This window comes from Pseudomonas sp. UBA6323 (genome assembly GCF_002439135.1).
Taxonomy (GTDB): domain Bacteria; phylum Pseudomonadota; class Gammaproteobacteria; order Pseudomonadales; family Pseudomonadaceae; genus Aquipseudomonas.
In genome coordinates, this window is the sequence record NZ_DJSX01000047.1 from 1 (window position 1) to 57,020 (window position 57,020).

Sequence of the window (57,020 nt, forward strand, 5' to 3'; positions counted from 1 at the left end):
GGGAGCGATTACCCCGGCCACGCCGAGGTCAAGCGCCTGAATGCCGCGATCGAAACCTCGCTCGATGGCCGTCCGCTGACGCTCGCCGACGGTCCCGCGTTCGATGTCCGCGTGGAGCGCATGAGCACTAACCGAGATGCCGACGGGCTGACCTACCATGGCAGCGTAACCGTTCGAGTGATGACCCAGCAATAAGCCCCAGAGCAACGAGAGAGCCCGCCTTGTGCGGGCTTTTTCATGCCCGCAAGAAACCCAACGCCGCGCTGCGGCATACGAAACGAGGATTTACCGAATGGCAATTAACACCGCAGCCGGTACCCGAGTATCCATCGGACCGCGCCTTTCCGCTGATCTGCCCGATACCGAAGAGGCCGCGATTACGCTGCTCTCGGGCATCATCTACATCGAAATCGGCGAGCTCGAGAACATCGGCGACTACGGCGACGAAGTGGGCGACGTGACCTTCGCGGCCCTGTCCGACTCTCGCACGCGCCACCTGAAAGGTCTGGCAGACGCCGGCACCGTTGAACTGACCATCGGCTTCGACGCATCGGACGCCGGTCAGCTGGCCTTGGTAGCCGCTCAGAAGGACCGTTCGCAGTACGACTACCCGATCAAGGTTGAGTACGTCGACGGCTTGGTCGACTACTTCGCGGCGAAGGTCATGAGCTCCCGCAAGGCTCCAGGCGGCGCAGAAGACGTGGTTCGCCGCAACGTCACCGTTGGCATCAACTCCGAAATCTACGAAGTCCTGCCGTAAGCCACCCCCCCCCAAGCGCCGTCACCAGGCGGCGCTGCCCCCTTCGAGGAAACAATCCATGACCAGCAAAACCCTTTACGGCTCCATCAGCGTGACTGTTGGCGAGACTGAATACGAACTTGAGCCGACCCTGCATGCAGTGCGCATGATCGAGCAGCGCTTCGGCGGCCTCCTGCCCACCCTGGAGGCCTTGCGCGGCATGAACGTCGACGCAGTCAGTCACGTCATCGTTGCCGGTGCCAGCCTGTCCACCAAGGAAGCGCGCGACGTTCCGGAGGCAGTATTCGCCGCTGGTGTGGCCGATGTCACAGCCCAGGTCGTCCCGTTCGTGGTGGCACTGCTGAACCCCGCTGATGCGAAGGGCGAGGAAGAGTCGGGAAACACAAAAAAGACCAAGGCAAAGACAGTGCCGTAAAAGATGGTAGCTATGTCGACTACATGTTCGGACTGGCCACCGGCTGGCTGGGCTGGGAGCCGCGTGTAGCGTGGAGCACGCCGATTCCTGAGCTGCTGCTGGCCTACGAGGCGAAGATCAAATTTATCCAGGCGACGAACCCGTTTGGATCTGGCGAGAAGAAATCGAAAGAGGCGATCGCCAAAGATGCGCGCATTGGCTTCAGAGCAGCGGCCATGAGCAGGAAGGCCGCGATGGAAGCTTGCGCGGCGGCTTGATGACGCACATGTGCGGGTGGCGCGGGTGTGAGGCTTTCAGGCAAGCCTCAGCCTTTAACTGAAATCAACTGAGGACTTACTATGGGCATTCTGATATCAAGACGCGGAGTGCTAAAAGTGACCGAATTTTCAGATCTTCGAGCAGCGTACGGCAAATTCCGAGCTGCTCGAGACTCGTACTGGGACGATCTAGGAACAAAAGTGAAGATCATCTCCAGCGGCTTCAGCCAATACCTGACGCCGGACCAGCCTTATTACATTGATCGGGACGGCTCGAAGAAGCCATATGTGCAGATAGGTAAGACGGAACTTGGAAGCTTCGAGGCGGTTAGGAATGCTGACCAGCTGGAGGATCAGGACTACGGCTTAGAATTTGCCTTAGCGGTTGTAGTGGATGAAGATCCTGATTCCCTTCCCAAGGAAAGGTTTGCCGTAGAGATCAATGTACGGAAAACAGAAGGGCGCTATGAGTTCAAGCTTAGAACGTCGGTGGGCAAGCGAATAGTCAAGATTCCAGAATCCTTTGGTGAGGCCGAGCAGGCAGACCTGTATGAAGCGATTTTGGGTGAGCTTATCAAGGTTTTGAACCCTGCCAGGTTTGCCTAACCTTTTCGCCGAGGCCCCTCCCAGCGAGGGGCTTTCTGTATCTGCTCCGCCTATCACGGTATTAAGCATCCCCTCTGGCCTTTTGCTACAGTTCGGCCTTTCTAAGGGAGGGGGTAGTGATGAAAAGAAGCGGCAAAACCGGTTGGTTCACGTGGCTGGTGACGATAGCTTTCATTGCCTTCGGAATAGCATTTTGCGTGTCTGACAAGAGCCCGCCAGTCGCTGGCAACACCGCCAAAGATGAAAAGTCTGCTCAGCGCGACGCCGAGCTTGCCGAAGCCAGGAAGCAGCGCCAGGGGCAAGAGCGGATCAGAGCGCAGTTGCGTGATGAAGGATCAGCAGAATTCCGCAATGCCAAAGGCTACTGTGGCGAGGTGAATGCGAAGAATGCCTATGGCGCGTCTGCGGGATTTGTCAGGTACGTAGCGCCAAATGACCACATGTCCCTCATTGAGGGGCAGGCACCGCAGGACATCTTCGACGAGACCTGGAACGCCGCATGTAAATAATCAAGCGAACGATCATAGCGAACCCGCCTAGCGCGGGTTTTTTTACGCCTCTAACCCGGCCATGCGCCGGGTTTTTGCTGTCCGGAGAAAAGCAATGGCGCAAGAAGTTAACGGGCTTCTCATCCAGATTGAAGCCACGACAGCCCAGATGAGACGCCAACTGGCGCAGGGCGAGAGCGCCATTAGCGGCTTCACCAAGAAGATGGACGGACGGATGAAGTCCGTCGATGCGGCCTTTGACCGCGCCGGGAAAAGCGCACAGTCGGCCATGAACATCATGCGCAGCGCGATAGCAATTGCTGCAGGTGCAGGCGCGCTGGGCTCGGTCATCAAGCAGGCCGACGCCTATGGCCAGATGGCCAGCCGGATCAAGATGGTGACAGCTGACACGGCTGAGTACTACGCCGTGCAGAAGCGCCTGATGGAAATCAGTGACCGCACGTACAAGCCGATCCAGGAGCAGCAAGAGCTATTCATTCGCAGCTCTAAGGCGATGAAAGAGCTTGGGTACTCCACAGCCGAAACGATCGACTTCATCGACAGCGCATCAAGCTCGCTGACTATCAATGCTGCTAACGCAGACAGCGGTCGCCGAGCTATCGACGCGCTGTCGAAAAGCATGGTTACCGGCGTCGTCCGAGGCGATGAGTGGAAAGCCGTTTTAGACACCATGCCGACAGCGGTCTCCGATATCGCCAAGCACCTAGGCATAACCGAGACAGCCGTCAAGCAGATGGCGAGCTCGGGCAAGCTGTCCATGGACACTTTCGTCAAGGCCATGATCGGTGCGCGTGAAGCAAACGCGCAACTGGCAGAGCAAATGCCAACCACCGTTGGCGATGCGATGACCCGGTTGGGTAATCACTTTGCTTCCGTAGTGGGAGAGATCAACGAGGCCCAGGGTGCGACTGCGGGCTTCGCAGAGATGATCAATGGCCTGAGCGACACGCTCGCAGATGGTGAGTTTGTAGCCGGCGCCATTGAGGGATTCACCAACTGGACTTCTGCGGTCAGCGTGATCTCTGGCGAGATATCAGCGCTTAGTGATCAGGTAAACCAGTTTACCGGCGACATGACCGGCAGCTCGTTCTCCATTGGCGAGGCTTTCTCGCAAATGCCGGTAAACCTGCGCGCTGCGGTTCAGATCGCAGTTGTCGAGATTGCCCACTTCATCGACGGCGTGGTCAACAAAGCTGAAGCTGCTGGGGCGTATCTCAGAGCACTGCCGAGCGGTCTGGATGCAGCATCGCAAGCCTACGACAGCGTCCGCGCTCAGATGCAGGCGAACGACAGCGCCCGCGACGATAGCATTCAGGTCATATTGGCAGAGCGTGACGCCCTGCTCGCTACCGGCAAGGCTGCTGGCGAGGCTTATCTAGCGCAGCACAACGCCAACACCAAGATCAGCACCGAGCGCACTGCGGCTGTTAAGCAGCTCACTGAGGAAGAGCGGAAAGCAGCTGATCAAGCTGCAAAGGCAGCGAAGAAGCGCGCTGACGCCCAGATCAAAGCCATCGACGACCTGATCGCCCGTTACGATCCGGCCGCTCGCGCCCAGGCTCAGTACGAAAAATCCGTCGCGCTCGCTGACAAAGCCCTGCGCGACGGCACATACACCACCGAGCAATACCAGAAGGTCATCCAGGGCCTGTACGCCGACCTGAATAAGTCGATCTGGGACAAGCACAACAAGGACGCGGACGAAGCGGCTGCGGCGATCAAGCGTATCGATGACGCGATGGAATCGGTGCGCGACCGCCTGGACCCGGTGCGCGCTGCGACCAAGCGCCTGACTGCCGAGAAACAGGCGCTCAAGGACGCGTTGGATAATAACCTGCTGTCTTTCGAGGAGTACGGCCTGCGTCTCCGCCAACTCGATTCTGAGTACGAGCAAAACACCCGCGCCACGACCCAGTGGACGCAATGGACCGAGTCCTCCCTTGAGCGCGTCGATTCGGCCTTTGCCGACGCCTGGCGAAACATCGGTGACGGGTTCAGCTCGTTCCGGGACAGCCTCACCAACGCATTCAAGCAGATGCTCGCCGAGCTGGCACACATGGCCATCACTAAGCCGATCATCATGCAGATCGGCGCGGCGATGGGCATCGGGGGCGGCACCCAGGGCAACAACGGCATTTGGGGCTCGCTGCTCGGCGGTCGCTCGGCATCGGGCGCCTCTGGCGGCATTGGTGGCGCGTTGCAGGCTGCAAATCAGGCGCACAGCCTTTACAGCATGTATGGATCTGCGCAGAGCCTGTTGCCGATCCTGCAAGGTGGCTATGCAAGCGGCGGCATGGGCGGGGCGCTTGGTGGCGTAGGCAGCTACCTGGGCGGCTTTATTGGGGGCTCTGGAGCTGCTGCGTCGTCGGCCGCTGGCAGCGTTGCATCGGGCTACACCGGCTCAGCATACGCAAGCTGGGCAGCAGGCCAAGGCACTGGGGCTGTGGGTGGTGGAATGTTCTCGGGCCTGGGCGGCATGGCTTCTGCCTGGCCTCTGGCCGTGCTCGCCGGCATTTGGCAATCGGGCAAGCTCTATGACCAGGGCGTTCGCCCATCTGCTAGCGACATGTGGGCCAGCACTCAGGGCAATGCGCTAGGCAAGATCGGCAACGTCGCGCCAACGCTCATGAGCGGGTTTTACAAGGGACTGGATTCGATTCTTGAACCGGTTGTGGGCGGCAAGCTTGCTGCAATGATCACCGGTTCTACGTTTCATCAGGCGCTGTGGGGGGGCATCAATAAGAAGCTTTTCGGCGGAGCTTGGCAAACTAAGGACTACGGAATCGGCCTCGGTATTGATGACGGCATGCTTGACGCTGGAGGGTTCGAATACCGCAAGAAAAAGGGCGGACTGTTCAGCAGCAGCAAGAAGAAAACGATCTGGCGCGACCTTGACCCAGAGGTTCAGGCTGCGCTTGATGAAACCTATGCGGCGACTGCCGACGGCGTTTTCTCCCTTTTCGAGAGCCTGAGCTACACGATTGAAGATAATGCGCTTGCCGGACTGAACATGGCGCGCAAGCAAATCAGTACGCAAGGCAAAACCGAGGAAGAAATTCAGGAAGCAATCGGCAAATGGTTCGGCAAGGTCGCCGACTCGATGACCGCTGAGCTGCAATCGGTGTTCGGCACGGGCCTAGACTACGATTTCGCCGGCATGCAGGCGTTCGTCGCCAACCTGCAGGGCGTCAATGAAGTGCTGCGTTACCTCGACGTTGGCATGTACGACGCGAGCGTGGCTGGCGGGAAGCTTGCTGAGGCACTGTCCGCGGCGGCTGGTGGGTTGGATGCGCTGGCAGCGAACTCCGCTACCTACTACGACGCTTTTTTCAGCGCCGAGGAAAAGACCGCCGACACCATCGACTCCATCAAGCGGGCTTTCGAGTCTGCAAACGTGGAGTTGGCGGCGTCTCGCGAAGCCTACCGCGCGATGGTCGAAGATATCGACCTGACCACCGAGGCCGGGCAGCAGATGTTCGCCACGCTGATGGCGCTGAGCGGCCAGGCGGCGCAGTATTTCAGCATCGTTGAGCAGCAGGCTGCGCAAGCTGCGGCTGCTCAGGCGCAATTGCTGGTGGGCAACGTCAACTCAGCCTATGGACAGCTGCAGCGATCAATCGCGGTGGAGCGGGACCGCCTGACGCGCAATTATCATGAAGCAGTCAAACAGCAGCAGGCAGCGAGCCAAGCGCAGGCCGCTGCGGCGACTGCGAGAGCCGGCTCGCTTGCTGACATGGTCGCCACATCTCAGTCGGTTGTGCAGAGCCTGCACTCTCTCGATAAAGCACTGGGTTCGGCGCTGGATAGGCTGCTTGGCAACAACGCTGAGTACGTTGAGTCACAGCGCTCTGCAGCGGTGCAACTGCTCAACGTTGCGTTGACGGCTGGCCGGTCTGGCAAATCTATCGCTGGTTTCGAGGGGCTGGAAGATGCGCTGGCTAAGGCGTCCGAACTGGACCCGGCGCTTTACGGTTCTTTCAATGATTTCCAGCGTGAGCAGGGGCGCACCGCCAATCTGATCTCTGAGCTGCAGGGCATCAACGGCAAACAACTGACAGCCGGAGAGAAGTTGCTCGAGCAACTACAGGCCAACGCCCGCTCTGCACAGGCTTCTGCATCGGCGCTCAGTTCGGGTATCAGCGGCGTGTCGTCTCAGCTACAGCAAGAGTATGACGCAGCCATTGCCGCGCTGGACGAAGAGCTTGCCGCCGCTCAGTCGCAGATCGATGCGCTCAACGGGATCGACAACTCGGTACTGACCGTCGCTGCCGCTGTTGCTCAGATGTCCGCCGCCGTAACGGCCGCGATCAACGCACAGGCCGGAACTACCGGCAACTCGGCGATGATTGATCAGCTGTACAAGTCGATCCTGGGTAGCGGGGCCGATTCTGAGGGCCAGAGGCATTGGCAAGAGGCGCTCGCTAACGGTCAGACATACACCGATCTTGTGCGGGCGCTGAAGCTAGCTGCCGGCGCGGCCGCCTATGACCCTGCATCGGACGCTAAATCCATTGAGCGGCAGATTGAGCGCCTCAAATGGCAGGCCGCGACCGGCGTGCCGGCGTTTGCAACTGGCGGCATGCACAGTGGCGGACTGCGTCTGGTCGGCGAGAACGGGCCGGAGCTGGAGGTAACCGGGCCTTCTCGCATCTACAGCGCTGCTGATACGGCGGCAATGTTGAAGGGTGGCGGCGAGAACGCGGCAGAGATGCGTGCAATGCGCAAGGAACTCGCTGACCTCAAGGGCTACCTCTACCAGATCACCAAAAACACCGGGCGCACGTCCGAATCGCTGCGCAACATCGAAGAGGGAGCGGTGCTGGCATGAGAGCAGTAAAACCCGTTCAGATTGACCCTCTGAAACTGATCAGCACGAACGTGCCGCTGGACGATGCGCCCGAATGGGTTGCGTCCCAGGTCGGCACGGCAGGCCAGCAGGTGATTTACCAGCGGATGGTCTATGAACTGCTACTCGCCGGGGATTGGGGGGCAACACCGCCCGGTCAGGGCAACACTGCAGTGCCACGCTGGCTGCTGATCGGCTGGGCTAATCGCTGGAAGATGTTCAACAAGAAGTCGGGGAACAAGTGGCTGATCGGCCAGGCCACTGAAAACCCCGAGTCAGTGGACGTGACAGTGCGGCCGGGGACAGTCGTGAACTCGATTGGCTTGGTCGGAGTGAGCGCCACTAGCGTTCAGGTCATCATGACTGTGCCGGGTCAGGGCGAGGTCTACAACCGCACGTTCAACATGATCATGCGCGAGCCGGTGCGCAACTGGTATCAGCACTGGTTCAACCCGTTCACGGTGCAGACCAACATCGCCACCTTTGACCTGCCGGCCTATGGCAATGCCGATGTCCGGGTGATTGCCAACTATCCGAATGGCACTGCTCGAATCGGGACGCTCGTGATCGGCGCGATGCGCGACCTGGGCGTCGCAGTCTACGGATCGGGCCTGAGCTACGTCAGCTACTCGCGCACAGTGGAAGACGACTTCGGCAACGTGACCATCATTTCGCGAGGATCGCGCCGAACGAATGAGTTCGATGTGCAGGTTGAGACCGACGCCATGAGTGGCGTGGTGCGCTTTCTCGACAGTGTTCGTGATGAGCCGACGCTATTCGTTGGCGCTGCGCACATCGAAGCAACCATTGCGCTCGGCTGGCTGAAAAGCTACCCGGTGGTCATCTCGAATCCAGCATTTTCAACCATGAACCTAGAAGTCAGGAGCCTGGAGTAATGGCGATCCCAACTCTTAATCCCTTGCCGGTGCCGCCGACCCAGGCGACTCCGGAGCAGGATTGGCCGGACATGGCTGACGCCACGGTCACGGCAGAATACAACCTCGTTCTGCAGCTGAATGCCGAGACCATCCCCGGCATCAACAGCGCTGTCGAGAGCATAAACAGTGCTGCTCTTGAGTCGGGGCAGAACGCCCAGGCTGCGCAGACTTCAGCAGGCGAAGCGAGCAACCACAAGCAAGCGGCCCAAGAATCAGCTGAGGCAGCCGCGACCAGCGAAGGAAATGCTTCGGCCAGTGCCGGAGTGGCTTCGGGTGCGGCGACGGCGGCCGGACAGGCTCGCGATCAAGCAGAGCAGTTTCGAGGAGAGAGCGAGGGGTTCCGGGATGAGGCCAGGCAGTTCAGGGACGAGGCTCAGGCCATCGTTATCGGAGATGCGATCGACGACACCGCGATCAACGGAACGCAGGTGCGCAGCTCCCTCAACGACTCAATTGGTAACTTTCGCAATGTGGCAGTGAATGCCGACGCCGCTATCGGCCCGCTCGACTTCGCGCAGATCACCGCAACGGCTGCGGCCGTTACGGTCACGCTGCCGGCCGATCCGCTGGAAGGGCAACTGTTCATGATCGGCAACCTGACGGCACGGCGTGACCATCGAATTGCTGTCGGCGCGATCCCGGTAAAGGGCCAGGCTTCGGGCGGATTTATCTTGATCGACAAGCCAAATATCACCATCACCCTCAAATACACGGGCCCCACCTACGGCTTGGAGGTAATGCAATGATCAATTTGAGCTCGTTGCTCGGCGGCGGTCTGGTTCTGAAGCGCCAACTGATCACCGCGAACATGACTTGGCAGCGCCCGGCCCGCATGGCCGGCAACACGGTCTTCTTGACCGGTATCGGTGGTGGTGCGTCTGGACGTAGCACCTCAGGCACTCCGTCTGCAATTTTCGGCGGTGATGGCGGGCAGTACGCGATCAAACTGCCCATCGATATCGGCGAAACAACGTCGGTGCCCGTGACAATCGGCGTGGGAGGGGCTCCGTCAGTAGTAGGTGGTCAGCCGAATCACGGTACTCCTACGTCTTTCGGCGCGCTCCTAACTCTGCTGGGGGGCGTCAATCGTGGCACTACTGGCGGGCCGATGCCACTGGGTGCTCCTGGCGGTCGGGGCGACAATCTTTCGACGATGAACGGTGCCGATACCCCTCTAGGTTACGGCGGTCGCGTAATTGCAAACATAACCTCATCGCTGGGCTGTGGGGGCGGTGGCTTAATATTGGACGCAACTATGGTGGGTGGCGGCCTCAGCAATAACAACGTGACCCCGGCGCAAGGTTACGGTGCGGGCGGCTCCGGTAGTGCTATTGCGACTTCCGGCGCGGGCGCACCTGGCGCACTTCTGGTTGAATGGATGGAGTTCGCATGATGAAGTTCGCACTGATCGTCGCCGGCATCGTCCACAGCACGCCCGAGTATGCGGAGCGCCCAGAATTCGCACCAAACATCGTTCTGATTGAGTTGCCGGAAGGCAGTCCTGTTCAAGCCGGCTGGCTGCACCTAGGCGACGAGGATTTCTCTGAGCCTGAGCCCATGGCAGTCGATTGGCCTGCGCTGATCGCTGCTCGCCGATATCAGGCTGAGATAGCTGGTATCGATATCGAGGGCATGCACGTCGACACCGACGACCGCAGCAAGCTGCTGATTAACGGCGCGGCGCTGGAGGCCATGCTGGATCCTGATTACGTGATGCAGTGGAAAACGCCGGCAGGGTTCGTTGAGCTGGGCGCCGACCAGGTGCTAGCTGTTGCTCGGGCGGTGCGCGCGCACGTGCAGTCTTGTTTCGACCGCGAGGCCGAACTGCTGGCCGCATTGAGCGAGGGAATAATTGAGGTCGAGATGCTGGAAGAGGGATGGCCGAGCTAGCCGGAAAGCCCGGCTAGCCCGACAGGCGGTCGACAGTCTTGTGAACTATCTCACACCATTGGGTACGAACCTGTGTGGTTAGGACGACCCTTTAGTTACGTGTTGATTTGGGTCGGCCTCTCTCCATGATTGGCCGCCTTTTTTTTGCATCGCGTTTCGCACGATAGCGCAATGACAACAGACTGCCATCACCGCGCAAATTCTCTGACCGGGTCGTGCCCAAGTAGTTCTAGCTTATTTTTATGACGTTCGTATGCCCGCCGATGAGCGGGCATTTTGCTTTATGGAGAGGGGGAATGAACAGATACGTGCAATCGCTGCAGGTAGAACTGCAGCCCGACCGAGAAACATGGCGCCTACTGGCGCCATTTTCGTATTTGGCGCCTGGGCATGGGCTGATCACGGTTCCGGCCGGGTTCGAAACTGACTTCGCTTCGGTGCCACGCTGGCCGCTAACGTTCGCGCTGCTGGGAAGCTATGGCCATGCAGCGGCCGTCATCCATGACTGGCTTTATACGTCCGGCGCGCTGAGCCGCGCCGATGCCGACCAGGTGTTTCATGAGGCGCTGCGCTCGAGCGGGATCGCGCGCTGGCGAGCCTGGCTGATGTGGGGCGGCGTGCGGATTGGCGGGGCAGGCCGCTACATGCGCTAGGGTTGCTCCAGTTGGGCGGATAGTGGCAGACTGTAATCACTGCCGCAGGATGCGGCCTAGACCGGAACGGACTCTGTGAAAACTGCCCTCATGCTCTGCGCCGCCGCTCTCGCTCTCGCGTACCTCATGGTCGGCACGATCGACTCCATCGCCCCTGGCTGGCATCCGCTGCTGATGTAGGGGCGGAAAGCGCCTATCAACATTACTGAGTTCCCCTTCATGCCCGCCGCGCGCGGGCTTTTTTGTGCCTGGAGAAAATCATGAACCCAGCAATCACAAGGATCATCGCCGAGGTGATCCGGGCCGAGGGCGGCTACAGCAATAACCCGCACGACCGTGGCGGCGAGACGATGTATGGCATCACCGTCGCAGTTGCTCGAGCAAACGACTACCAGGGCGACATGCGCGAAATGCCGCGCAGCGTAGCAGAGTCCATCTACCTCAAGCGCTACGTGACTGAACCGAGGTTCGACCAGGTGGTGGCTGTAAACGCCAGTATCGGGCTGGAGGTGATCGACACTGGCGTAAACATGGGGCCTTCGCGGGCAGCCGAGTATCTGCAGCGCTGGCTCAATGGTTTCAATTTGCCGGATAGCGGCTATCAGGATCTGTTCGTCGATGGGCGCCTGGGCTTGCTGAGCATCGATGCCCTCAAACGCTTCCTGGCCAAGCGCGGCCGCGAGGGTGAGAGCGTGCTGCTGCGCGGCCTGAACTCGACCCAGGGCAACCGCTATCTGGAGTTGACCGAAGCTAACCGCACCCAGCGAACATTCCTGTATGGCTGGGTGAAAGAGCGCGTGCAGGTGCCGGCGTGAACTGGCTTTCAGTGGTGCCGACCTGGGCCTGGTGCGCGCTCGCTCTGGCTGTTGAAGCCGGTGGGCAGCAGATTCGCATCAACAGCCTGCAGGGCGATCTGAGCGCCGAGCGTGACGCGCGCATCGATGACGCCGGCAAGCTTGGAGCTTGTCGCAACACACGCACGAACTTGCTCGGCCAGGTGATCGAGCAGAACGGCGCGCTGGCCGCCCTGCGCGCGGCTGAGCTGGAGCGCGGCACTCATGCGCGCGAGGTGCAGCAGCAGGCCGAGGGCGAGGCGCAACTGGCAGACCGTCAGGCTCTGGCAGTGATGCAAGAGCGCACGCCGGCCGGAGCCGACGCCTGCGCAGCTGCCTCGGCAGCTTTCGACGATGAACTGAAACGGGAGCGTGGGCTATGAGGGGAGTGCTGATTGTCCTGGCTCTGCTGCTGGCTGGTTGCGCTGGCCATGTGGCAGAACCACCCGAGCCTCAGTTGGTGCGCGTCGAGGTGCCGGTGCAGGTGCCGTGCAAGACCGAGCGCGTTCAGCGCCCTGCGTTCGCGGTCGACTCGCTGCCCATCGGCGCCTCGATTGCCGAGCAGATGCGCGCGCTGCGCGCCGAACGGCTGCAGCGGAAAGGGTACGAGAAGCGGCTAGAAGCAGCGGTCGAAGCTTGCCAATAGCCAACGCTCCGGCGTGTGGAAATGCTGTCATTAAGCTGGCATAACCCAGCCAATCAAGCCCAATCAGGCACAAAAAAGGCACTATAGCTATTCGCTAAGTGCCTGATTTGTAAAGGATGTATGGTGGAGCCGGGGGGATTTGAACCCCCGTCCGCCAGCTCTCCGCTATTGGTTCTACATGCTTAGCCATCTCTATTGAGTTAACTCCGCGCCGCCCGAGTGGCAGGGTGCTTGGAGCGAGCTGCATGAGTTTTAGCCGTTACGTCTGCAGCGAACTTGGCGGCGATCCTGTTCTATATGACTGACCAGATCTTCGGGTTTACAGGCATCCCCTAGGGTCAGCTGGCGCCCTTAGGCGGCCAGAGCGTAGTTGTCGTCGTTGGCAACTATGAAATTGTGGCAGCGGATTTACGAGAACTGTCACCTACTCGGCATGCCCCTCAAGTTTCGCTACCGGCGTCGAATCCTAATCGGCCCCAAAACTTTCGTGGTTACAGCTAGGACGCGGAGTCTACGCCAAAGGTTCCTCAGCGTCGACTGCGGATTCCGTCTCGGGAAGCTATGATGGCCCTTCGCGTCTGCCCGCGACCTCTGAAAAGGAGCCGTAATGCCGAGTTCTAGCCGCTACCCCCTGCGTCAGTGGATCTGGCGAGCGTTCGTGCAAAGCGCGCTGATCCCGCTGATTCTCGTGGAGTCGGTGTTGATCGCGGTGTATCTGTTGAGTAACCAGGCGATCCGTGACGCGCAGGTCGAGCATCTGCAGGAAACGGCGGTGAAGGATCTGGCCAGCGCCGCGCTGCGTGAAGGGCAGATCATCGATGGCCGTTTGCGCTCCATCGAGTCGTTGGTGCAGGTCTTCCGCGATGAGACACATGAGGCCTTGCTCGACTCTCGCTTCCAGGCGGACGAGCTCGAGCGCCAGCGTCATGCAATGACTGAAAGCGGCGTTTTCTACACGCGCAGCGATGACGGGCGGGCCGCGTCTTTCTATGCCAACAGCACGCCTCTGGCGCAGCAGGATCACGCAAAAGTCATGCGCCTGTCGCAGATCGACCCGCTGATGCGTTCGATCCAGCAGGCCAATCCGCTGGTGGCTGCGCTGTATTTCAATACCTGGGACAGCTACAACCGCATCTACCCCTGGTTCGATACGCCCGCGCAGTATCCCCATGACATGGTGATACCCGATTACAACTTCTATTACCTCGCCGATGCCCAGCACAACCCGCAGCGACAGGTGATGTGGACCGAAGTTTACCTCGACCCGGCCGGCCTCGGTTGGATGCTATCGGCCATCGCCCCGGTGTATCGCGATGATTTTCTCGAAGGTGTGGTCGGCCTGGACGTGACCGTAGGCCAGGTATTGGGCGAGATCGCCGAGCTCAACGTGCCTTGGCACGGGTACGCGATGCTGGTCAGCCATGACCACAACATCATGGCGCTGCCCAAGGCCGGAGAACTGGATTTTGGTCTGCGCGAGCTGACCCAGTATTCCTACGATGAGGCCGTGCGCCGTGAGGTGCTCAAATCCGAGGACTTCAATCTGGCCAAGCGCGAGGGCATGGCGCCGTTGCTGCAGGCGATGAATGAGGGCAGCGGTAATGTGCAGGAAGTGCTGCTGGGCGGCCGCAAGCAACTGGTGGCCTGGAGCGAGATTCCGCAGACCGGCTGGCGCTTGCTGCTGGTGGTGGACGAGGAGCAGATCTTCCACGACACCAACCAACTGGCCGAGCGCTACCTGCACATCGGCTACCTGCTGATTGCCGGTCTGGCAGCGTTCTATCTGTTGTTCTTCGCCCTGATGTGGCTGCGTTCGCGCCACCTGAGCAACCAGTTGGCCGAGCCCATCGACGGCATCGTCGACATGGCCACCAGCCTGGGGCAGGGCGAGTACTCGCCAACCGTGCCGGACAGCCACATTGCCGAGGTCAGCCGCCTGGCCGAGGCGGTGCAGCAGGCTGGCAAACAACTCCAGGCCAGCGAACATGAGCGGCAGGAGACGCAAAGCATCCTGCAACTGGTGCTGGATAGCACCACCGAAAGCCTCTGGCAGATCGACACGCGTGATCTCACCATCGATCTCAGCGAGCGCTTCGTACGGCGTTTCGGCCTGGGTGCGAGACACCTGACGCTGAGCGAATTCAACCAGCGCGTGCACCCCGATGACCTGGAGCGCCTGCGCCACCTGCGCAAGCTGTTCGCCGACAATGGCGAGGAGTATTTCGACGCCGAGTATCGCTATCTCGATTGCCGCGGCGAGTACCTCTGGCTGCTTAGCCGAGGCAAGGTCCTGTTGCGTGACGAGAGTGGCTGGCCGCTGCGCATCGCCGGCACCCACGTCGATATCACCCGCCTCAAGCAGGTGGAGGACGAGCTGCGCCACGCCAGCCTCGAAGCGCTTGCCGCCAGCCAGGCCAAGAGCCGCTTCCTGTCGAGCATGAGTCACGAGTTGCGCACGCCGCTCAACGCGATCCATGGCTTCGCCCAGCTGATCGAGATGGAGGTGCAGGACAAGCACGACGCGAAACTGGAGACCGACTACTCGCGCGAAATCGTCAATGCCAGTCGTCATCTCACCTCGCTGGTAGATGACATTCTCGACCTGTCGAGCATCGAGAGCCGGCGCCAGCAGCTGCAGTTCCAGCCGATCGAGATCGGTGCGTTGCTCAGCGGTTGTGCCGAGCTGGTGCAGCCCGAGGTGCAACACAAACAGTTGCAACTGCAGGTGATGGAGGCAGCCGACCCGCCCTTGTTCGTGCAAGGCGATCCACGGCGGGTGCGGCAGATCCTGCTCAACCTGCTGTCCAACGCGATCAAATACAACAGCCCGCGCGGCACGATCCGCATGGGCTACGAGGTGCGTGCCGATTGTGTTCGGTTGTGGGTCGACGATACCGGGCCGGGCCTGTCGAGCGAGCAATTGGCGCAGTTGTTTCAGCCATTCCAGCGACTGGGGCGTGAGAGCTCGAACATTCCCGGAACCGGTATCGGGCTGGTGCTGTGTCGTGAACTGGCCACGCTGATGGATGGCGAGATCGGCGTGCGTAGCGAGCCCGGCGTGGGCAGTCGCTTCTGGCTCGACATACCCAGTGCCGCCAGCCCTGAAGGCGCTCACGACGAAGCCGTCGATGTGCCGGCGCAAGCGGCGCGCAGCCTGGTGCAGGTGTTGTGCGTGGAGGATCACCCGGCCTGTATGAAGATGCTCCAGGCCTCGCTGCGCGATTTCGCCGAGGTTCGCGGCGTGAGTTCCTGCCAGCGGGCGCTGGTCGAATTGCAGAACAGCGAGCCAGCGCTGGTGGTGCTGGATATCGACCTGCCCGATGGCGATGGCCTGGCAGTGCTCGACGCCATGCGTGCCGAGCCGCGTTTACGCGATGTGCCGGTGCTGGTGATCAGCGCGGTGGCCGACGCTCGCCTGTTCGAAGACGCCAGGGCGCGTGGCGCCAGTGCCTGCCTGAGCAAGCCGGTGGATCTGCAGGAGGTCAGGCAGGTGGCGCTGGGCCTGCTCTACAGCGGTTTCTGAGCAGGCTCGCAGCGCTCTGCCTTTACTCGCTGGCTGACAGCAGGTCCAGCGCTTCGCCGAGGACCTTGACCGACTCGCCGTGATCGCCAGCCTTGTGCAGCGCTTCGCCCTCGGCGCGCAGCTCCTTGACCTTGGCCAGCACCTCGGGATCGGAGGGCGGATCGCTTTGCAGCAACGCATCGATCTTGGCCATGTCCTGTGGGCAGTGCATGGCCCACAGCGGCAGGCTGATCAGGGCAGCGGCGAGAAACATGAGTGTGCGACGCATGATGACTCTCCTGAAACGGGCAGCGGGAATTTCAGTATAGGAGCATCCTGTGTTTGCGTTTCCTGCCCGCGGGTCAGCGCTTATCGCGGCGGCTAGTGGAAGGCTTCAGACAGCAACCGATGGCGGCGGGGTGCACCGGTATGCAGCGGCCGGCGGCACGCTCCAGTATGCTGTGCGGCATGATTCAACCCATGCAAGGAATGCGTATGAACCTGCCCATGACCGTCGAGCAACTGCAGCAGGCCTGCGCCGCTGGCGATCGCTTCGACTATCTGTATTTCTGGGGGCACAGCCGTGCGGCCGGCGCGCCGGTTGGCAAGAGTTGTCTGAGCCAATGGTATCCCTCGGCCTTCACTCTCGACGGAATCAACTACGCCACCGCCGAGCACTACATGATGGCCGGCAAGGCCCGGTTATTCGAGGATGCTGAGGCGCTGGAGCGTGTTCTGGCTGCGCACACGCCGAATGAAGTCAAGGCGATTGGCCGGCAAATCCGCGGCTTCGATGAGGTGCTCTGGCGTGAAAACCGTGAAGCCGTCGTCTTCGAAGGCAATCTCGGCAAGTTCTCGCAAGACCCCGAGCTGGCGCGATACCTGTTGGGGACCGCGCCGCGTGTACTGGTCGAGGCCAGCCCTGTCGATCCCGTCTGGGGTATCGGTCTGGCGGAGGGCGACCCGAACGCTCACACCCCGGCCTCCTGGCGTGGCCTCAACCTGCTGGGCTTCGCCCTGATGCAGGTGCGCGAGTGCTTGTTGAACGAACCCGGGCGCCTGCCGCGCGAGGCTTGAGCGAGCCGCCAGCGACTCGTGACCAGCAGCCGCTGAGCACTAATACGATCAGTAGTGATACCAGCGCAGCTCCAGCTTCACCTCATTGACCGGGCTGGCCAGTTGGCTGAATTCACGCTGGGCGCTCAGGCGCAGGCCGAGGTTACGTGACACTTCCCACTGCTGGTTGAGCGACAGGCGCCGGCGCACCTCGCCGTTGTGGAAGTAGTCGCCGGCTGCCTCCAGAGTCAGGTTACCCAACGGGTTGCGCCACAGCAGCCCGCTGTTGAAGCCGAGTGCCGGAGAGACGACGGCGGCAAAGTCCTCGTTGTATTCCAGGCGCGCGGTGCCGAGGGCGAAGCCGAGCAGGTCGTCGTGCAACTGCCAGGTGGCGCCGGCGCCACCGCTGATATGACCGACCAGCTGGCTGTCGCCGTCTTCGCCGAGTACTCGCTCCAGGCCGCCGCCAACCTGCCAGGACAGCGGCTGGAGCAGGGCGTTGCGCGGTGTCAGCGAGCGAATATTGGCCAGATCCAGGCGCTGCAGCTGCCAGTGGTTGTTCTCGTACTGGCGCAGCTTGAGCTGGAGGATCTCGATCTGCGCGCCCAATGGGAAGCCATCGAGATTGTCGTTCAGGTCGTGATAGGCCATGCGCAGGCCGTACTCGGCAAAGGCACGATCATCACGGCTGCCGCCGGCCAGTTGCCAGGTGCGCGATTCGTGGCCTTCCTCGGGCAGCAGTGGGCGCTCCACCTCCAGCGGTGGCGGCGGGTTGCGGTTGATCGCGCCGAGTAGCTGGAAGCTGCGCTGGGCGTTGCTGCTGCGTTCTTCGTCATTGGCGTGATAGCGCACCAGGCGGAATGCCGCATCCTGAATCAGTGCGCGACGCTCGACCGGGAGGGCGAGAAAATCGGCGTTGTCGAGCTGAGTCGGGTCTTCGCTCAGGCGCAGTACCCAGGTCTGTTCGTCGCTCTCCAGCGGTTCGGCGCGCGCCAGCAGCTCGCGCTCGCGTGATGGGCGATAGTCGATGCGTTCCACCAGCCCGGCGTCCTTGACCGCGCGCACGGTGTCGGTGGGGATGGCGGTGAGCGGGAAGTGCTCGGTCAGTTCGATACCCGGGCGGGCGATTTCCAACAGCTCCAGCAGGCGGTAGGAGCAGTTCTCGTCGAAGAAGAAGTAATCGAAGCGGATCTGCTTGAGCTCCCAGACGTGCTCGACCATGCGCGCGGTTTCTTCCTGCGTCAGGTTCAACCGGTATTCCCACAGGTCGCGGTTCTCCAGGCGGTTATATTCGCTGAGCTTCTCGCGGTAAGGCACCAGGGCGAACAGGCCGGGATAGCCGCCCATCAGCCCGCGCCAGGCGTAAAGGATGCTGTTGTCGTTGCCTTCAATAAAGGCGCCGAAGTTCAGCGCATAGCTCAGCAGCGCAGTGTTGTGGCTGTCGATGTCGGGCTGGTCGATGCGCAGCAGGGTGTGGCCGAACATCGATGAGGGGCTGTTCAGATAGGCGGCCGGGAACACCAGCACCGTGCTGTGCGGATTGACGTCGGCGATCCAGTTTCGATACTCGGCGCAGTCCGGGTTGGGCAGGTCATCGAGTTGCAACTGGGCCTTGAGCCAGCGGGTGCGCGCCGGGTAGATGCATTGCGGGTGGCGGTCGCCCAGTTCGGCGGGCTGATACAGGGCCTCGAGGGTTGCCCGCAGTTCGGCGGCCGGGTCGCTGTCGCCGTCGGTGGCGAGAAAGAAATCCTCGTCATCGACATAGCTGCGCCAGCCGCCGAGCTTGCCGGTTTCGTAGTGGCCGAGTGCGATCCAGTAAGGATCGGCGGCGAGTTGTTCGACCGTGGCGGCGTGCAGGGGAAGGGCGAGGCTCAGTGCGAGGACGGCGAATATCCGTTTCAAGGTCGCTGTTCTTCTGGTCATGGCGATGGCCGAGCTTTGGCCAAGCCAGGCGCGGATGTCAAGGTATGAGGGGCCGTGCAGGTGGACGTATCGCACCGTGGCGGGATTGCTGCGAAGGGGGCGAAAGGAATAACATGAGAATTCCTATCAATTGCGTCTTTGCCTTCCCGTATGTCCAGCAATACATCAGGCCTTTCCCCCACCGTCGATCAGCTTTATCGCGAACATCAGTCCTGGTTGCACAGTTGGCTCAGCCGCCGGGTGGGCTGTCGGGACAATGCCTCGGATCTGGCGCAGGACGTGTTCGTGCGTCTGCTGCGCAGCGAGATGCCGGTAACGCTGCTCAATCCGCGCGCCTATCTGGGCCGTATCGCCCGCGGGCTGATGATCGATCAGTACCGACGTCGCGCATTGGAGCAGGCCTATTTGGAGAGCATTGCCCATCTGGGCGAGGGCGAGGCGCCTTCGGAGGAAGAACGCCTGCAACTGCTCGACACGCTGGAGGCACTGGATTGTCTGCTCGACAGGCTCAAGCCGCGGGTGCGTCAGGCTTTTCTGCTGGCCCAACTGGATGGTCTGACCTGCTTGCAGATCGCCGAGCAGCTTGGCGTATCGCGCGCCACTGTCGAGCGCGACCTGGCCAAGGCCCTGCACGCCTGCTATCGCTTCAGCCATGAACAGGACTGACCCGCCGCTTGATGCCGCGGTGCTCGAGGCTGGCATCCAGTGGCTGGTACGGATGCGCTTCGACGTGCCCGATGCCGCCACCGTGGAACGGTTCGAGCGCTGGCTGGGCGAATCTCCCGAGCATGAGCGCGCCTGGCAGAGCGTGACCCAGGCCGGCGAGCGCTTCGCCAATCTGCCGCCGGCCCTGAGCCGTCGAACACTGGGCGGCGTGCGCGAGCGCATGAGTCGTCGGCAGAGCCTCAAGATGCTCGGGTTGTTCGCGGCTTCCGGCGCGCTGCTCTGGCAGGCGCGCGAGCATACGCCGCTCCCCGGGTTGATGGCGCAGTACCGCAGCGATGTGGGCGAGCGGCGTCTGGTCGAGCTTGGCGAGGGTAGCCGTATCCACATGAACAGCGACAGCGCCTTCGATACCGCCTTCGATGGGCAGTCCTGGCGTATTCGGCTGTATCGCGGTGAATTGCTGGTGGAGGTCGCAGGCGAGGATCGGCGGCCGCTTTGGCTCATGGGGCGCGACGGTCAGGTGCGGGGCCAGGCGTCGCGTTTCCTGCTGAACCAGCACCACAGCGGGTTCAGCACCCTGGCCGTGAGGGACGGAGAGGTGAGCCTGTTCGGCGATCCGCAAACGACTGCAGTTGCGCGCGTCGCGGCGGGCGAGCAGGTGCGCTTCGACGCCGATGGTGTGCGCCCGGCATTGAGCGATGGCCTGGACCCGTGGGCCTGGACCGACGGCGTGATCCGCGCTGCTGACATGCGCCTGGACGCCTTTCTGAGCGAGCTGTCGCGGCATCGGCGCGGCCTGCTGGTATGTCGCGACGAGGTCGCGCACCTGCGCGTATCCGGTACCTACCAACTGGACGATACCCGGCAGATCCTGGGGCTGCTGGCACTGGCGCTGCCGGTGCGGGTGGACTACCGAACCGATTATTGGGTGACCGTCAGCGCAAGGGCCTGAGCCTTACCTGCAATGCTGTTCACTTGATTTACGGTCGAGTGCAATTCACCTCCTCGCCCTTTGCCCCTCTCCACAGGCGTGCCACCAATAAATGGGGGAGGGAAGCCTGGCGCGTACAGCCTTGAGCGAACAGCATTATGAGCCGTACCCGAGCTTGCGCAGCGCTTAGCGCAGCCCGAATGGCGGACGCTGATAAATAAAAACCGCAAATACGAAAATAATTGAGGTGGTTTCTCATTCATGTTCGGCATGTCAGGAAAGGCCGGCTACAGGCTTCCAAATTCCAGACTGCTACGGAGCAATGAATGACCCTCTCCCTCCACCCCCTGACCCGCGCTTTGCGCGCCTCCCTGTTCGGTCTGTCGTTGGCCGTTGCCGCCGTGCCGGTCATGGCCGAACAGGGCGCCGCTTCGCAACAGCAGTCCTGGGACATCCCGGCCGGGCCACTGGCCGACGCGCTCGATCGTTTCGCCCGTCAGGCTGGCGTCAGCCTCTCTTACGCTGCCGAGGAAGTGGCGGGCAAGCAAAGCCCTGGCGTGCAGGCTGTGAGCGATACGGCCCAGGCATTGCGGATACTGCTGGGCGGTACCGGCATGCAGGTGGAGCAACTCTCGCCCAAGGCGTTTCTGCTGAGTGTGCCAGGTGATGCGCAGGGGGCGTTGAACCTGGGAGCCATCAGTGTGGTGGGCACCGGCCTGGGTGGTGTGACCGAGGGCAGCGGTTCCTACACCACTGGCGCGGTGTCAATCGGCAAGACGCCGCAGTCCCTGCGTCGCACACCGCAGTCGGTCACGGTGCTGACCGAGCAACGGATGAAGGATCAGAACCTCACCAACCTCAAGCAGATGTTGCAGCAGACGCCTGGCGTAGTGGTCGATCAAACCGACAGCGAGCGGGTGACTTACTACTCGCGTGGCTACCAGATCGATGCTCTGCAGTTCGATGGTTCGACGATCAATGTCGATTGGCGCAGCGGCAATTTCATTCAGCCTGACGTCGCCACTCTCGACCACGTCGAGGTGTTGCGTGGTGCCAGCGGCATGCTGCGTGGTTCCGGTAACCCATCCGGCGTCGTGAATATGGTGCGCAAGCGTCCGACGCGCGAGTTCCAGGGCTCGGCCAGTTACACGCTCGGCTCGTGGGATGCCAATCGCTACGTGGCGGATGTGTCCGGGCCGTTGACCGAGAGCGGCAACATTCGTGGTCGGGTGATTGCGGTGCACGATGACAAGGATTTCTTCCAGGACACCCGCATGGAGCGCAAGAACGTGCTCTACACGGTGCTGGCAGCCGACCTGAGCGACAGCACCACCGTCACCGGCGGCTTGGAATACAGCGAGATCGATGCGACCGGGGCATGGGGCGGGCTGGTACCGGACTTCGACGGTTCGCCGCTGCGCTTTTCCCGCTCGACCTTCCTCGGCGCCAACTGGGCGCGCTGGGACCGCACCAATACCCATGCCTTCGCTGAGCTGGATCACGCGTTCGCTAACGGCTGGAGCCTCAAGTTGAACGCCAACCGCAGTCGCTTGGCATACAAGGACCACGGCTTCCAGCAGACTTCGCTGGCCAGAACCGCGGGTACCAGCAATCCCTACCTGTGGGACGTGAACTACAACTTCAACGACGGTGGTGGACGTACCAACTACAGCAACGTGGGTGCGGTGCTGGACGGGCCTTTCGCGCTGCTCGGGCGCGAGCACCGGCTGACCGTGGGGGCTGAGTGGAACGAGGCCGATGCCATCGGCGTGGAGTCGGTATGGGGCTATAACGCGCGGGGTGTCGACGTGCGCAACTGGAACCCATCGAACGTGAACAAGGATCGCATCGGCGCCCAGGCCAACCCGCAGGCGCATACCATCACTACCCAGAAGGCCACCTACGCCAGCCTCAACCTGTCATTGGCCGATCCGCTCAACGCGATTATCGGTGCGCGCCTGAACTGGTACGACTTCGAGAACCGTAACAGCGCGACCGGCGATTACAAGGTCACCCGCGAGATCGTCCCTTACGCCGCGCTGATCTACGATCTGACCGACAACATCAGCGCCTATACCAGCTACACCGAAATCTTCGCGCCGCAGACCAGTTACGACGTCTCAGGCTCGCTGCTCGAACCCATGACCGGTGAGGTATACGAACTTGGGCTAAAGGGTGAGTTCTATCAGGGGCGTCTGAACAGTTCCATCGCGGTCTTTCGCACCAACCTGGTCGGTAAGGGATTGCAGGATGCCAACGCCATCGCGCTGCCTTGCCAGCCGAACAATGCCATCGGTTCCTGCATGGTTGCCGCCGGCAAGAGCCGCAGTGAAGGTGTGGAACTGGAAATATCCGGCGAGGTGATGTCCGGTTGGCAGGTAGGGGGCGGCTATACCTACACCACCACCGAATACTTGAAGGATACGGCCAATAATGAAGGCAACGTGCTGCGCACTACCGATCCCAAGCACTTGCTGCGGCTATTCACTACTTACAAACTGCCGGGACAGTTTGCCAACTGGACTGTGGGAGGCGGCGTCCAGGCGCAAAGTGACATTTACGCCGTCAACAATACGCGTACCGCACGGGCCGAGCAGGCCGGTTACGCGGTTTATAACGCCATGGTTGCCTACCGCTTCAACGAGCATTATTCGGCACAGTTCAATGCCAACAACCTGTTCGACAAGTACTACTACGAGAAGATCGGGGTGACCGGCGCCAACTACTACTACGGCGAACCCCGCAACTTCTCCCTGACCCTGCGCGGCGAGTTCTGATCCTTTCTCTGCGAACCCTGAACACCGCCTGAGGGCGGTGTTCCTGTATCTGCAGCCTCCGAGCCATGAAGCGTGCGCGTCATGGCTTTTTTGTCATATGGAGGAATCAAACCTTGATCGCGGCCAGATAGCAGGCCCAGAATCAGCCCATGTTTTTGCGGAACTCCCGCTTGCTATAAAGGATTGCCAATGTCCAAGCGTAGCCTCGATGCTTTGCGCCTTGCCCCCGAATCGCTGACCCGCCCCTTCGCCCCCGAGCAGTTCAACTTCAGCAGCACCGATGATCTCGAACCTTTCCGCGGCGTACTCGGCCAGGCCCGCGCAGTCGAGGCCCTGCAATTTGGCGTGGCCATGCCGTGTCCCGGCTATAACGTGTTCGTCATGGGCGAGCCCGGCACCGGGCGCTTCTCCTTCGTCCAGCGCTACCTCAAGGCCGAAGCCAAGCGTATGGAAACACCGGCCGACCGGGTCTACGTCAACCATTTCGACGAGCCGCGCGAGCCGCGTGCGCTGGAGCTGCCAGCCGGTACGGCGAGCGACTTCATCGCCGATATCAATCAGCTGATCGACAACCTGCTGGCCACCTTTCCGGCGGTGTTCGAAACGCCGACCTACCAGCAGAAGAAGAGCGCCATCGACCGCGGCTTCAACAAGCGCTACGACCAGGCGCTGGACGTGATCGAGCGTCTGTCGCTGGAGAAGGGCGTGGCCCTGTACCGCGACAGCACCAATATCGCCTTCACCCCGATGGCAGACGGCAAGGCGCTGGACGAGGCCGAGTTCGCCCAGTTGCCGGAAGCCGACCGTGAGCGCTTCCACGCCGATATCGCCGCGCTGGAAGAGCGCCTCAACGAGGAGCTGGCCAGCCTGCCGCAGTGGAAGCGCGAGTCGAGCAACCTGCTGCGTCAGCTCAATGAAGAGACCATCACCGTCGCCTTGCAGCCACTGTTGGCGCCGCTTTCGGAGAAGTATGCCGAGAACGCCGGCGTCTGCGCCTACCTGCAGGCGATGCAGATCAACCTGCTGAAAACTGCCGTCGAGCAGCTGGTGGATGTCGACAAGGCCGATCCGCAACTGCGCAAGCTGCTGGAAGAAATGTACTGCCCGAGCCTGGTGGTCGGTCACCATGCCAATGGCGGTGCGCCGGTGGTGTTCGAGTCGCACCCGACCTACGACAACCTGTTCGGCCGCATCGAGTACAGCTCCGATCAGGGTGCGCTGTACACCAGCTATCGCCAGTTGCGCCCGGGTGCGCTGCACCGCGCCAATGGCGGTTATCTGGTGGTCGAGGCGGAAAAACTGCTTGGCGAGCCCTTCGTCTGGGAGGCGCTCAAGCGCGCCCTGCATTCGCGCCAGTTGAAGATGGAGTCGCCGCTGGGCGATCTCGGCCGCATCGCCACCGTCACGCTCAACCCGCAGGTCATCCCGCTGCAGCTGAAGGTCATCATCATCGGCTCGCGGCAGCTGTATTACGCGCTGCAGGATCACGATCCGGACTTTCAGGAGATGTTCCGCGTTCTGGTCGACTTCGACGAGGACATCCCGCTCGCCGAGGACAGCCTGGAGCAGTTCGCCCAGTTGATGAAGACGCGTACCTCGGAAGAGGGCATGGCGCCCATGACCGGTGCTGCGGTGGCGCGTCTGGCCACCTACAGCGCACGTCTGGCTGAACACCAAGGGCGCCTGTCAGCGCGTATCGGCGACCTGTTCCAGCTGGTCAGTGAGGCCGATTTCATTCGCCAGCTCGCCGGTGAGAAGATCACCGACGTCGGCCATATCGAGCGCGCGCTCAAGGCCAAGGCTACGCGCACCGGGCGCGTGTCAGCGCGGATCATCGACGACATGCTGGCCGGCATCATCCTTATCGACACCAGCGGCGCCGCCGTCGGTAAGTGCAACGGCCTGACCGTGCTGGAAGTCGGCGACTCGGCCTTCGGTGTACCGGCACGGATTTCCGCCACCGTGTATCCGGGCGGCAGCGGTATCGTCGACATCGAGCGTGAGGTCAGCCTCGGTCAGTCGATCCACTCCAAGGGTGTGATGATCCTCACTGGCTTTCTCGGTAGCCGCTATGCGCAGGAATTCCCGCTGGAGATTTCCGCGAGCATCGCCCTGGAGCAGTCCTACGGTTACGTCGACGGCGACAGCGCCTCGCTCGGCGAGGTGTGCACGCTGATCTCGGCGCTGTCGCGCACGCCGCTCAAGCAGTGCTTCGCCATTACCGGTTCGATCAACCAGTTCGGCGAGGTGCAGGCCGTCGGCGGGGTCAACGAGAAGATCGAAGGCTTCTTCCGCCTGTGCGAGGCGCGTGGTCTCACTGGCGAGCAGGGGGCGATCATCCCGCATTCCAATGTCGCCAACCTGATGCTCGACGAGCGCGTGCTGCAGGCCGTGCGAGACGGCCAGTTCAACGTCTATGCGGTGCGCCATGTCGATGAGGCGCTGAGCCTGCTGGTCGGTGAGGCGGCCGGTCACCCGGACGAGAAAGGACGTTTCCCCAAGGGCAGCGTCAATGCCCGTGTGGTCGAGCGCCTGCGCGATATCGCCGAGATCGGCTTGGAGGAGGAGGGCAAGCCCGCCGAAGCGGAGAAGGCCAAAACCGAAGCCGAGCCGGCAGCCGCCAAGCCGGCCAAGGCGCCGCGACGCAAGAAGGGCGAGGGCGACGCGGCGAGCTGAGCAAATCTTTCACGATTGTCCCGGATCGCCCGGTACAGGCGCGTCGGACTCGTTGCTAACGCTTCATGCACAGAGTTATCCACAGATCGCGTGGATAACTTTGGCTTCACAGTGCGGGCGCTCGGGGTGTAGGCTGGAGCCTGGATTCCGCGAGGGTCGCAGCCATGTCGCGCAGCCTCTGCCTCACCCGCCAATGCCTGGGCCTGGTCACGCGCATCGAATGCGTGATCCGGCCGATGGTAGATAACCAAGGACGCTGGATACTGCTCTGCGCCGCCGGCATGTCAGGCGCGCAACCTTCTGCGATCAAGGCGCAAGGCCCATTCTATGGGCCTTTTGTCGCAGAAGGGGTCCTTGATTCGATTGCCGAAAGCCTGGCCTTGCAGGGATATGCCGAGTGCAGCGAACCGCCCATCTGGCGCTTGCACATGCAGGCCGAGTTGCGCCGCGTCAATGGCGAACGCAACAGACCGCTCAGTGCCTTGCAGCGCCGCCCCGAAACTGACGGGCACAGCTGAAACGTCTGCAACAAAGCGCGCCGGAGCATTCACCGGGGACTCGCGTTGATGGGGGTTATCCACAATACGCTGGCTGCTTCTGCTGATGCTGGACGATGGGTATACTCGCCGCGTTTTTCTCTCTTCAGTGAGTTTTCCATGGAACGCTTTATCGAAAACGCCATGTACGCATCGCGTTGGTTGCTGGCGCCGATCTATTTCGGTCTGTCTCTGGGTCTGCTGGCGTTGGCGCTGAAGTTCTTCCAGGAAGTCTTCCACATCCTGCCGAACGTGTTCGCCATGGCAGAGTCCGACCTGATTCTAGTGCTGCTGTCACTGATCGACATGGCGCTGGTAGGCGGCTTGCTGGTCATGGTGATGATCTCCGGCTACGAGAACTTCGTTTCGCAACTGGATATCGATGACAGCAAGGAGAAACTCAGCTGGCTGGGCAAGATGGACTCCAGCTCGTTGAAGATGAAGGTGGCCGCTTCGATCGTGGCCATTTCCTCGATTCACCTGCTGCGGGTTTTCATGGATGCGCGTAACTACGAAACGGACCATCTGATGTGGTACGTGATCATCCACATGACCTTCGTCGCCTCGGCGTTCGCCATGGGCTATCTGGACAAGCTGACCAAGCACGATTGATCCCGGCTTGTTTCAAGACCGCCCGTCCGAACAGGACGGGCGTTTTGCGTTCTGGGGTTGAGCTTTTTCTTTGTTTTACAAGAATTATGTTTGTATAAGTTCTTGTATAGAAAAAACGAGGGAAAGCCAGATGAATCTGCATGATCTATCCGCTTATGCCCAAGCCGGGCGCATCGATGAACTCAACCTGATCTCGCTCGAAGGCGGCATCTACCTGCTCGAAGCACGGATGGAAGGGCGCGCGCATCCGATTATCGACGAACACGGCAGTACCTTGAGCCTGCGATCAGTAGAGCATGCGCGCGACGTGCTGCAGGAAATGCCGACGCTGCCGTTCTTTCTGGTGCACAGCTCGGTGCACGACGAGATGTGCGGCTTGCCCTCGGCCGCCAACAGTCTGCGTGTGCCCATCGCCTTTCGTTCCGGCTGGTGAAAGCTCCGCAGATGGCCGTTGATTTTGAGGGCGGTGTACGCCGCCTGATCCTGATTCTGGGTGATCAACTGACGCCCGGCCTCGGCGCGCTGCAGGACGTCGACCCGCAGCGCGACCATCTATTGCTGGCCGAGGTGATGGAGGAGGCCAGCCATGTAGCGCATCATCCGAAGAAGATCGCCCTGATCTTCAGCGCCATGCGCCATTTCGCCGAGGTCCTGCGCGCGCAGGGCCTCAAGGTGCATTACGTGACGCTCGATGATCCCGACAACAGCGGCTCCCTGCCCGGCGAGCTATTGCGCTGGACGCAGCAGCTGGACCCCGCCGAAATCCATCTGACCGAGTGCGGCGACTGGCGCCTGGAGCAGGCCCTGCGCCACTGCGGCGTGCCGATCCACTGGCACCCGGACAGCCGTTTTCTGTGCACGCGCGATGCCTTCGCTGCCTGGGCGAAGGACCGCAAGCAGCTGCGCATGGAGTTCTTCTACCGCGAGATGCGCCACGCCAGTGGCCTGCTGCTCAACCCCGACGGCACGCCTGAGGGGGGCGCCTGGAACTTCGACGCCGACAACCGCAAGGCGCTGCCCAAGGGCGTGCGTCCACCTGTGCCTCTGCGCATCGAGCCGGATGCCATCACCCGTAAGGTGCTGGAGTTGGTGGGACAGCGTTTCGCCAGTCATTACGGCAGCCTGGAGGGCTTCGACTACCCGGTGACGGCCGAGCAGGCCGAGCGCCTGTGGCAGCATTTTCTCGCCCAGGGCCTGGCCGACTTTGGCGATTACCAGGACGCCATGGCCGATGGCGAACCCTTTCTCTTTCACTCGCGCATCAGCGCGGCGCTGAATATCGGCCTGCTCGATCTGCGGCGGATCTGCGAGGAGGTAGAGGCGGCCTACCGTGCCGGCGACGTGCCGCTCAACGCCGCCGAAGGCTTCATCCGCCAGTTGATCGGTTGGCGCGAGTATGTGCGCGGCGTCTATTGGCTGCGCATGCCGGAGTACGCCGAAGGCAATCGCTTCGGCAACTCACGCGCACTGCCCGAGTTCTACTGGACCGGCAAGACGCGCATGAACTGCATGCGCCAGGCCATCGGCCAGACCCTGGAACACGCCTACGCGCACCATATCCAGCGGCTGATGGTTACCGGCAACTTCGCCCTGCTGGCCGGCATCGCGCCCAAGGCTATCTGCGACTGGTACCTGGCCGTGTACATGGACGCCTTCGACTGGGTGGAGCTGCCTAACACCCTGGGCATGGTGATGCACGCCGACGGCGGCTACCTCGGCTCCAAGCCCTATTGCGCCAGCGGCCAGTACATCAAGCGCATGTCCGATCATTGCCAGGGCTGCAGCTACAAGGTGAGCGAAAGCACCGGCGAGTCGGCCTGTCCGTTCAATGCCTTGTACTGGCATTTCCTCATGCGCCACCGTGAGCCGCTTGAGCGCAACCCGCGCATGGGCATGGTCTATCGCAACCTGGCGCGTATGAACGAGGCCAAGCAGCAAGCGCTGTGGGACTGGGGCAAACGCCTGCTGGCCAAGCTCGATGCCGGGGAAACGCTGTGAAGAAGGCTCAGTTGCCGGTAAAGACCTGCTTGGTCTGCGGCTTGCCATTCACCTGGCGCAAGAAATGGGCGCGCTGCTGGGATGAGGTGCGCTACTGCTCCGAGCGCTGTCGCCGTGGGCGCAACAAGCAATAGGGCGAGAGTGTCGCCGCTGAAGCGTCTTCCTTGGGTTCAGCTGCGACGGGCAATGCCTGCGGCCGTGACGCCGCGCCTGGCTTCTGTGCTAGGCTGGCCGACCTTTTTCACAGCCCCTAGCGGAGCCTTTAATGTCCGAATTCAACTTCAGCCCCGATCTGTCCTCCGATGAAGGTCGCGTCAGCTACGGCATCGGTCGTCAACTCGGTGGTCAGTTGCGCGACAACCCGCCGCCCGGCGTCGACCTGAACGCGATCCTCGCCGGTCTGACCGATGCCTTCACCGGGCAGGCCAGCCGCGTTTCCGAGGCTGAGCTGGGCGCGAGCTTTAAGGTCATCCGCGAGATCATGCAGGCCGAGGCCGCTGCCAAGGCCGAAGCCGCTGCCGGCGAAGGCCGTGCCTACCTGGCCGAGAATGCCAAGCGCGAAGGCATGACCGTACTGGCTTCGGGTCTGCAGTACGAAGTGCTGGTGGCCGGCGAGGGCGCCAAGCCGTCGGCCGAGGATCAGGTACGTGTGCACTACCACGGCACCCTGATCGACGGTAGCGTGTTCGACAGCTCCTACGAGCGCGGCCAGCCGGCTGAATTCCCGGTCGGCGGCGTGATTCCGGGCTGGGTCGAGGCGTTGCAACTGATGGCTACCGGCAGCAAATGGCGCCTGCACGTGCCGAGCGAACTGGCCTACGGCGCTCAGGGCGTTGGCAGCATCCCGCCGCACAGCGTGCTGGTGTTCGATGTCGAGCTGCTCGACATTCTGTGATCGGGGACGCAGGCTGTCGTGCTGGTGCGCATGGCGTACCCTAGCTGATCGCGTGAATGTCCAACGAAACGGGGCGCCCTGGTGACAGGGCGCCCCGTTGTCGTTTCAGCGTAGTGGTGCACCGCGAACCGCCTTATGCTCAGGGGCCGCAGGGCCTGCTGGTGGACGTAGTAGCGTGCGCCGTATGCAGGTCTCAGGGACGTAGGGCTCGCGCGTAACAGTAGAGGAACAGGCTGCGCACCAGCTCCTTGAGCACGATGGGTTCGCTGGAGCTGAGTTCATGAAGATCCAGGTCGCCCTGGTCGCGCAGTTCGTCCAGCGCTTCTTCTTCGAGCATGGCGCAGACTTCGCCGGTTTCGCGATTGAGGATGCGCAGGTAGGGATGCGGGCGGTCCAGCCAGGCATCGATCAGGTAGGTCATGGCAGGTCTCCTTGGCTGTCATTACGTAACTGAGAATAATTCCTATTACATAAATAGCAAGAACTAATTGCGACCTTTTGTCGTTTACGCGATCAGGTTTTGGCAATAAGGCGGGTGCCGGGAAGACAAGCGCGACGTCCGCAGCTGGCGTGTCTCCCGGCTCACGACCAGTGGGCGAGATTCCCGTTCGGCCCTGGCGTCAGGCACCCAAGCGGCGGGTCACCTCGCCCAGTTGCCCGGACATGTCATGCAGGTTGCGGCTGGCCATCTGTGTGCGCTCGACGTTGTCCTGGTTGGCGCTGGCGATGGCGGTCAGCTCGGTAAGGTTGCGCGAGATATCCTCGGCCACCGAGGTCTGTTCCTCGGCAGCCGTGGCGATCTGCTGGTTCATGTCGCGAATGGCCTCTACCGCCTCGGTGATGCGCTGCAGCATGGCGCCGGCTTCGGTGACCTGGGTGACACCCTGTTCGCTGCGCTGCTGGCCGCTCTCAATGGCGCGCACGGCATCCAGGGCGCCGTTTTGCACGGTGTCAATGATCTGGTTGATCTCGGCAGTGGATTCGGCCGTGCGTTGGGCAAGATGGCGCACCTCATCGGCGACCACGGCGAAACCGCGGCCCTGCTCGCCGGCCCGGGCCGCTTCGATGGCGGCATTGAGAGCGAGCAGGTTGGTCTGCTCAGCAATGCCGCGGATCACTTCCAGCACCTTGCCGATGCGCCCACTGTCGCTTTCCAGGCGACGGATCACTTCTGCCGTACTGGCAATCTCGCCGCGGATGTCGGTGATGGTGGCGATGGTCGATTGCATCACCGTGCTGCCCTGGCGCGCCGAGTCGTCGGCATCGTTGGCCGCGTGTGCGGCGTCGGCGGCATGGCGCGCCACCTCCTGAGCCGTGGCAGACATCTCGTGCATGGCGGTGGCGACCTGGTCGGTACGCTCGAACTGCTCGCTGACGCCTTCGGTCATGCGCGAGGCGATGGCGTTGAGTTCGCTGCTGGCGCTGTCGAGATTCTGCGTGCTCTGGTGCAGGCGCTCGGTGGTGCTGGCGAGAAAGTCGCGCAGGGTATTGGCGGCGCGTGCCAGCAGGCCCAGCTCGTCCTTGCGATTGCTCTCCACACGCTGGCCGAACTGGCCGTGGCTGAGCTGATCGACATGGCCGATCAGGTGGCGGATGGGAATGATCAGGTTGCGGTTGACCAGCCACAGGCTGAACAGTGCGATGACCAGCGCGGCGGAGAGCATGACTACGGTACCGCTGAAGATGGTGCGCGCGGCGCTGGCGTTGATCTGCTCGGCCTGGCTCAGGCTGTTCTGGCGCAGTTGTTCGACCAGGGCGGTCATCTGCTCGCTGGCCGCGCGGTCGATGCCCTGCACGGCGTCATCACCTGCCTTGGCGTCGGCGCCGGCAGCCACGAAGGCGTCGCGGCCCTTGCGGTAATTGGCACCGAGGGTCTGGTGTTCGCCGCGCAGGCGCTCGACCTGGGCCTTCAGTGCCGGATCGGCAGCGGTGACCTGGGTCAACTGGCCGAGAATGTCCTGCACCTTGCGCTCCTGCGCTTCGAACTGGCTCCAGTAGCGTTGCAGGTTGGCGCTGTCCTGACCGCGTAGCAGAACGTTCTTCCATTCCTGCACCTGTATCTTGAATTCAACGTTAGCCGCGTCGATCAGGCGAGAGGATTCTAGCGGTCCGTCGAGCAGGCTGCGGTAGGACTGAATGCCGCTGGACAGAAAGCTGAAGCAGACCAGCGCGGTGATCAGGATCAGCGACAGGCTGCCGCCGAGCAGGGCGAGAATCTGCGCGCGCAGGGATTTTTGCAGGAACATGATGGGATGCCTCGGAAGCCAGGCGTGGCGGAACAGGCTCAGCGTAGTAGGTGAATGTTGCAGATTTGTGAAATGTCTAGACGAGTTGTCGCGGGGCCGGATCAGTCAGGGAACAGCAGATGATTTCGATGCTTGAATGATTGCGCAATCATCTTAATCTGACTCGGGTTGTCCATTTTCGGCGGCCCAAAGGGTGCCGAGTTCATCACGAGGAAGTAGTCATGACCGATAACGCCACCCCACGCGCCGACGACGACCGCATTGCCTGGCTGAGCCTGCGTTCGGTAGCCCTGCCGCTGGCCAACCCGATTAGCGATGCCAAGGTGCTGACCGGCCGGCAAAAGCCGATGACCGAGATCGCCATTCTGATCGCCGAGATCGAGACCCGTGACGGCCACCGTGGCCTGGGTTTCAGTTATTCCAAGCGCGCCGGCGGCCCCGGTCAGTTCGCTCATGCTCTGGAAGTGGCGCCGAACCTGATCGGTGAGAACCCCAGCGATATCGCCAAGCTGTGGGACAAGCTGTGCTGGGCCGGCGCCTCGGTCGGCCGCAGCGGTCTGGCGACCCAGGCCATCGGCGCCTTCGACGTCGCCCTGTGGGACCTCAAGGCGCGTCGCTCCGGGCTGTCGCTGGCGCGCCTGCTCGGCAGTCACCGCGACTCCGTGCGCTGCTACAACACCTCCGGCGGCTTCCTGCATACGCCGCTCGACCAGTTGCTGAAGAACACCGATATCTCCCGTGAGAAGGGCATTGGCGGTATCAAGCTCAAGGTCGGCCAGCCTGATTGGGCGCTGGATATTCACCGCGTCAGCACGGTGCGTGAGCATCTGGGCGAGAGCTTCCCGCTGATGGTCGATGCCAATCAGCAATGGGATCGCCCGACCGCGCGGCGCATGTGCCGTCGCCTGGAGCCCTTCGACCTGATCTGGGTCGAGGAGCCGCTGGACTGCTACGACGCCGAGGGTCACGCCGAGCTGGTGCGTCTGTTCGATACGCCGATCGCCACCGGCGAGATGCTCACCAGCCCGGCGGAGCACTGGGAGTTCATCCGCCAGCGCGGCGCCGATTTCCTCATGCCCGATGCGCCGCGCGTTGGCGGCATCACCCCATATCTGCGCGTGCAGACCCTGGCCGAGCAGGCCGGCATGACCCTGGCACCGCATTTCGCCATGGAGCTGCACGTGCACCTGGCCGCTACGCATACGCGCGAGCCCTGGGTCGAGCATTTCGAATGGCTGGAGCCGCTGTTCAACGAGCGCCTGGAGATTCGCGACGGGCGCATGCTGGTGCCGACCCGGCCGGGCCTTGGTTTGAGTCTGAGCGAGCAGGTTGCCGGCTGGACGGTGCAGCAGGCGGAGGTTGGCAAGCGCGCCTGATCTTCAATTCGGCGGATAGATGTCGCGAGCCGCCTGGCGCACGGCATTAATCACCGCCGGCAAGGCGGGGTTGTCGTTGTCGTCGCGCCAGACCAGGTGCAGCTCGCCGCATACGCCTTTGGGTAGCGGCAGCTCGCGGAAACACACCTGCTCGAAGCGAATGGCGCTGGCGCTACGCGGCACCAGCGCCAGGCCCATGCCAGCGTTGACCAGCGACAGGATAGTCAGGGTCGACCCCAGCGCCTGAACGAACTCCGGCTGAATGCCGCTGGCGCGGAACAGGCCGGTGTGCAGTTCGTTGAAGGGCTGCCAGGCGGTATGTGCATAAAGAATGAAGGGCTGACCATGGAGCATCTCTAGGGTCGGCCGTTCGTGCTGCGCCAACGGGTGTTCGGCGGGCGTGGCCAGCACGAAGGGTTCGCGCAACAGGCATTCGCTGATCAGCCCCGGTTGCTGCAGGGGCGCCCGCACGATGGCCAGGTCCACGCGCCTGGCGCGCAGTGCCTGCACCTGTTCGAAGGTGCTAATTTCCAGCAGGGCGATATCCACGCCAGGGCGTTCACGCTTGGCGGTGGTGATCGCGCGCGGAAGCACGTCATACACCGCGCTGGCGACGAAGCTGATGTTCAGTGAACCGCTTTCGCCGATGGCGGCCAACCGGGCACTCTGTGCCGCGCGGTGGGCCTGATCGAGCAGGGCCTGGGCTTCGACGAAAAAGGCGCGGCCGGCCGCGGTCAGCGCAACAGAGCGGGTACTGCGGGTGAACAGTGTGACGCCCAACTGATGTTCGAGCAGCTGAATCTGCCGGCTCAGCGGCGGCTGTGTCATGTGCAGGCGCTCGGCGGCGCGGCGGAAGTTAAGCTCGGCGGCCAGGGTGGTGAAGCAGCGCAGCTGCGCCAGGTCGAACATTGATTCATTCCGGGTATCAATCAAGTGGATGATTAGATTAGACCTGGATCAATGCAAGCGTCCATCATCTGCCACGAGTTGTTGTAGATGGCGTGCCAGAGGGTTGGGCACGGAAAGAGGCGGGAGAGGAAAAAGAGCCGCCCCCTGAGCAGAGGGGGCGGTGGAGTGGATCAGGTACGCAGGATCTCGTTGATCGCGCTAGGTTTGGGACGTAGCGCGCTGAACACCTGCCAGAGTACGAACAGCAGGGCCAGGCCAAGGAAGGAGCCGGCGATGGGGTTGGTGAAGAAGTCGGCGAAGCTGTTGTCCGACAGCATCAGGCCGCGACGCAGGTTGGTCTCCGCCATCGGCCCGAGGATGAAGCCGATGATGAAAGGTGCCGCGGGCATACCGGCCTTGACGAAGGCGTAGCCGAGCAGACCGAACAGCAGGATCGACCAGACGTCGAACAGGCGGCTGGACAGACCGAAGGCACCCACTACGCACAGCACCAGGATGATCGGCAGCAGGATGTGCTTGGGCACGTCGAGCAGCTTGATGAACAGGCGCAGGCCGTAGAACTCCATGAACAGCATCATGCAGGTGGCGACGATCAGCGCGGCGAAGATGGTGTAAACCAGCGGACCCTGGCTGATGAACAGCAGCGGGCCGGGCTGGATGCCGTGGATCAGGAAGCCGCCAAGCATGATCGCGGTGACGGTGTCGCCGGGGATGCCAAGGGTCATCAGCGGCATCATGGCGCCACCGATGCCGGCGTTGTTGGCCGTCTCGCTGGCCACCACGCCGCCAATGTTGCCTTTGCCATAGGTGTGCCCGTCTTTCGCGCGCTTCTTGGCGATGATGTAGGAAACCAGATTCGAGGTGCCCGCGCCGATGCCCGGCAGGATGCCGATGCCCAGGCCGATGATCCCCGAGCGACCGGCGTTCGGCAGTTGCTCGCGGAACTCCTTGAGCGAGAAGCCGAAGCCCTTGATGTTCTTCATGCTCACCGACCTGGCCTTGCCCTGCACGGCATGCCGACCGGTCTCGGCGAGCTTGATGATCTCGGCCACGGCGAACATGCCGATCATCACCGTGAGCATCGAAAAGCCGCCGTTGAGCTCGCTGACACCGAAGGTGAAGCGGCGAATGGCCTCGACCGGGGCGATGCCCACGGTGGATACGGCGATACCTAGTGCACCGGCGAACAGGCCCTTGACCATGGAGCCGGCCGACAGGGTGGCGATCAGGGTCAGCGAGAAAACGGCGATTGCGAAGTATTCATGCGGGCCGAAGCTCAAGGCCACCTTGGCCAGCTGCGGAGCGATGAACATCAGCGCGACGATGCTGAAGATGGTGCCGAGGAAGGAGAACACGATACCGACCCCCAGCGCCTTGACGCCGTGACCCTGCTCCATCAGCGGGCCACCATCGAACACCGTGGCGATCGATGACGGCGTTCCCGGAATCTTCAACAGGATCGCCGAGATCAGACCTCCGGACGTGGCGCCGATGAACAGCGCGACCAGCAGCGACAGACCGGCCTGCGGGCCCATGGTGAAAGTCAGGGGCAGGCACAGGGCAACGGCCATCGTGGCCGAGAGGCCGGGCACGGCGCCGAAGACGATGCCCATGGCCACGCCAATGGCCATCAGCATCAGGATGTTCAGTGAGAATACGGCACCGAAGCCTTGCTGCAGTAATTCGAGCATGGTCGATCCTCAGATGAAGTTGTTCAGCAGGCCAGCGGGCAGCAACAGGTCGAAGGCCTCGCGGAACAGCAGGAAGATGAGCGCAGAGCAGATGACGGCGATCAGCAGATGGGTGAGGTGTTTGGCTTTCTGGTTTACCGGGGTCAGCACGAGGAACTGCAGATACAGGTAAACCACGGTCATGATCGGGAAACCCACTGGGCCGAGCAGGGCCATGTAGCCGAGGATCAGACCAAGGGTCTTGAAAACGGTCTTGGGTTCTACGACGTCGGCAGCCGGCTCTTCGGCTTCCGCCGCAGGCTGCACCGCAGTGGTGGGTTCAGCCGCAGCCTTGGGTTTGGCGAAGGCGCTGAACAGTTGCATCACGCCCAGCAGCGACAACAGGCCGGCCAGCAGCTTGGGAACGGTGGCCGCATCGACACCTTCATGCCCGGGCAGCTGTTGCGCCAGTACCAGGTAGGTAAGGCTGGCAGCGAGCATGGCAATGCCGATGATCAGTTCTTTCTTATTCAGGGTGTTCATTGCATACCTCGATGTTCTGAGGTGCAGCGCCGGCCGAATCGATCGGGCCGGCGCTGCGTTGTGGCTTACTTGGCCTTGCGCAGCTCATCCTTGAACTGCATGAAGTCGTCGCGGGTCTTGGCCAGAATCTGCTTGGCTTCTTCGGTGGCGAAGAACGCGACCGGCTGCTTGAACTTCTTCAGGTCCTCGGCATAGGCCGGCTTCTCGGTGATCTGCTGCATGATGTCGGACATCTTCTTGACGATCGCCGGGTCGGTGCCTTTCGGGAAGGCAACCACGTAAGGCTTGTCCAGGGTGATGTCCAGGCCTTGTTCCTTGAGGGTCGGTACATCAGGGATCAGCGGGTTGCGTTCGTCGTTTGGCTGACCCAGAGCGACCATCTGGCCGCCGTTGACATAGTCCTGTACCGAGCCGTAGCTGATGGCGCCCAGATCGACGCGGCCGCCGAGCATGGCGACAACGCGGTCGGATACGGTGCCGGCATCGACCATCTTCAGTTTGGCGCCGCTGAGTTTTTCCAGCTGCAGGCCCTGCACGTGGGAGAAGTTACCCATCTCGGTGCCGTAGGTGAGGCTGCCCGGGTTGGCCTTGGACTTGTCGACCAGGTCTTTCATGCTGGTCACGCCAGACTGCTTGGAGGCCACGAACACGGCGCTCTTGTCGACACCGGCGATGCAGGAGACATCGAAGGCTTCGTAGCTGTCTTCGGTCAGACCGGCCACTTCGTTGACGATCAGCTGGCCCGGGTGGGTGAAGAGGATGGTGTTGCCATCCGCTGCAGCGCCCTTGACCTGTTCGGCCGCCAGGGTGCCACCGCCGCCAGCGACGTTGGTCACGACCATGGTCTTGCCGGTGATCTCGTTGAAGTACTTGGCCATCATGCGGGCGTTGAAGTCGGTGTCGCCACCGGGGTTGGCGATCACCACCACCTGAATCGGGCGAGTCGGCCAGTTGACCTCATCGGCGAAGGTGGCGGCATGGGTGACCAGGGCACCAACACCGACCAGGGCAGAAAGGAGGGAGGCGCGGAATGTTTTTTTCATTGGAATACTCCGGGTTGGGATAAAAGCCGCGCGAGTCAGTCGCGGCCGAGGCTGGGACGTTTCGGGTCATACTGCCAACCCGGAACCAGGTACTGCATGGCCATGGCGTCGTCACGCGCGCCGCTGGCCACCTTCTTGTAAAGCTCGTGGGCGGCCATGATCCGCTCCATGTCCGGCTCGATACCAAGGCCGGGCTTGTCCGATACCTGCACCTGACCACCGATGATCTGCAGCGGTTCGCGGGTCAGGCGTTCTTCGCCTTCCTGCCAGATCCAGTGCGTGTCGATGGCCGTGACGCGGCCCGGTACGGCTGCGGCGGCATGGGTGAACATGGCCAGGGAAATGTCGAAGTGGTTGTTCGAATGCGAACCCCAGGTCAGGCCGAACTCCTCGCAGACCTGACCGAGGCGTACGGCGCCCTGCATGGTCCAGAAGTGAGGGTCGGCCAGCGGAATGTCGACGGCCTCCAGGCGCAGCGAGTGGCCCATCTGACGCCAATCGGTGGCGACCATGTTGGTGGCGGTGGGGATGCCGGTGGCGCGCTTGAATTCGGCCATCACTTCGCGCCCCGAGTAGCCGTTTTCCGGTCCGCAGGGGTCCTCGGCATAAGCCAGGACGTGGCCCTGGCCCTTGCACAGGGCAATGGCTTCGTCCAGCGACCAGGCACCGTTTGGATCGAGCGTGACGCGGGCATCGGGGAAGCTTGCCTTGATCGCGCGGATCGCGTCCATCTCTTCGGCGCCACGCATCACGCCGCCCTTGAGCTTGAAGTCGTTGAAGCCGTAGCGCGCATGCGCGGCCTCGGCCAGGCGGGCGATGGCCGCCGGCGTCAGCGCGGCCTGATGGCGCAGGTGATACCAGTCGTCCGCCGAGCCTGTGCCGGCGAGATAGGGCAGGTCGGTGCGCTGGCGTTCACCTATATAGAAGAGGTAGGCGAGCATCGGCACGCTGTCGCGCTGCTGGCCGCTGCCAAGCAGTTCGGCAACCGGAACGTCCAGATGCTGACCCAGCAGATCGAGCAGGGCGGCTTCGACAGCAGTGATCACGTTGTCCAGGCGCAGGTTGATCTCATGCGGTTGCTTGAGTACGCGCGCCTCGGATTCCGAGGTGACCTGATGCTGGGTGGTCTGTGGGCCCTTGGCCGGACCGGCGATGGCCTGGCGCAGACGATTGAGCACATGGTTGTAACGGCCGACCGATTGCCCGATCACCAGTTCGCGGCAGCGCTCCAGCGCCTGGCGGATGCCTTCGCCACCGGGGACCTCACCACAACCGATGCGCCCGGCATTGTCCTTGAGCAGTACCAGGTTGCGGGTGAAATAGGGGCCGTGGGCGCCACACAGGTTGAGAAGCATGCTGTCATGGCCTGCTACCGGAATGACCTGCATTTCGATGATCTGGGGTGTGCTACTGCGGGAGGCTTCGTACATCTTGGCTGGGGCTCCGAACGTGGCGCGGCCCTTGGCCGCAATGGCGAAGGTACGGTTCAGTCGTGCACCGGGATCAGCAAAAGATCCTCGTTGCAGCAAATGAGAGCTTGGGCAAAGACGGCAACGAGGCCTGCGCGGGGCGCGCTGGTCGTGCGGCTGCTGGCATCGCTGCGAGGAGCAGCGCGATGGCAGGGCGGAGCGGCAGTGAAGGTCTGTGACATGACCTGGGCCTCGTTTGTTTTTATTGGAATGTCATAGGTTGTCGTATGACTTGGTGAAATTAGTACCAGCCTGAAGTTGGCGTGTCAACGCTACCCATGGCGAATGATGATTGCGCTGGCATCTGTTCTGAGAGCATCATCCAGGCTGCTCTATGCTGAGCTTCGCCGCTTGCGGGCCGGTTCTGCGGGCAGCTATGGCGCACGGGCAAAAATCTTCGACGAACGGACGATACGAAAACTGGTGTTTTTTTTGTTGTTGTACGATAACGTATCTCTACAGCTTCGGCTGACGTAATCCCTCACAACTCGCTTTCCAGGGTGTTCGCATAATGAATCCACAAGAACTTAAGTCCATCCTTTCTTCCGGTCTGCTGTCTTTCCCGGTAACCGACTTCGATGCTGCCGGTGATTTCAACAAGGCCAGCTACGTGCGCCGCCTCGAGTGGCTGGCCCCTTACGGTGCCTCCGCTCTGTTCGCTGCCGGTGGCACTGGCGAGTTCTTCTCCCTGGCGCCGGACGAATACAGCGCCGTGATCAAGACTGCCGTAGATACCTGCGAGAAGTCCGTACCTATCCTGGCCGGCGTTGGCGGCCCGACCCGCGTTGCCATCCAGATGGCGCAGGAAGCCGAGCGCCTGGGCGCCAAAGGCCTGCTGCTGCTGCCGCACTACCTGACCGAAGCCTCGCAGGACGGCGTTGCCGCTCACGTCGAGCAGGTGTGCAAGTCGGTGAACATCGGCGTGGTGGTCTACAACCGTAACGTCTGCCGTCTGAACGCCAACCTGCTGGAGCAAGTGGCCGAGCGTTGCCCGAACCTGATCGGCTACAAGGACGGCCTGGGTGACATCGAGCTGATGGTGTCGATCCGTCGTCGCCTGGGCGAGCGCCTGACCTACCTCGGCGGCCTGCCGACCGCTGAAGTCTACGCCGCTGCCTACAAGGCGCTGGGCGTACCGGTTTACTCCTCGGCAGTGTTCAACTTCATCCCGAAAACCGCCATGGACTTCTACCGCGCCATCGCAGCCGAAGATCACGCCACCGTTGGCAAGCTGATCGACGATTTCTTCCTGCCGTACCTGGACATCCGTAACCGCAAGGCCGGCTATGCCGTGAGCATCGTCAAGGCCGGCGCCAAGATCGTTGGCTACGATGCTGGTCCGGTACGCGCGCCGCTGACCGACCTGCTGCCGGACGAGTACGAAGCGCTGGCCAAGCTGATCGAAGCGCAAGGCGCGCAGTAATGCCGCAGGTGGCCGCTCGCTCGGCGAGCGGCCACCCGTTTGCGCTCCGCAGGCCGGGCGCGATGGCATTGAGCAATTGTCAAACCCTCATAAGAACAACAGGGGCACGCTAAATGACTTCACAGATTCCTGCCGCTGTCGGCACTCCGCTGATTACCGAGCTGCAAGTCGTACCGGTCGCCGGTCAGGACAGCATGCTGCTCAATCTGAGCGGTGCCCACGGCCCTTACTTCACCCGTAACATCCTCATTCTCAAGGACAGCGCCGGCCATGTCGGTGTCGGCGAAGTCCCCGGCGGCGAGGGCATCCGCAAGACCCTCGAAGACGCCCGCTCGATTCTCGTCGGCCAGCCGGTCGGCAACTACAACGCACTGCTGAACCAGGTGCGTCGCGCTTTCGCCGATCGTGATTCCGGCGGCCGCGGTCTGCAGACCTTCGACCTGCGTATCACCATCCATGCCGTCACCGCACTGGAGTCGGCGCTGCTCGACCTGCTCGGCCAGCACCTCGGCGTGCCGGTCGCCGCACTGCTTGGTGAAGGCCAGCAGCGCGATGCGGTGGAAATGCTCGGCTACCTGTTCTTCATCGCCGACAAGGACAAGACCGACCTCGGTTACCGCGATGAGCGCGATGCCGATGACGCCTGGGAGCGCGTGCGCAACCAGACTGCGCTGACCCCTGAAGCCATCGTGCGCCAGGCCGAGGCTGCGCATGCGCGCTACGGCTTCAACGACTTCAAGCTCAAGGGCGGCGTGCTGCATGGCGAGGCTGAAGTCGAGGCGATTCGCGCTTTGGCCGCGCGCTTCCCCGACGCCCGTGTGACCCTCGACCCCAATGGCGGCTGGTCGCTGGATCAGGCCATCGCCCTGTGCCGCGACCTGCATGGCGTACTGGCCTATGCCGAAGACCCGTGCGGTGCCGAGAACGGCTACAGCGGCCGCGAGGTCATGGCCGAGTTCCGCCGCGCCACCGGCCTGCCGACCGCGACCAATATGATCGCCACCGACTGGCGCCAGATGGGCCACACCATCTCCCTGCAATCGGTGGACATCCCGCTGGCCGACCCGCACTTCTGGACGATGGCCGGTTCCGTGCGCGTGGCGCAGATGTGCAACGACTGGGGCCTGACCTGGGGCTCGCACTCCAACAACCACTTCGACATTTCCCTGGCCATGTTCACCCACGTCGCCGCCGCCGCGCCGGGTCGCGTCACCGCCATCGACACCCACTGGATCTGGCAGGACGGCCAGTACCTGACGCGCAACCCGCTGCGCATCGAGGGTGGCCTGGTACAGGTGCCGAAGACGCCAGGCCTCGGTGTCGAGCTGGACTGGGACGCGCTGGCCAAGGCGCACGAGCTGTACCAGACCAAGGGCCTGGGGGCGCGTGACGACGCGGTGGCCATGCAGTACCTGATTCCGGGTTGGACCTTCAATAACAAGAAGCCCTGCATGGTGCGTTGAGCCTGGTGCGGTCCCGTGATCCTGTAGGGTGGGCCGGGCGGCGTTCCGCTTCAGCCCACCGTGACTACAATCGGTGGGCTAAAGCCCACCCTACGGATTGATGACCTTGGCTGACGCGGAACGCCGGCCCACCTTACAGGCTGAACTTTCCTTCTGTCTCACGAGCCTTGCCGATGCCAGATGCCAAACCGGGTCGGGTGCGCTACAGCATTCTGCTGATGCTGTTTCTCGTCACCACCATCACCTTCGCCGATCGCTCCAGCCTGTCGGTCGCCGGTTCGGCGATGCAGGCCGGCCTGGGCATCGACGCGGTGACGCTCGGCTACATCTTCTCGGCGTTCGGCTGGGCCTACGTGATCGGGCAAATTCCCGGTGGCTGGCTGTTCGACCGCTTCGGCACCAAGCCGGTGTACACCCTGGCGTTGTTCATCTGGTCGGCACTGACGCTGCTGCAGGGCTTTGTCGGCTGGTTGCCGACGACCTGGGCAGTGACCTCGATGTTCCTGCTGCGGTTGCTGGTGGGCTTTGCCAGTGCGCCGTGCTTTCCGGGCAATGCGCGCATCATTGCCTCCTGGTTTCCCACCGCCGAGCGCGCCACGGCCACGGCCATCTCCAGCTCGGCGCAATATGCCGCCACGGCGGTGTTCGCGCCGCTGATGGGTTGGGTGGTGCAGGCGATGGGCTGGCAGTCGGTGTTCATCGTGCTCGGTTGCCTGGGCCTGGCGTTGTCGTTGCTGTGGCTGAAGCAACTGCATGGCCCGCGTCAGCACCCTCGGATCGAGGCGGCTGAACTGGAGCACCTGGAGCGAGGCGGGGCGCTGATCGACCTCGAAGGCCAGCGCGGCAATGCTGGCGGCTCGCAGTGGCGGCACCTGGGGCTGTTGCTCAGACAGCGCACGATGATTGGCATCTACTTCGGTCAGTACTGCAACAACGCCATTACCTACTTCTTTCTTACCTGGTTTCCGGTCTACCTGGTGCAGGCGCGCGGCATGAGCATTCTCGGTGCCGGTTTCGCCGCCGCCTTGCCGGCCATCAGCGGTTGCGTCGGTGGCGTGCTGGGTGGATTGTTGTCCGACGGCATGCTGCGCCGTGGCCATTCGCTGACCCTGGCGCGCAAGCTGCCGATGGTGCTTGGCCTGCTGCTGTCGAGCAGCATGGTGCTGTGCATCTTCGCAGGCAGCGACGCCGCGGTGGTGGCGCTGATGGCCCTTGCCTTCTTCGGTAAGGGGCTCGGCTCGCTGGGCTGGACGCTGGTGGCCGATACCTCGCCGCGGCAGATTCTTGGCCTGTCCGGCGGGCTGTTCAATACCTTCGGCAACCTGGCGGCGATCACGACACCTATCGTCATCGGCTACCTGGTAAGCCGTACCGGATCATTCGATTGGGCGTTGGCCTATGTTGGCCTCAATGCCCTGCTGGCGGTCGTGAGCTTTGGCCTGATCGTCGGCCGTATTCACAGGGTCGAGTTGGAAGATGGTGCCTCTGGTTCCACATCCGGCTCGGTATCCTGAGCGCACACAGGAGCAAGCATCATGCAGTTGATTCCCCATCAGGATTCGCCCCGTTATATCCGCCTGCACCCGAGCGACAACGTCGGCGTGGTGGTCAATGACCAGGGCGTCGCAGCCGGCGGTCAGTTCGACGATGGCCTGAAAGCCATCGAAGGCATTCCGCAGAGCCACAAGGTGGCGTTGGTCGACATCGCCGAGGGTGGCGAGGTGGTGCGCTATGGCGAGGTCATCGGCTATGCGCTGAAACCCATCGCCGCCGGCAGCTGGGTGACCGAACAGGTGCTGCGCATGCCCGAGCCACCGGTGCTGGACAACCTGCCCAAGGCGACCATCCAGGCCACGCCGGGCGAGCCGCTGGAGGGCTACACCTTCGAGGGTTTCCGCAACCCGGACGGCAGCGTCGGCACCCGTAACATTCTCGGCGTGACCACCACCGTGCAATGCGTGGTCGGCGTGCTCGATCATGTGGTCGAGCGCGTGCGCAAGGAAATCCTGCCCAAGTACCCCAACGTCGACGACGTGGTGGCGCTGTCGCACAGCTACGGCTGCGGCGTGGCGATCAACGCGCCGGACGCCGTGGTGCCGATCCGCACCCTGTACAACATCAGCCGCAACCCCAACCTCGGCGGCCAGGCGCTGGTGATCAGCCTGGGCTGCGAAAAGCTGCAGGCCAACCAGCTGATGGATGGCGACCAGCTCACCAACGGCATGGACGAGGAAGACTGGCTGTTCCGCCTGCAGGATTCCGGCACAGGTTTCACCGGTATGGTCGAGCAGATCATGGGCATGATCGAGGAGCGCCTGAAGGTGCTCGACCAGCGTCGCCGCGAAACCGTGCCGGCGGCCGAACTGGTGGTCGGCATGCAGTGCGGCGGCAGCGACGCCTTTTCCGGCATCACCGCCAACCCGGCCCTGGGTGTGGCCGCCGACCTGCTGGTACGCGCCGGTGCCACCGTGATGTTCTCCGAGAACACCGAAGTGCGTGACGGCATCCACCTGCTCACGCCGCGCGCTGCCAGCGTCGAGGTGGCCGATGCGCTGATCCGCGAGATGGACTGGTACGACCGCTACCTGCAGCGCGGCATGGCCGACCGCAGCGCCAACACCACGCCGGGCAACAAGAAGGGCGGGTTGAACAACATCGTCGAGAAGGCCATGGGTTCGATCGCCAAGTCCGGCAACGGCACCATCGCCGGTGTGGTTTCCCCAGGCGAGCGCATTCGCGGCAAGGGCCTGTGGTTCTGCGCCACGCCGGCCAGCGACTTCATCTGCGGCACCCTGCAGCTGGCGGCGGGCATGAACCTGCACATCTTCACCACCGGTCGCGGCACGCCGTATGGCCTGTCGATGGTGCCGGTGATCAAGGTCGCGACCCGTACCCAACTGGCAGAGCGCTGGCCGGATCTGATCGACGTCGACGCCGGGCAGATCGTTTCCGGGCGCATGACGCTGGAGGAAATGGGCTGGCATATCTTCCAGCTCTATCTGGACGTGGCCAGCGGGCGCAAGCAGACCTGCGCCGAACACCTGCGCCTGCACAACGACCTGGTGCTGTTCAACCCGGCGCCGGTGACCTGATATGAGCGGCCTGTCCGAAAATCTTATTCAGGCGTTGCGCGAGGCGGTCGGCGAGGCTGGCCTGATCACTGACGCCGAGCGTATGCAAAGCTACCTGAGCGACTGGCGCGGCGCCTATCGTGGCCAGGCGGCTGCGGTACTGCGCCCGGCCTCGACCGAGGAGGTGGCGGCGGTGGTGCGTCTGTGTGCGCAGGCCGGTGTCGCCCTGGTGCCGCAAGGCGGCAACACCGGCCTGTGCGGCGGCTCGATCCCTGACGACTCCGGGGCGCAGCTCGTGCTGTCTCTGACGCGCATGAAGCGCATCCGCGAAGTGGACGTGGCCAACGAAACCATCACCGTCGAGGCCGGGGTGATCCTCCAGCAGTTGCAGGAGGCCGCCGCCGAAGTCGGCCGGCTGTTCCCGCTGTCGCTGGGCGCCGAGGGCAGTTGCACGGTCGGCGGCAACCTGGCGACCAATGCCGGCGGCACCGCCGTGCTGCGCTACGGCAACATGCGCGACCTGGCGCTGGGCCTGGAAGTGGTGCTGCCCGATGGGCGCATCTGGGACGGCCTACGCGGCCTGCGCAAGGACAACACCGGCTACGACCTCAAGCACCTGTTCATTGGCAGCGAGGGCACCCTGGGCATCATCACCGCCGCCGTGCTCAAGCTGTTCCCCGCCTTGCGCAGCCTGACCACCGCCTGGGTGGCGCTGCCCAGCCCGCACGCCGCCGTCGAGCTGATCGGGCAGATGCGCGGGCTGTGTGGCGACCGCCTGACCGGCTTTGAGCTGATGTCGCGGCAGAGCGTCGAGTTCGTCCTGCGCCATGTCGCCGGTGTCAGCGATCCCTTTGCCGAGGTGCATCCCTGGTACGTGCTGATCGAGCTGAGCGATACCCAGCCCAACGCGCCGTTGAACGAATTGCTCGAACAGGGCCTCGGCGAGGCCTTCGAGCAGGGCGTGGCGCTGGACGCCGTGGTGGCGGGTAGCGATGCGCAGGTACACGCGTTGTGGGCGTTGCGCGAGGGCATTTCGGAGGCACAGAACCACGAGGGGCCAAGCCTCAAGCACGACATCAGCGTGCCGGTCAGCCGTATTCCCGACTTCATCGCGCGAACCGATCAGGCGTTGCAGCAGGCGTTTCCCGGTGTGCGCATCGTGGCCTATGGGCACGTCGGCGACGGCAACCTGCATTACAACATCAGCAAGCCAATCGGCGCCGAGGACGTCGCGTTCAAGGCGCAGGCCGAGGCGATCATGCGGGTGATCTACGACCAGACCCTGCATGATGCCGGCAGCATCAGCGCCGAACATGGCCTTGGCCAGTCCAAGCGCCTGGCCGCGCAGCATTACAAGGCTCCACTGGAGCTGGAGTTGATGACTCGGGTCAAGCAGGCGCTGGATCCAGCCGGACTGATGAATCCGGGCAAATTGCTGTAAATCGCATGATCGAAACAGGAGGTTCCATGAGCAAACCCAAGGTGCTGCAGATCGGCCCGCTGAGCGAGCGCTTCAACCGCGAGCTGGCCGAGGAATACGAGGTCAGCGCGCTATGGCAACAGGCCGAGCCGCTGGCATTCCTGCGTGAGCACGGCGAGCAGTTCATCTACATGGTGTCCTCGGCGCGTTTCGGCTGTACGGCCGAGCAGCTGGCGCTGCTGCCGAATCTGCGTGCCATCTGCAGTTTCGGTGTCGGCTACGACCCCTATCCGCTGGATCTGCTGCGCGATCGTGGCATCGTCCTCAGCACCACGCCGGACGTGCTCAACGACTGCGTGGCGGACCTGGCCATGGGCCTGATGATCGACAGCGCTCGGCGTCTGTCCGAGGGCGATCGCTTCGTGCGCAGCGGCGCCTGGAGCAGCACCACCGGGTTCCCGCTGGCGCGTCGGGTCAGCGGCAAGCGCCTGGGGATCGTCGGTCTCGGCCGCATCGGCGAGGCAGTGGCGCTACGCGCCTCGGGTTTCTCCATGCCGGTGCGTTACCACAATCGCCGTGCGGTCGAGGGCAGCCCTTACCAGCATGAACCGGATCTGCTGGCGCTGGCGCGCTGGGCGGACTTCCTCGTGCTGACCTGCCCGGGCGGCAAGGCCACTCATCATCTGATCAACGCCGAGGTGCTCGAAGCGCTCGGCCCGGATGGCTTTCTGGTCAACGTTGCGCGCGGCTCGGTGGTCGATGAGGCGGCGCTGATCACGGCGTTGCAGCAGAAGGTGATTGGCGGCGCCGGGCTGGACGTTTTCGAGCGCGAACCCCAGGTACCGGCCGAACTGCGCGAACTGGACAACGTGGTACTGTTGCCGCACGTCGGCAGCGGCAGCATCGAGACCCGCCAGCAGATGGCTGATCTGGTGCTGGATAACCTGCGAGCCTTCATCGCCACCGGCAGCCTCTTGACTCCCCTGTAGGGCGGGTGAAACCCGCCAACCAGGGCGGCGGGTTTCACCCGCCCTACGGCCATGCGTGCGCTCAGGCGCACGCCACTGAATACGCCTGGCGGCACTCGCCGCCGGGCTTATCGTTACGGCGCCATAAGTGCCGTGATCGTTTCCTACCTCACCTGCAGCATCCCCGGCGCACCACAAGTGCGCCGTTTTTTCCACTTCTGCGCTGATCTCGCTGTCTCAAGCCCTGTAAACTGTGGCGTTTTCCGCAGGCAAGGGGCTACCCACCGTGCAGTCGGTCATTTCCATCCAGCAACTGAACAAGATCTATGCGTCCGGGCATCCTGCCCTGCAAGGCATCGACCTGGATATTCGCCAGGGCGAAATCTTCGCCTTGCTCGGGCCCAATGGAGCAGGCAAGACCACCCTGATCAGCATCATCTGCGGCATCGTCAATCCGGGCGAGGGCAGGGTGCTGGTCGGCGGCAAGGACATTGTCCGCGACTACCGCGCTGCCCGCTCGCAGATTGGCTTGGTGCCGCAGGAGCTGGTCAGCGACGTGTTCGAAACCGTCTGGGCGACGGTCAAGTTCAGCCGTGGCCTGTTCGGCAAGAAGCCCGATCCGGCCTACCTCGAGCAACTGCTCAAGGACCTGTCGCTGTGGGACAAACGCAACGCCAAGATCATGGAGCTGTCCGGCGGCATGAAGCGCCGGGTGATGATCGCCAAGGCGCTGTCGCACGAGCCGCAGATTCTTTTCCTCGACGAACCCACAGCCGGTGTCGACGTGGAGTTGCGGCGCGACATGTGGAACATGGTCCGGCGCCTGCGTGAGCGTGGAGTGACCATCATCCTCACCACCCACTACATCGAAGAGGCCGAGGAAATGGCCGATCGCATCGGGGTGATCAGCAAGGGCCGCATCATCCTGGTGGAAGACAAGCAGGTGCTGATGCATAAGCTGGGCAAGAAGCAGCTGACCCTGCACCTGCAGCAGCCGTTGTCCTGCGTGCCGAGCGAGCTGGCGCGCTATGGCCTGGAGCTGGCCGATCAGGGCCATGCCCTGGTGTTCACCTTCGATGCCCAGCACGAGAACACCGGCATCGCCGAACTGCTGCGTGACCTTGCCCAGCACGGCATCGACTTCAAGGATCTGCAGTCGAGTCAGAGTTCTCTGGAGGAGATTTTCGTGTCACTGCTGGAGGAGTCGCGCGCATGAACCTGTATGCCATCAAGGTCATCTACCTGTTCGAGCTGGCGCGCACCTGGCGCACCCTGTTGCAGAGCATTGCCACGCCGGTGATCAGCACCTCGCTGTACTTCGTGGTGTTCGGTTCGGCCATCGGTTCGAGCATGACCCAGGTGCAGGGCGTGAGCTACGGCGCTTTCATCATCCCGGGCCTGATCATGCTGGCGCTGTTGACCGAGAGCATCTCCAACGCCTCGTTCGGTATCTACATGCCCAAGTACTCGGGGAGCATCTACGAGATTCTTTCGGCGCCGGTTTCCTATCTGGAGATTCTCATCGGCTACGTGGGGGCAGCGGCGACCAAGTCGATGATCCTAGGTCTGATCATCCTGCTCACCGCAAGGCTGTTCGTCGATTTCGAAATTCAGCATCCGATCTGGATGGTGGCCTTCCTGGTGCTGACCGCGCTGACCTTCAGCCTGTTCGGCTTCATCATCGGCGTCTGGGCCGATGGCTGGGAGAAACTGCAGATCGTCCCGGCGTTGATCGTCACGCCGCTGACCTTCCTCGGCGGCGCGTTCTACTCTATCAGCATGCTGCCGCCAGCCTGGCAGACGGTGACGCTGTTCAACCCGGTGGTGTACCTGATCAGCGCCTTCCGCTGGAGCTTCTACGGCGTGTCCGACGTCAACGTCGGCGTCAGCCTGGCCATGGTGCTGGGCTTTCTGGTGCTGTGCATCGTGCTGGTGGGTTGGATCTTCAAGACCGGCTACCGGCTCAAGAGCTGATGCCGGACGTGGGAGCGGCATTCGCGGCTGAAGCCGCTCCTACATAGGTCGCGTAGACCTCGGTTTGTAGGAGCGGCTTCAGCCGCGAAACGAGGGATCATGCCCCTTTGCTAATTCTCAGCCTGTAGGGCGGGTGAAACCCGCCATAACTAGGCGGCGGGTTGCACCCGCCCTACGGAAAGCGCCTCAGCTGCGACTAACGTCGAGCCGTCGCGGCTGAAGCCCCTCCCACAGAAGCCGCACCATGCGCGGCTATTTCACTTCACCCGCAATTCACAATCGAAGGTTTCCGCTGGCGGTACGTTGGGCTCCCACGGCTGCTGGTAAGTCAGCAGCAGGCGGCCTTCACCGGCTTCGCGCGCAGTGAAACGCCAGGTGGAGATGCCGCCAGCGCCCACCAGCCCGGCGTCTTCCGGATTGCTGTAGACCTCCGGGCCGAGGCTTTGCAAAACCTTCTCTGCGCCATCGCGGATTTCCCAGCGAAAGCCGGTGGTGGGGTTGCTGGGCAGGCTGAGAATCAGTTGCTGACCCTGTTCGAGCGTCAGCGGGCACTGCCGATCCTTCTTCAGCTCCAGTGTGCCGGATTGATGCGCGCAGGCGGTTAGCAGGGCCAGGGCGGGCAGGGTAAGCAGGCGCAAGGTGGCGTGCATGACGAACTCCAGTCGACGAAACCTGGCCCCAGCATAGCCGCATTGGCTTGTCGGTGGCGACCGTACAGGTGGGCAGCTGGGTGTAGGAGCGAGCTCTGCTCGCGAAGCTTTTCAGGCTCGCCGACATTCGCGGACAGAGCTCGCTCCTACATTGGCCCTCTTTAGTCGAACAGCACTTTCGCCACGTCGCCATAGCGTTTGGCGAAGTGCACGGTCAGGCCTTCCTTGAGATAGTCCGGCAATTCCTCGTAACTGCCGCGGTTGGCCTCCGGCAGGATGAGCTCGAAGATCTTCTGCCGGCGCGCCGCGATCACCTTCTCGCGCACGCCGCCGATGGGCAGCACCTGGCCGGTGAGGGTCAGCTCGCCGGTCATGGCCACGCCCTTTTTCGGCGCCTGGTTGCGCGCGAGCGAAAGCAGGGCGCTGGCCATGGTGATGCCGGCGCTGGGACCGTCCTTGGGCGTGGCGCCTTCCGGCACGTGCAGGTGGACGAAGGCTTGGTCGAAGAAAGTCGGGTCACCGCCGAATTGCTTGAGGTGCGAGCTGACGTAGCTGTAGGCGATCTCCGCCGACTCCTTCATCACCTCGCCGAGTTGGCCGGTGAGCTTGAAGCCGCGGTTGAGCGTATGGATGCGCGTCGCCTCGATCGGCAGGGTAGCGCCGCCCATGCTGGTCCAGGCCAGGCCGGTGATAACGCCTGTACCGGCCAGCACTCGCTCGTTGCGGAACACCGGCATGCCGAGCGCTTCTTCCAGGTCCTTGGCGCCGATGCGGATCTTCGCCTCGGGACTTTCCAGCAATTTGACCACCGACTTGCGCACCAGCTTGCCCAACTGTTTCTCCAACTGGCGCACGCCGGCCTCGCGGGCATAGCCTTCGATCACCGTGCGCAGCGCCGCATCGCTGATCGACAGGCGCGCCTTCGGCACGCCGGCCTTCTCCAACTGCTTGGGCCACAGGTGGCGCTTGGCGATGGCCAGTTTTTCCTCGGTGATGTAGCCGGACAGGCGGATCACCTCCATGCGGTCGAGCAGCGGCCCAGGGATGGAGTCGAGGGTGTTGGCGGTGCAGACGAACAGCACCTTGGACAGGTCCAGGCGCAAATCCAGATAGTGGTCGAGGAATTCGACGTTCTGCTCCGGATCGAGGGTCTCCAGCAGCGCCGAGGCCGGGTCGCCCTGGTAGCTGGTGCCCATCTTGTCGATCTCGTCGAGCATGATCACCGGGTTTATCACCTCGGCTTCCTTCAGCGCCTGCACCAGTTTGCCGGGCATGGCGCCGATGTAAGTGCGGCGATGGCCCTTGATCTCCGCCTCGTCACGCATGCCGCCCACCGAGAAGCGGTAGAACGGCCGGCCGAGTGACTCGGCGATGGACTTGCCGATGCTGGTCTTGCCCACGCCGGGTGGGCCGACCAAAAGCACGATGGAGCCGGCGATCTCGCCTTTGAAGGCGCCGACAGCCAGGAATTCGGTAATGCGCTGCTTGATGTCGTCCATGCCGGCGTGATGCTTGTCCAGCACCTTGCGCGCGCGGCCCAGGTCGAGCTTGTCCTGACCGTGAATGCCCCAGGGCAGGGCGGTTGCCCAGTCCAGGTAGTTGCGCGTGACGGCGTACTCGGGCGAACCGGTTTCCAGAATCGACAGCTTGTTCAGTTCTTCGTCGATGCGCTTCTGCGCCGGCGCCGGCAGGGTCTTGCCTTCGAGGCGGGCGAGAAATTCCTCGCGGTCGGCGCTCTTGTCGTCCTTGCTGATGCCCAGCTCCTGCTGGATCAGCTTGAGCTGCTCCTTGAGGAAGAACTCGCGCTGACGCTCGCCGATCTGCTTGTTGACCTCGGCCGACAACTCTTTCTGCAGGCGGCCGACCTCGACCTCCTTGCGCAGCAGCGGTAACACCTTCTCCATGCGCTTGAGCATGGGCACGGTATCCAGCACTTCCTGCAGGTCATGGCCGGAGGCGGTGGTCAGGGCGGCGGCGAAGTCGGTCAGCGGCGACGGCTCATTGGGGCTGAAGCGATTGAGGTAATTCTTCAGCTCTTCGCTGTACAGCGGGTTGAGCGGCAGCAGCTCCTTGATCGCGTTGATCAGGGCCATGCCGTAGGCCTTGACCTCGTCGCGCGGGTCGTTGGACGGCTGTGGGTATTCGACCTCGGCTAGATACGGGCCGCGGCGGCTGAGCCAGCTACGGATGCGTACGCGGGTCAGGCCCTGGGCGACGAACTGCAGCTTGCCGCCTTCCTCGCTGACATGGTGCACGCGCACCAGGGTGCCGTGTTCGGGCAGGCTGTCGACGTCGAACTCACCGTTCTCGTCCGGCGGATTATCGACGTAGAACACCGCCAGGCATTTGTGCTCGGTATTGTCCACGCGCTTGAGCGTGCGCCCCCATGGGTGCTCGTTGACGATCACCGGCAACACCTGCGCGGGGAAGAACGGGCGATTGTTGATGGGGATGACGTAGAGCTTGTCCGGCAGCCTTTGTGCGGGCAGCACCAGGCCGGTGGCCGATTGTGCGTGTTCGTCGACAGCTTCGGAGTGGATGTCCTGATCGTTCATGGAGCACCTTTGCTTGCACGTTGAATGCTACATGGGGCGACCTCAGGATTTTTTCAACGTTTCAGCTGTGGTCAGGCAATTACTGATCCATGTGGGACGTATTGCCTAGTTTTGGTTGCTACAGGTGCAACCATTTCGCTGATAGGTGGTTGCGGCGTTTTCGTTGGGAAAGGAGTAAAGTGCAACCCTCGTTTCGTGCCGCCAGTTTTTAGCGATGCTGCAAGCCCGTGTGATTCGCCTGGATGAGCAGGCCCATGAACATGCCCACGATCATCATCAGTTGGTGATGTCTCTGGTGGGCCGCGCCGAATTCGAGGTCGGCGGCCGCGGTGGGGAAGTCTGCCGGATGCGCGCCTGCCTGGTGCCGGGAGATGCCGCCCACCAGTTCGCCGGCATGGGCGACAACCGCATGCTGATTCTCGATCTGGACGAGCAGGACACGCCCAGCGAAGACCTCGAGCTGCTTCATCGTCTGTTCGAGACGCCGCGCTATCCCGCCCTCGATGTGGATTTTCAGCACCTGCTGACCTATGCCGGCGCCGAGCTGGAGCGTTATGGCAGTGATTCGATCCTCGCGCGCTCCCTTGGTGGCGTCCTGCTCCGTGCCCTGCACCTGCGTCTGTTCGGCGAGCAGCGCCGGCAGCCGCAAGGCGCGCTGGATCTGCAGCGGCTGGACGATTACATCGACGAGCATCTCGCGCGGCGCATCAGTGTTGCTGAGCTGGCGCACGAGATGTGCTTGAGTCCCAGCCACTTCCACGCCCAGTTCAAGGACTGCGTCGGCCTCACGCCACACCAGTACCTGCTCAAGACCCGCCTCGACCGCGCGGCGCGCATGTTGCGCGAGAGTAGCCTGCCGCTGGTGCGAATCGCCGAGGAATGTGGCTTTTCCAGCCAGAGCGCCCTGACTACGGCCATGCGCCGCTATATGGGCCTGACCCCGAAGCGCCTGCGCAGCGCCTGAGCGGAAGTGTTTTTGTGGGAGCGAGCTCTGCTCGCGAAGCGTCCATTGCTGGCGGTGTTCGCGAGCAGAGCTCGCTCCTACAGGTTCGTCTGCCGGTCGTCGGCGCGTAGCCCGGATGCAATCAGGGAGCAAGTCCGTAGGTTGGGTTAGCCGCCTGTCACCTTGTTGATCACGCCACCGCTTCTGCAGCGGCGTAACCCACCATTGGCGCAATGTGATCCATCGCCTGGTGGGTTACGCGACACACCACCGCAGCGCTTGCTTGTCGATCCGCTTCCCGCGTCGCTAACCCACCCCACGAGAAGTCGTGCGACCGGCATTTGATTTTTTCGCGACGCTAGGCGTAATTCTGCGGGCTCAGCTTGCGCTCGATCAGCTCGATCAGAATGTGCAGGGTCTTGATGTGCAGCTCCTGCACACGGTCGGCGAAATCGCCGCCGGGGGCGCAGATGCACACGTCGGCCAGGCTTTCCAGCAGCGAGCCGGGCTTGCCGGTCAGGGCGATCACCTTCACTCCCAGGGTCTTGGCGGCTTCGGCGGCCTTGACGACGTTGGGGCTTTTGCCGCTGGTGCTGATGGCGATCAGCACGTCACCTTCGCGGCCGTGCGACTCGATATAGCGCGAGAAGATGAAGTCGTAACCGAAGTCGTTGGCCACGCAGCTGATGTGGCTGGGGTCGCTGATCGATACGGCGGCGATGCCGGGGCGGTTCTTGCGGTAGCGCCCGGTCAGCTCCTCGGCGAAGTGCATGGCGTCGCACATCGAGCCGCCGTTGCCGCAGGAGAAGGCCTTGCCCTTGTTCTCGAAGCTCTCGACCAGCAGTTCGGCGGCCTTCTGGATATTGCCCAGGGTCTGTTCGTTGGCGAGGAAGACCTCCAGCGCGCGCTGGGCCTCCAGCAGGCTGTTGCGGATATGTTCGATCATCGCGTCAGAACCTCAGGGGAGTTCAGGGCTGGAATAGAAGGCCGTCAGTACTTTCACCAGGTGATCGACGTCATGGCTGCCGGCCAGTTCGCGGATCGAGTGCATGGCGAAGGTTGGCAGGCCGATGTCGACCGTGCGCACGCCGAGCTGGCTGGCAGTGATCGGGCCGATGGTGGAGCCGCAGCCCATGTCGCTGCGCACCACGAAGCTTTGCACCGGTACTTCGTTCTCCAGGCACAGGTGGCGGAAGAAACCGGCGGTCTCGCTGTTGGTGGCGTAGCGCTGATTGCTGTTGATCTTGATCACCGGGCCGGCGTTGAGCTTGGGGCCGTGGTTGCCGTCGTGCTTGTCGGCATAGTTGGGGTGCACACCGTGGGCGTTGTCGGCCGATACCAGCAGCGAGCGCTGGATGGTGCGGACGAAATCATCGCCGCCCGGCAGCACGCGGCGTAGCACCTGCTCGAGGAAGGGGCCATCGGCGCCACAGGCGGAGCAGGAACCGACTTCCTCGTGGTCGGTGCAGACCAGCACGCAGGTTTCCTCGTCGTCCGAGTCGATCAGCGCCTGCAGGCCGGCGTAGCAGGACAGCAGGTTGTCGAGGCGCGCGCTGGCGATGAAGTCCTGATTGAGGCCGACGATGGCGGCGCTCTGGGTGTCGTAGAAGCTCAGCTCGTAATCGAGCACCGCGTCCGGGTTGAAATCGTGCTCCATGGCCAACTGCTCGGCGAGCAGGGCGCGGAAGTCGGCAGTTTCGCTGCTGGCGAGCTGGGCCAGGATCGGCGGCAGCTCGGTCTGCGGGTTGATCGCCCAACCCTGATTGGCCTCACGATTGAGGTGGATGGCCAGGCTGGGGATCACGGCGATGGGTTGGTAGAAGTCGATCAGCTGGCTCTCGACCTTGCCGTCGCGGCGGTAGGTCACGCGGCCGGCCAGCGACAGGTCACGGTCGAACCAGGGCGCGAGCAGGGCGCCGCCATAGACTTCCACGCCGAGCTGGAAATAGCCCTGGCGCTGCAGTTCGGGGCTGGGTTTGACGCGCAGGCACGGGCTGTCGGTATGCGCGCCGACCAGGCGAATGCCACCGTCGACGGTGGGGCGCTTGCCCAGCTTGAAGGCGATGATCGAGGAGTCGTTGCGGGTCACGTAATAACGACCACCGGCTTCGGTGTGCCAGGGCGCGCGTTCGTCGAGGTGACGAAAACCGGCGGCTTCCAGGCGCATGGCCAGGCTGGTGGTGGCATGGAAAGGGGTCGGCGAGGCGTTGAGAAAATCGAGCAGGCCTTGAATCAGTTCTTCGCGCATAGGGACTCCGGGCAACGATGGCGCGAGTTTAACCAATTTGTATCGCGCTGTGCCGGCTACGCACTCGTTTGGGGCGATAGTTGGCGTCTATCTGCTGGGCCGGATGTGCTGGGCGCACACTGCCATGTGTCTTTCTGCCAATGCGCAACCGGCAGGCCGTCAAAACGGTGCCGGGCACTCGAAGCGCATGCGCTCGCCGGTTTGTGGGTGGGTCAGGGCGAGCATGCTGGCGTGCAGGCACAGGCGTTCGTGGGCTGCCAGGGCCTGTTCATGGGCGTAGAGGCGGTCGCCCAGCAACGGATGGCCGATGGACAGCATATGCACGCGCAACTGGTGCGAGCGACCAGTGATGGGCGTGAGTTCGACCCGGCACCAGTCGCCGCAGCGCTCGACGATGCGCCAGTGAGTCAGGGCATGCTTGCCCAGTTCGTGATCGACCACGTGGCGCGGCTTGGTCGGCGGATCGTAGCGCAGCGGCAGATCGATGCTGCCGCTGTCGGCCTGCGGCTGGCCCCAGCACAGCGCGGTATAGGCCTTCTCGGTTTCGCGGTCGTGAAACTGCCGGGACAGCTCGCGGTGGCTTTCGGCGTCGCGAGCCAGGACGATGATGCCGGAGGTCTCCCAGTCCAGCCGATGCACGATGCGCGCCTCGGGGTAGCCGTTTTCCTGCAGACGGGTGACCAGGCAATCCTTGTTGTCATCGGCCCGGCCGGGCACCGACAGCAGCAGGGTGGGCTTGTTGATCACCAGCAGAGCAGCGTCCTGGTGGAGAATTTCGATCTGGCTTAGCGGCATGATGTGTGGGGCTGGCGTAGGAGCGGATTTATCCGCGATGCTTTTGGCCTGTAGAAGCTTCGCGGATAAATCCGCTCCTACAGGTGCGCGTTGCTACAAACGAACACGGCGGCCGAAGCCGCCGTGCGCGTGGCCAGGATCGATCAGCGATCCGGCAGGGTGATGTTCAGCTCCAGGATCGAGCAACTGCCCTGGTTTTCCAGTGCGACTTGAACCTGGTCCGAGTCGATGGCCACGTACTTGCGGATCACTTCCACCAGTTCCTGCTGCAAGGCAGGCAGGTAGTCCGGCTGGCTGCGCTGACCACGTTCGTGGGCCACGATGATCTG

The 57,020-nt window shown here is 62.7% G+C and carries 52 protein-coding genes and 1 other RNA gene (1 of these 53 running past the window's edge); 37 read left to right on the top strand and 16 right to left on the bottom strand.

Annotated features, from left to right (window positions below; genetic code table 11):
• The 15 genes from gp17 to B3P22_RS10880 form a co-directional block, all read left to right on the top strand.
• The coding region (gene gp17, locus B3P22_RS10810) for a tail completion protein gp17 (RefSeq protein WP_296270984.1) at positions 1–195 on the top strand (195 nt) is incomplete at its 5' end.
• A 97-nt stretch (positions 196–292) separates the two neighbouring features.
• Positions 293–760 carry a phage tail tube protein gene (locus B3P22_RS10815; RefSeq protein ID WP_296270985.1) on the top strand — a complete coding sequence of 156 codons (468 nt, stop codon included), beginning with the start codon at positions 293–295 and terminating at the stop codon, positions 758–760.
• 58 nt (positions 761–818) lie between these two features.
• Positions 819–1,175: a hypothetical protein gene (locus tag B3P22_RS10820; protein WP_296270986.1), complete on the top strand. Its 357-nt coding sequence runs from the start codon at positions 819–821 to the stop codon at positions 1,173–1,175.
• A gap of 23 nt (positions 1,176–1,198) precedes the next feature.
• Positions 1,199–1,432: a hypothetical protein gene (locus B3P22_RS10825; RefSeq protein WP_296270987.1), complete on the top strand. Its 234-nt coding sequence runs from the start codon at positions 1,199–1,201 to the stop codon at positions 1,430–1,432.
• Positions 1,433–1,633: 201 nt separating this feature from the next.
• Positions 1,634–2,038 carry a hypothetical protein gene (locus B3P22_RS10830; protein ID WP_296270988.1) on the top strand — a complete coding sequence of 135 codons (405 nt, stop codon included), beginning with the start codon at positions 1,634–1,636 and terminating at the stop codon, positions 2,036–2,038.
• A 119-nt stretch (positions 2,039–2,157) separates the two neighbouring features.
• Positions 2,158–2,547: a hypothetical protein gene (locus B3P22_RS10835; RefSeq protein ID WP_296270989.1), complete on the top strand. Its 390-nt coding sequence runs from the start codon at positions 2,158–2,160 to the stop codon at positions 2,545–2,547.
• A gap of 94 nt (positions 2,548–2,641) precedes the next feature.
• A complete protein-coding gene (locus tag B3P22_RS10840; protein ID WP_296270990.1) occupies positions 2,642–7,375 on the top strand; it encodes a tape measure protein in 4,734 nt (1,577 codons plus the stop codon).
• Positions 7,372–8,289: a hypothetical protein gene (locus tag B3P22_RS10845; RefSeq protein WP_296270991.1), complete on the top strand. Its 918-nt coding sequence runs from the start codon at positions 7,372–7,374 to the stop codon at positions 8,287–8,289. Before B3P22_RS10840 ends, B3P22_RS10845 begins: the two co-directional genes overlap by 4 nt.
• Positions 8,289–9,077 carry a hypothetical protein gene (locus B3P22_RS10850; RefSeq protein ID WP_296270992.1) on the top strand — a complete coding sequence of 263 codons (789 nt, stop codon included), beginning with the start codon at positions 8,289–8,291 and terminating at the stop codon, positions 9,075–9,077. Before B3P22_RS10845 ends, B3P22_RS10850 begins: the two co-directional genes overlap by 1 nt.
• Complete coding sequence (locus B3P22_RS10855) at positions 9,074–9,724, top strand: hypothetical protein (RefSeq protein WP_296270993.1); 651 nt, start codon at positions 9,074–9,076, stop codon at positions 9,722–9,724. The genes B3P22_RS10850 and B3P22_RS10855 overlap by 4 nt, the downstream gene beginning before the upstream one ends.
• The gene (locus tag B3P22_RS10860) at positions 9,721–10,221 is read left to right on the top strand and encodes a DUF4376 domain-containing protein (RefSeq protein WP_296270994.1); all 501 of its coding nucleotides are present in this window, start codon (positions 9,721–9,723) and stop codon (positions 10,219–10,221) included. The genes B3P22_RS10855 and B3P22_RS10860 overlap by 4 nt, the downstream gene beginning before the upstream one ends.
• Positions 10,222–10,517: 296 nt before the next feature.
• Entirely contained in the window at positions 10,518–10,874 is a 357-nt protein-coding gene (locus tag B3P22_RS10865) for a DUF1353 domain-containing protein (RefSeq protein WP_296270995.1), read from the top strand.
• A gap of 260 nt (positions 10,875–11,134) precedes the next feature.
• Positions 11,135–11,689, top strand: coding sequence for a glycoside hydrolase family 108 protein (locus B3P22_RS10870; RefSeq protein ID WP_296270996.1), 555 nt, complete (start codon positions 11,135–11,137; stop codon positions 11,687–11,689).
• Positions 11,686–12,090 (top strand): hypothetical protein, encoded by a 405-nt coding sequence (locus B3P22_RS10875; protein ID WP_296270997.1) that lies wholly within the window; start codon positions 11,686–11,688, stop codon positions 12,088–12,090. Before B3P22_RS10870 ends, B3P22_RS10875 begins: the two co-directional genes overlap by 4 nt.
• Positions 12,087–12,353, top strand: coding sequence for a hypothetical protein (locus tag B3P22_RS10880; protein ID WP_296270998.1), 267 nt, complete (start codon positions 12,087–12,089; stop codon positions 12,351–12,353). Before B3P22_RS10875 ends, B3P22_RS10880 begins: the two co-directional genes overlap by 4 nt.
• Positions 12,354–12,474: 121 nt before the next feature.
• Here B3P22_RS10880 and ssrA read toward each other — a convergent pair.
• Positions 12,475–12,831: a transfer-messenger RNA gene (gene ssrA / locus B3P22_RS10885) on the bottom strand.
• Between the two features lie 129 nt (positions 12,832–12,960).
• Between ssrA and B3P22_RS10890 the strand changes: the two genes are divergently transcribed.
• Complete coding sequence (locus B3P22_RS10890; RefSeq protein WP_296270999.1) at positions 12,961–15,876, top strand: ATP-binding protein; 2,916 nt, start codon at positions 12,961–12,963, stop codon at positions 15,874–15,876.
• Positions 15,877–15,898: 22 nt separating this feature from the next.
• Here B3P22_RS10890 and B3P22_RS10895 read toward each other — a convergent pair whose 3' ends face one another.
• The gene (locus B3P22_RS10895; protein ID WP_275546971.1) at positions 15,899–16,144 is read right to left on the bottom strand and encodes a hypothetical protein; all 246 of its coding nucleotides are present in this window, start codon (positions 16,142–16,144) and stop codon (positions 15,899–15,901) included.
• Positions 16,145–16,350: 206 nt separating this feature from the next.
• Between B3P22_RS10895 and B3P22_RS10900 the strand changes: the two genes are divergently transcribed.
• The gene (locus B3P22_RS10900; RefSeq protein ID WP_296271000.1) at positions 16,351–16,932 is read left to right on the top strand and encodes an NADAR family protein; all 582 of its coding nucleotides are present in this window, start codon (positions 16,351–16,353) and stop codon (positions 16,930–16,932) included.
• A 48-nt stretch (positions 16,933–16,980) separates the two neighbouring features.
• Here B3P22_RS10900 and B3P22_RS10905 read toward each other — a convergent pair whose 3' ends face one another.
• Positions 16,981–18,834 carry a DUF4105 domain-containing protein gene (locus tag B3P22_RS10905; protein WP_296271001.1) on the bottom strand — a complete coding sequence of 618 codons (1,854 nt, stop codon included), beginning with the start codon at positions 18,832–18,834 and terminating at the stop codon, positions 16,981–16,983.
• Between the two features lie 150 nt (positions 18,835–18,984).
• Between B3P22_RS10905 and B3P22_RS10910 the strand changes: the two genes are divergently transcribed.
• The 10 genes from B3P22_RS10910 (at position 18,985) to B3P22_RS10955 (ending at position 29,925) form a co-directional block, all read left to right on the top strand.
• Positions 18,985–19,500 (top strand): sigma-70 family RNA polymerase sigma factor, encoded by a 516-nt coding sequence (locus B3P22_RS10910; RefSeq protein ID WP_296271002.1) that lies wholly within the window; start codon positions 18,985–18,987, stop codon positions 19,498–19,500.
• Entirely contained in the window at positions 19,487–20,452 is a 966-nt protein-coding gene (locus B3P22_RS10915) for a DUF4880 domain-containing protein (protein WP_296271003.1), read from the top strand. The genes B3P22_RS10910 and B3P22_RS10915 overlap by 14 nt, the downstream gene beginning before the upstream one ends.
• Before the next feature lie 305 nt (positions 20,453–20,757).
• The gene (locus B3P22_RS10920) at positions 20,758–23,208 is read left to right on the top strand and encodes a TonB-dependent receptor (protein WP_296271004.1); all 2,451 of its coding nucleotides are present in this window, start codon (positions 20,758–20,760) and stop codon (positions 23,206–23,208) included.
• Between the two features lie 189 nt (positions 23,209–23,397).
• Positions 23,398–25,884 (top strand): Lon protease family protein, encoded by a 2,487-nt coding sequence (locus B3P22_RS10925; RefSeq protein ID WP_296271005.1) that lies wholly within the window; start codon positions 23,398–23,400, stop codon positions 25,882–25,884.
• Positions 25,885–26,048: 164 nt separating this feature from the next.
• Positions 26,049–26,402, top strand: a complete 354-nt coding sequence (locus B3P22_RS10930) for a hypothetical protein (RefSeq protein ID WP_296271006.1) — start codon at positions 26,049–26,051, stop codon at positions 26,400–26,402.
• Between the two features lie 138 nt (positions 26,403–26,540).
• Positions 26,541–27,032, top strand: coding sequence for a TIGR00645 family protein (locus B3P22_RS10935; protein ID WP_161864595.1), 492 nt, complete (start codon positions 26,541–26,543; stop codon positions 27,030–27,032).
• A 130-nt stretch (positions 27,033–27,162) separates the two neighbouring features.
• On the top strand, positions 27,163–27,465 hold the full coding sequence (locus B3P22_RS10940; protein ID WP_197855009.1) for a DUF6482 family protein: 303 nt from the start codon (positions 27,163–27,165) through the stop codon (positions 27,463–27,465).
• Between the two features lie 11 nt (positions 27,466–27,476).
• Positions 27,477–29,030: a cryptochrome/photolyase family protein gene (locus tag B3P22_RS10945; protein ID WP_296271007.1), complete on the top strand. Its 1,554-nt coding sequence runs from the start codon at positions 27,477–27,479 to the stop codon at positions 29,028–29,030.
• Complete coding sequence (locus B3P22_RS10950; RefSeq protein ID WP_296271008.1) at positions 29,027–29,164, top strand: DUF2256 domain-containing protein; 138 nt, start codon at positions 29,027–29,029, stop codon at positions 29,162–29,164. Before B3P22_RS10945 ends, B3P22_RS10950 begins: the two co-directional genes overlap by 4 nt.
• 131 nt (positions 29,165–29,295) lie before the next feature.
• Positions 29,296–29,925, top strand: coding sequence for an FKBP-type peptidyl-prolyl cis-trans isomerase (locus tag B3P22_RS10955; RefSeq protein WP_275546961.1), 630 nt, complete (start codon positions 29,296–29,298; stop codon positions 29,923–29,925).
• A 193-nt stretch (positions 29,926–30,118) separates the two neighbouring features.
• Here the strand turns inward: B3P22_RS10955 and B3P22_RS10960 are convergent, their stop codons facing one another.
• Complete coding sequence (locus B3P22_RS10960) at positions 30,119–30,346, bottom strand: hypothetical protein (RefSeq protein WP_074675630.1); 228 nt, start codon at positions 30,344–30,346, stop codon at positions 30,119–30,121.
• Between the two features lie 199 nt (positions 30,347–30,545).
• On the bottom strand, positions 30,546–32,171 hold the full coding sequence (locus B3P22_RS10965) for a methyl-accepting chemotaxis protein (protein ID WP_296271009.1): 1,626 nt from the start codon (positions 32,169–32,171) through the stop codon (positions 30,546–30,548).
• A gap of 221 nt (positions 32,172–32,392) precedes the next feature.
• On the opposite strand from B3P22_RS10965, the gene B3P22_RS10970 reads away from it, so the two are divergent.
• Positions 32,393–33,547 carry an L-talarate/galactarate dehydratase gene (locus B3P22_RS10970; protein ID WP_296271010.1) on the top strand — a complete coding sequence of 385 codons (1,155 nt, stop codon included), beginning with the start codon at positions 32,393–32,395 and terminating at the stop codon, positions 33,545–33,547.
• 3 nt (positions 33,548–33,550) lie between these two features.
• On the opposite strand, the gene B3P22_RS10975 is transcribed toward B3P22_RS10970, so the two are convergent.
• The 5 genes from B3P22_RS10975 to B3P22_RS10995 form a co-directional block, all read right to left on the bottom strand.
• Positions 33,551–34,456 (bottom strand): LysR family transcriptional regulator, encoded by a 906-nt coding sequence (locus tag B3P22_RS10975; RefSeq protein ID WP_296271011.1) that lies wholly within the window; start codon positions 34,454–34,456, stop codon positions 33,551–33,553.
• Between the two features lie 170 nt (positions 34,457–34,626).
• Positions 34,627–36,147: a tripartite tricarboxylate transporter permease gene (locus B3P22_RS10980; protein ID WP_197855029.1), complete on the bottom strand. Its 1,521-nt coding sequence runs from the start codon at positions 36,145–36,147 to the stop codon at positions 34,627–34,629.
• Positions 36,148–36,156: 9 nt separating this feature from the next.
• Positions 36,157–36,669, bottom strand: coding sequence for a tripartite tricarboxylate transporter TctB family protein (locus B3P22_RS10985; RefSeq protein ID WP_296271012.1), 513 nt, complete (start codon positions 36,667–36,669; stop codon positions 36,157–36,159).
• A 65-nt stretch (positions 36,670–36,734) separates the two neighbouring features.
• Positions 36,735–37,712, bottom strand: a complete 978-nt coding sequence (locus tag B3P22_RS10990; protein WP_197855034.1) for a tripartite tricarboxylate transporter substrate binding protein — start codon at positions 37,710–37,712, stop codon at positions 36,735–36,737.
• A gap of 35 nt (positions 37,713–37,747) precedes the next feature.
• Positions 37,748–39,142 carry an enolase C-terminal domain-like protein gene (locus B3P22_RS10995; RefSeq protein ID WP_197855037.1) on the bottom strand — a complete coding sequence of 465 codons (1,395 nt, stop codon included), beginning with the start codon at positions 39,140–39,142 and terminating at the stop codon, positions 37,748–37,750.
• Positions 39,143–39,692: 550 nt separating this feature from the next.
• On the opposite strand from B3P22_RS10995, the gene kdgD reads away from it, so the two are divergent.
• The 8 genes from kdgD (at position 39,693) to B3P22_RS11035 (ending at position 49,500) form a co-directional block, all read left to right on the top strand.
• The gene (gene kdgD, locus B3P22_RS11000; RefSeq protein WP_296271013.1) at positions 39,693–40,604 is read left to right on the top strand and encodes a 5-dehydro-4-deoxyglucarate dehydratase; all 912 of its coding nucleotides are present in this window, start codon (positions 39,693–39,695) and stop codon (positions 40,602–40,604) included.
• A 113-nt stretch (positions 40,605–40,717) separates the two neighbouring features.
• Positions 40,718–42,067 carry a glucarate dehydratase gene (gene gudD / locus B3P22_RS11005; protein ID WP_275546952.1) on the top strand — a complete coding sequence of 450 codons (1,350 nt, stop codon included), beginning with the start codon at positions 40,718–40,720 and terminating at the stop codon, positions 42,065–42,067.
• A gap of 173 nt (positions 42,068–42,240) precedes the next feature.
• Positions 42,241–43,581, top strand: a complete 1,341-nt coding sequence (locus B3P22_RS11010; protein WP_296271014.1) for an MFS transporter — start codon at positions 42,241–42,243, stop codon at positions 43,579–43,581.
• Between the two features lie 21 nt (positions 43,582–43,602).
• On the top strand, positions 43,603–45,159 hold the full coding sequence (garD, locus tag B3P22_RS11015) for a galactarate dehydratase (RefSeq protein WP_296271015.1): 1,557 nt from the start codon (positions 43,603–43,605) through the stop codon (positions 45,157–45,159).
• A 1-nt stretch (position 45,160) separates the two neighbouring features.
• On the top strand, positions 45,161–46,579 hold the full coding sequence (locus B3P22_RS11020; protein ID WP_296271016.1) for an FAD-binding oxidoreductase: 1,419 nt from the start codon (positions 45,161–45,163) through the stop codon (positions 46,577–46,579).
• 26 nt (positions 46,580–46,605) lie between these two features.
• The gene (locus B3P22_RS11025; protein WP_296271017.1) at positions 46,606–47,547 is read left to right on the top strand and encodes a 2-hydroxyacid dehydrogenase; all 942 of its coding nucleotides are present in this window, start codon (positions 46,606–46,608) and stop codon (positions 47,545–47,547) included.
• A 265-nt stretch (positions 47,548–47,812) separates the two neighbouring features.
• Positions 47,813–48,742, top strand: a complete 930-nt coding sequence (locus B3P22_RS11030) for an ABC transporter ATP-binding protein (RefSeq protein WP_296271018.1) — start codon at positions 47,813–47,815, stop codon at positions 48,740–48,742.
• Positions 48,739–49,500, top strand: a complete 762-nt coding sequence (locus B3P22_RS11035; RefSeq protein ID WP_296271019.1) for an ABC transporter permease — start codon at positions 48,739–48,741, stop codon at positions 49,498–49,500. Before B3P22_RS11030 ends, B3P22_RS11035 begins: the two co-directional genes overlap by 4 nt.
• A 257-nt stretch (positions 49,501–49,757) precedes the next feature.
• Here the strand turns inward: B3P22_RS11035 and B3P22_RS11040 are convergent, their stop codons facing one another.
• Both B3P22_RS11040 and lon read right to left on the bottom strand, forming a co-directional pair.
• The gene (locus tag B3P22_RS11040) at positions 49,758–50,150 is read right to left on the bottom strand and encodes a protease inhibitor I42 family protein (RefSeq protein WP_197855057.1); all 393 of its coding nucleotides are present in this window, start codon (positions 50,148–50,150) and stop codon (positions 49,758–49,760) included.
• Between the two features lie 161 nt (positions 50,151–50,311).
• Positions 50,312–52,705: an endopeptidase La gene (gene lon, locus B3P22_RS11045; protein ID WP_296271020.1), complete on the bottom strand. Its 2,394-nt coding sequence runs from the start codon at positions 52,703–52,705 to the stop codon at positions 50,312–50,314.
• 214 nt (positions 52,706–52,919) lie between these two features.
• Between lon and B3P22_RS11050 the strand changes: the two genes are divergently transcribed.
• The gene (locus B3P22_RS11050; RefSeq protein ID WP_296271021.1) at positions 52,920–53,669 is read left to right on the top strand and encodes an AraC family transcriptional regulator; all 750 of its coding nucleotides are present in this window, start codon (positions 52,920–52,922) and stop codon (positions 53,667–53,669) included.
• Positions 53,670–54,006: 337 nt separating this feature from the next.
• On the opposite strand, the gene lpcA is transcribed toward B3P22_RS11050, so the two are convergent.
• From lpcA to minE, 4 genes are all read right to left on the bottom strand, one after another.
• Positions 54,007–54,594, bottom strand: a complete 588-nt coding sequence (gene lpcA / locus B3P22_RS11055; RefSeq protein WP_296271022.1) for a D-sedoheptulose 7-phosphate isomerase — start codon at positions 54,592–54,594, stop codon at positions 54,007–54,009.
• A gap of 12 nt (positions 54,595–54,606) precedes the next feature.
• Entirely contained in the window at positions 54,607–55,896 is a 1,290-nt protein-coding gene (locus B3P22_RS11060) for a M18 family aminopeptidase (protein WP_275546943.1), read from the bottom strand.
• A 159-nt stretch (positions 55,897–56,055) separates the two neighbouring features.
• Positions 56,056–56,691, bottom strand: coding sequence for an RluA family pseudouridine synthase (locus tag B3P22_RS11065; RefSeq protein WP_296271023.1), 636 nt, complete (start codon positions 56,689–56,691; stop codon positions 56,056–56,058).
• 143 nt (positions 56,692–56,834) lie between these two features.
• On the bottom strand, positions 56,835–57,020 hold the 3' portion of the coding sequence (minE, locus tag B3P22_RS11070) for a cell division topological specificity factor MinE (protein ID WP_197855066.1). It continues 69 nt past the right edge of the window; 186 of the gene's 255 nt are visible here — the last part of the coding sequence; its start codon lies beyond the right edge, outside the window — the gene reads right to left on this strand; it ends in the stop codon at positions 56,835–56,837.

Coding starts and splice junctions, on each gene's coding strand:
- B3P22_RS10815 (WP_296270985.1), top strand. CDS start 293: ATGGCAATTAACACCGCAGCCGGTACCCGAGTATCCATCGGACCGCGC.
- B3P22_RS10820 (WP_296270986.1), top strand. CDS start 819: ATGACCAGCAAAACCCTTTACGGCTCCATCAGCGTGACTGTTGGCGAG.
- B3P22_RS10825 (WP_296270987.1), top strand. CDS start 1,199: ATGTTCGGACTGGCCACCGGCTGGCTGGGCTGGGAGCCGCGTGTAGCG.
- B3P22_RS10835 (WP_296270989.1), top strand. CDS start 2,158: ATGAAAAGAAGCGGCAAAACCGGTTGGTTCACGTGGCTGGTGACGATA.
- B3P22_RS10840 (WP_296270990.1), top strand. CDS start 2,642: ATGGCGCAAGAAGTTAACGGGCTTCTCATCCAGATTGAAGCCACGACA.
- B3P22_RS10845 (WP_296270991.1), top strand. CDS start 7,372: ATGAGAGCAGTAAAACCCGTTCAGATTGACCCTCTGAAACTGATCAGC.
- B3P22_RS10850 (WP_296270992.1), top strand. CDS start 8,289: ATGGCGATCCCAACTCTTAATCCCTTGCCGGTGCCGCCGACCCAGGCG.
- B3P22_RS10855 (WP_296270993.1), top strand. CDS start 9,074: ATGATCAATTTGAGCTCGTTGCTCGGCGGCGGTCTGGTTCTGAAGCGC.
- B3P22_RS10860 (WP_296270994.1), top strand. CDS start 9,721: ATGATGAAGTTCGCACTGATCGTCGCCGGCATCGTCCACAGCACGCCC.
- B3P22_RS10865 (WP_296270995.1), top strand. CDS start 10,518: ATGAACAGATACGTGCAATCGCTGCAGGTAGAACTGCAGCCCGACCGA.
- B3P22_RS10870 (WP_296270996.1), top strand. CDS start 11,135: ATGAACCCAGCAATCACAAGGATCATCGCCGAGGTGATCCGGGCCGAG.
- B3P22_RS10880 (WP_296270998.1), top strand. CDS start 12,087: ATGAGGGGAGTGCTGATTGTCCTGGCTCTGCTGCTGGCTGGTTGCGCT.
- B3P22_RS10890 (WP_296270999.1), top strand. CDS start 12,961: ATGCCGAGTTCTAGCCGCTACCCCCTGCGTCAGTGGATCTGGCGAGCG.
- B3P22_RS10895 (WP_275546971.1), bottom strand. CDS start 16,144: ATGCGTCGCACACTCATGTTTCTCGCCGCTGCCCTGATCAGCCTGCCG.
- B3P22_RS10900 (WP_296271000.1), top strand. CDS start 16,351: ATGAACCTGCCCATGACCGTCGAGCAACTGCAGCAGGCCTGCGCCGCT.
- B3P22_RS10905 (WP_296271001.1), bottom strand. CDS start 18,834: ATGACCAGAAGAACAGCGACCTTGAAACGGATATTCGCCGTCCTCGCA.
- B3P22_RS10910 (WP_296271002.1), top strand. CDS start 18,985: ATGTCCAGCAATACATCAGGCCTTTCCCCCACCGTCGATCAGCTTTAT.
- B3P22_RS10915 (WP_296271003.1), top strand. CDS start 19,487: ATGAACAGGACTGACCCGCCGCTTGATGCCGCGGTGCTCGAGGCTGGC.
- B3P22_RS10920 (WP_296271004.1), top strand. CDS start 20,758: ATGACCCTCTCCCTCCACCCCCTGACCCGCGCTTTGCGCGCCTCCCTG.
- B3P22_RS10925 (WP_296271005.1), top strand. CDS start 23,398: ATGTCCAAGCGTAGCCTCGATGCTTTGCGCCTTGCCCCCGAATCGCTG.
- B3P22_RS10930 (WP_296271006.1), top strand. CDS start 26,049: ATGTCGCGCAGCCTCTGCCTCACCCGCCAATGCCTGGGCCTGGTCACG.
- B3P22_RS10935 (WP_161864595.1), top strand. CDS start 26,541: ATGGAACGCTTTATCGAAAACGCCATGTACGCATCGCGTTGGTTGCTG.
- B3P22_RS10940 (WP_197855009.1), top strand. CDS start 27,163: ATGAATCTGCATGATCTATCCGCTTATGCCCAAGCCGGGCGCATCGAT.
- B3P22_RS10945 (WP_296271007.1), top strand. CDS start 27,477: ATGGCCGTTGATTTTGAGGGCGGTGTACGCCGCCTGATCCTGATTCTG.
- B3P22_RS10955 (WP_275546961.1), top strand. CDS start 29,296: ATGTCCGAATTCAACTTCAGCCCCGATCTGTCCTCCGATGAAGGTCGC.
- B3P22_RS10960 (WP_074675630.1), bottom strand. CDS start 30,346: ATGACCTACCTGATCGATGCCTGGCTGGACCGCCCGCATCCCTACCTG.
- B3P22_RS10965 (WP_296271009.1), bottom strand. CDS start 32,171: ATGTTCCTGCAAAAATCCCTGCGCGCGCAGATTCTCGCCCTGCTCGGC.
- B3P22_RS10970 (WP_296271010.1), top strand. CDS start 32,393: ATGACCGATAACGCCACCCCACGCGCCGACGACGACCGCATTGCCTGG.
- B3P22_RS10975 (WP_296271011.1), bottom strand. CDS start 34,456: ATGTTCGACCTGGCGCAGCTGCGCTGCTTCACCACCCTGGCCGCCGAG.
- B3P22_RS10980 (WP_197855029.1), bottom strand. CDS start 36,147: ATGCTCGAATTACTGCAGCAAGGCTTCGGTGCCGTATTCTCACTGAAC.
- B3P22_RS10985 (WP_296271012.1), bottom strand. CDS start 36,669: ATGAACACCCTGAATAAGAAAGAACTGATCATCGGCATTGCCATGCTC.
- B3P22_RS10990 (WP_197855034.1), bottom strand. CDS start 37,712: ATGAAAAAAACATTCCGCGCCTCCCTCCTTTCTGCCCTGGTCGGTGTT.
- B3P22_RS10995 (WP_197855037.1), bottom strand. CDS start 39,142: ATGTACGAAGCCTCCCGCAGTAGCACACCCCAGATCATCGAAATGCAG.
- kdgD (WP_296271013.1), top strand. CDS start 39,693: ATGAATCCACAAGAACTTAAGTCCATCCTTTCTTCCGGTCTGCTGTCT.
- gudD (WP_275546952.1), top strand. CDS start 40,718: ATGACTTCACAGATTCCTGCCGCTGTCGGCACTCCGCTGATTACCGAG.
- B3P22_RS11010 (WP_296271014.1), top strand. CDS start 42,241: ATGCCAGATGCCAAACCGGGTCGGGTGCGCTACAGCATTCTGCTGATG.
- garD (WP_296271015.1), top strand. CDS start 43,603: ATGCAGTTGATTCCCCATCAGGATTCGCCCCGTTATATCCGCCTGCAC.
- B3P22_RS11020 (WP_296271016.1), top strand. CDS start 45,161: ATGAGCGGCCTGTCCGAAAATCTTATTCAGGCGTTGCGCGAGGCGGTC.
- B3P22_RS11025 (WP_296271017.1), top strand. CDS start 46,606: ATGAGCAAACCCAAGGTGCTGCAGATCGGCCCGCTGAGCGAGCGCTTC.
- B3P22_RS11035 (WP_296271019.1), top strand. CDS start 48,739: ATGAACCTGTATGCCATCAAGGTCATCTACCTGTTCGAGCTGGCGCGC.
- B3P22_RS11040 (WP_197855057.1), bottom strand. CDS start 50,150: ATGCACGCCACCTTGCGCCTGCTTACCCTGCCCGCCCTGGCCCTGCTA.
- lon (WP_296271020.1), bottom strand. CDS start 52,705: ATGAACGATCAGGACATCCACTCCGAAGCTGTCGACGAACACGCACAA.
- B3P22_RS11050 (WP_296271021.1), top strand. CDS start 52,920: ATGCTGCAAGCCCGTGTGATTCGCCTGGATGAGCAGGCCCATGAACAT.
- lpcA (WP_296271022.1), bottom strand. CDS start 54,594: ATGATCGAACATATCCGCAACAGCCTGCTGGAGGCCCAGCGCGCGCTG.
- B3P22_RS11060 (WP_275546943.1), bottom strand. CDS start 55,896: ATGCGCGAAGAACTGATTCAAGGCCTGCTCGATTTTCTCAACGCCTCG.
- B3P22_RS11065 (WP_296271023.1), bottom strand. CDS start 56,691: ATGCCGCTAAGCCAGATCGAAATTCTCCACCAGGACGCTGCTCTGCTG.